The organism is Amycolatopsis sp. cmx-11-32 (genome assembly GCF_047608695.1).
Classification (GTDB): Bacteria; Actinomycetota; Actinomycetes; order Mycobacteriales; family Pseudonocardiaceae; genus Amycolatopsis.
The window spans coordinates 1-57,671 of record NZ_JADNQN010000017.1 but is presented as its reverse complement, the minus strand read 5'-3'; the positions used below and the strand labels follow the sequence as shown (position 1 = coordinate 57,671).

At 68.3% G+C, this 57,671-nt stretch carries 47 protein-coding genes (1 of these 47 running past the window's edge); 34 read left to right on the top strand and 13 right to left on the bottom strand.

The window, feature by feature from the left end; translation table 11 throughout:
• The 6 genes from ACM6LR_RS35140 to aroF form a co-directional block, all read left to right on the top strand.
• Nucleotides 1-3,637, top strand: the 3' end of a protein-coding gene (locus ACM6LR_RS35140) for an amino acid adenylation domain-containing protein (protein WP_414945325.1). 8,621 nt of this gene lie to the left of the window's left edge; the window shows 3,637 of its 12,258 coding nt (coding positions 8,622-12,258); its start codon lies beyond the left edge, outside the window; the stop codon is at nucleotides 3,635-3,637.
• 19 nt (nucleotides 3,638-3,656) lie between these two features.
• Nucleotides 3,657-9,242, top strand: coding sequence for an amino acid adenylation domain-containing protein (locus ACM6LR_RS35135; RefSeq protein ID WP_414945324.1), 5,586 nt, complete (start codon nucleotides 3,657-3,659; stop codon nucleotides 9,240-9,242).
• Nucleotides 9,239-9,448, top strand: coding sequence for an MbtH family protein (locus ACM6LR_RS35130; protein ID WP_409491165.1), 210 nt, complete (start codon nucleotides 9,239-9,241; stop codon nucleotides 9,446-9,448). The genes ACM6LR_RS35135 and ACM6LR_RS35130 overlap by 4 nt, the downstream gene beginning before the upstream one ends.
• 115 nt (nucleotides 9,449-9,563) lie before the next feature.
• Nucleotides 9,564-10,739, top strand: coding sequence for a cytochrome P450 (locus tag ACM6LR_RS35125; RefSeq protein ID WP_414939962.1), 1,176 nt, complete (start codon nucleotides 9,564-9,566; stop codon nucleotides 10,737-10,739).
• A gap of 21 nt (nucleotides 10,740-10,760) precedes the next feature.
• Nucleotides 10,761-11,969, top strand: a complete 1,209-nt coding sequence (locus tag ACM6LR_RS35120; RefSeq protein ID WP_414939961.1) for a cytochrome P450 — start codon at nucleotides 10,761-10,763, stop codon at nucleotides 11,967-11,969.
• A gap of 49 nt (nucleotides 11,970-12,018) precedes the next feature.
• The gene (gene aroF / locus ACM6LR_RS35115) at nucleotides 12,019-13,056 is read left to right on the top strand and encodes a 3-deoxy-7-phosphoheptulonate synthase (protein ID WP_414939960.1); all 1,038 of its coding nucleotides are present in this window, start codon (nucleotides 12,019-12,021) and stop codon (nucleotides 13,054-13,056) included.
• A 353-nt stretch (nucleotides 13,057-13,409) separates the two neighbouring features.
• On the opposite strand, the gene ACM6LR_RS35110 is transcribed toward aroF, so the two are convergent.
• Entirely contained in the window at nucleotides 13,410-13,586 is a 177-nt protein-coding gene (locus ACM6LR_RS35110; RefSeq protein WP_414939959.1) for a hypothetical protein, read from the bottom strand.
• A gap of 177 nt (nucleotides 13,587-13,763) precedes the next feature.
• On the opposite strand from ACM6LR_RS35110, the gene ACM6LR_RS35105 reads away from it, so the two are divergent.
• The 8 genes from ACM6LR_RS35105 to ACM6LR_RS35070 all read left to right on the top strand — a co-directional run bounded on the left by ACM6LR_RS35105 (nucleotide 13,764) and on the right by ACM6LR_RS35070 (nucleotide 24,097).
• A complete protein-coding gene (locus ACM6LR_RS35105; protein ID WP_414945323.1) occupies nucleotides 13,764-14,996 on the top strand; it encodes a cytochrome P450 in 1,233 nt (410 codons plus the stop codon).
• 62 nt (nucleotides 14,997-15,058) lie between these two features.
• Nucleotides 15,059-16,534 carry a tryptophan 7-halogenase gene (locus tag ACM6LR_RS35100; RefSeq protein WP_414939957.1) on the top strand — a complete coding sequence of 492 codons (1,476 nt, stop codon included), beginning with the start codon at nucleotides 15,059-15,061 and terminating at the stop codon, nucleotides 16,532-16,534.
• Nucleotides 16,535-16,559: 25 nt separating this feature from the next.
• Nucleotides 16,560-17,726, top strand: coding sequence for a glycosyltransferase (locus ACM6LR_RS35095; RefSeq protein WP_414945322.1), 1,167 nt, complete (start codon nucleotides 16,560-16,562; stop codon nucleotides 17,724-17,726).
• A gap of 26 nt (nucleotides 17,727-17,752) precedes the next feature.
• The gene (locus ACM6LR_RS35090; protein ID WP_414939955.1) at nucleotides 17,753-18,979 is read left to right on the top strand and encodes a glycosyltransferase; all 1,227 of its coding nucleotides are present in this window, start codon (nucleotides 17,753-17,755) and stop codon (nucleotides 18,977-18,979) included.
• A gap of 26 nt (nucleotides 18,980-19,005) precedes the next feature.
• Nucleotides 19,006-20,202 carry a glycosyltransferase gene (locus ACM6LR_RS35085; RefSeq protein ID WP_414945321.1) on the top strand — a complete coding sequence of 399 codons (1,197 nt, stop codon included), beginning with the start codon at nucleotides 19,006-19,008 and terminating at the stop codon, nucleotides 20,200-20,202.
• Nucleotides 20,203-20,246: 44 nt separating this feature from the next.
• Complete coding sequence (locus ACM6LR_RS35080) at nucleotides 20,247-21,974, top strand: ArnT family glycosyltransferase (protein ID WP_414945320.1); 1,728 nt, start codon at nucleotides 20,247-20,249, stop codon at nucleotides 21,972-21,974.
• A 501-nt stretch (nucleotides 21,975-22,475) separates the two neighbouring features.
• Nucleotides 22,476-23,294, top strand: coding sequence for a daptide-type RiPP biosynthesis methyltransferase (gene mpaM, locus ACM6LR_RS35075; RefSeq protein ID WP_414939951.1), 819 nt, complete (start codon nucleotides 22,476-22,478; stop codon nucleotides 23,292-23,294).
• Nucleotides 23,291-24,097, top strand: a complete 807-nt coding sequence (locus ACM6LR_RS35070; RefSeq protein WP_414939950.1) for a PIG-L deacetylase family protein — start codon at nucleotides 23,291-23,293, stop codon at nucleotides 24,095-24,097. The genes mpaM and ACM6LR_RS35070 overlap by 4 nt, the downstream gene beginning before the upstream one ends.
• Nucleotides 24,098-24,169: 72 nt before the next feature.
• On the opposite strand, the gene ACM6LR_RS35065 is transcribed toward ACM6LR_RS35070, so the two are convergent.
• Nucleotides 24,170-25,456, bottom strand: a complete 1,287-nt coding sequence (locus ACM6LR_RS35065) for a PLP-dependent aminotransferase family protein (RefSeq protein ID WP_414945319.1) — start codon at nucleotides 25,454-25,456, stop codon at nucleotides 24,170-24,172.
• 217 nt (nucleotides 25,457-25,673) lie between these two features.
• Here ACM6LR_RS35065 and ACM6LR_RS35060 point away from each other — a divergent pair, with 217 nt between their 5' ends.
• From ACM6LR_RS35060 to ACM6LR_RS34990, 15 genes are all read left to right on the top strand, one after another.
• Entirely contained in the window at nucleotides 25,674-26,504 is an 831-nt protein-coding gene (locus tag ACM6LR_RS35060) for an alpha/beta fold hydrolase (RefSeq protein WP_414939948.1), read from the top strand.
• Entirely contained in the window at nucleotides 26,501-28,237 is a 1,737-nt protein-coding gene (locus tag ACM6LR_RS35055; RefSeq protein ID WP_414945318.1) for an amino acid adenylation domain-containing protein, read from the top strand. The genes ACM6LR_RS35060 and ACM6LR_RS35055 overlap by 4 nt, the downstream gene beginning before the upstream one ends.
• 15 nt (nucleotides 28,238-28,252) lie before the next feature.
• The gene (locus ACM6LR_RS35050) at nucleotides 28,253-29,443 is read left to right on the top strand and encodes a cytochrome P450 (protein ID WP_414945317.1); all 1,191 of its coding nucleotides are present in this window, start codon (nucleotides 28,253-28,255) and stop codon (nucleotides 29,441-29,443) included.
• A 111-nt stretch (nucleotides 29,444-29,554) separates the two neighbouring features.
• Complete coding sequence (gene hppD / locus ACM6LR_RS35045; protein ID WP_414945316.1) at nucleotides 29,555-30,616, top strand: 4-hydroxyphenylpyruvate dioxygenase; 1,062 nt, start codon at nucleotides 29,555-29,557, stop codon at nucleotides 30,614-30,616.
• Complete coding sequence (locus ACM6LR_RS35040) at nucleotides 30,613-31,692, top strand: alpha-hydroxy acid oxidase (RefSeq protein ID WP_414939943.1); 1,080 nt, start codon at nucleotides 30,613-30,615, stop codon at nucleotides 31,690-31,692. Before hppD ends, ACM6LR_RS35040 begins: the two co-directional genes overlap by 4 nt.
• 57 nt (nucleotides 31,693-31,749) lie before the next feature.
• Nucleotides 31,750-33,099 (top strand): cation:proton antiporter, encoded by a 1,350-nt coding sequence (locus tag ACM6LR_RS35035; protein ID WP_414945315.1) that lies wholly within the window; start codon nucleotides 31,750-31,752, stop codon nucleotides 33,097-33,099.
• A 637-nt stretch (nucleotides 33,100-33,736) separates the two neighbouring features.
• Entirely contained in the window at nucleotides 33,737-35,047 is a 1,311-nt protein-coding gene (locus ACM6LR_RS35030) for an NDP-hexose 2,3-dehydratase family protein (RefSeq protein WP_414940194.1), read from the top strand.
• Nucleotide 35,048: 1 nt separating this feature from the next.
• Nucleotides 35,049-36,026 (top strand): NAD-dependent epimerase/dehydratase family protein, encoded by a 978-nt coding sequence (locus tag ACM6LR_RS35025; RefSeq protein WP_414939941.1) that lies wholly within the window; start codon nucleotides 35,049-35,051, stop codon nucleotides 36,024-36,026.
• Nucleotides 36,023-37,132, top strand: a complete 1,110-nt coding sequence (locus ACM6LR_RS35020; RefSeq protein ID WP_414945314.1) for a DegT/DnrJ/EryC1/StrS family aminotransferase — start codon at nucleotides 36,023-36,025, stop codon at nucleotides 37,130-37,132. Before ACM6LR_RS35025 ends, ACM6LR_RS35020 begins: the two co-directional genes overlap by 4 nt.
• A gap of 23 nt (nucleotides 37,133-37,155) precedes the next feature.
• A complete protein-coding gene (locus tag ACM6LR_RS35015) occupies nucleotides 37,156-37,773 on the top strand; it encodes a dTDP-4-dehydrorhamnose 3,5-epimerase family protein (RefSeq protein ID WP_414939939.1) in 618 nt (205 codons plus the stop codon).
• A 323-nt stretch (nucleotides 37,774-38,096) separates the two neighbouring features.
• Complete coding sequence (gene dpgA, locus ACM6LR_RS35010; protein WP_414939938.1) at nucleotides 38,097-39,197, top strand: 3,5-dihydroxyphenylacetyl-CoA synthase DpgA; 1,101 nt, start codon at nucleotides 38,097-38,099, stop codon at nucleotides 39,195-39,197.
• Nucleotides 39,191-39,853, top strand: a complete 663-nt coding sequence (gene dpgB / locus ACM6LR_RS35005) for an enoyl-CoA-hydratase DpgB (RefSeq protein WP_414939937.1) — start codon at nucleotides 39,191-39,193, stop codon at nucleotides 39,851-39,853. Before dpgA ends, dpgB begins: the two co-directional genes overlap by 7 nt.
• The gene (gene dpgC / locus ACM6LR_RS35000; RefSeq protein WP_414945313.1) at nucleotides 39,850-41,148 is read left to right on the top strand and encodes a (3,5-dihydroxyphenyl)acetyl-CoA 1,2-dioxygenase DpgC; all 1,299 of its coding nucleotides are present in this window, start codon (nucleotides 39,850-39,852) and stop codon (nucleotides 41,146-41,148) included. The genes dpgB and dpgC overlap by 4 nt, the downstream gene beginning before the upstream one ends.
• Complete coding sequence (gene dpgD, locus ACM6LR_RS34995; protein WP_414939935.1) at nucleotides 41,145-41,942, top strand: enoyl-CoA-hydratase DpgD; 798 nt, start codon at nucleotides 41,145-41,147, stop codon at nucleotides 41,940-41,942. Before dpgC ends, dpgD begins: the two co-directional genes overlap by 4 nt.
• Nucleotides 41,943-41,967: 25 nt before the next feature.
• The gene (locus ACM6LR_RS34990; RefSeq protein WP_414945312.1) at nucleotides 41,968-43,125 is read left to right on the top strand and encodes a glycosyltransferase; all 1,158 of its coding nucleotides are present in this window, start codon (nucleotides 41,968-41,970) and stop codon (nucleotides 43,123-43,125) included.
• Between the two features lie 246 nt (nucleotides 43,126-43,371).
• Here ACM6LR_RS34990 and ACM6LR_RS34985 read toward each other — a convergent pair whose 3' ends face one another.
• Nucleotides 43,372-43,785 (bottom strand): winged helix-turn-helix transcriptional regulator, encoded by a 414-nt coding sequence (locus tag ACM6LR_RS34985; RefSeq protein WP_414939933.1) that lies wholly within the window; start codon nucleotides 43,783-43,785, stop codon nucleotides 43,372-43,374.
• Here ACM6LR_RS34985 and ACM6LR_RS34980 point away from each other — a divergent pair.
• Nucleotides 43,784-44,395, top strand: coding sequence for a hypothetical protein (locus ACM6LR_RS34980; RefSeq protein ID WP_414939932.1), 612 nt, complete (start codon nucleotides 43,784-43,786; stop codon nucleotides 44,393-44,395). The genes ACM6LR_RS34985 and ACM6LR_RS34980 overlap by 2 nt on opposite strands.
• Nucleotides 44,396-44,398: 3 nt before the next feature.
• Here the strand turns inward: ACM6LR_RS34980 and ACM6LR_RS34975 are convergent, their stop codons facing one another.
• Nucleotides 44,399-44,635, bottom strand: coding sequence for a hypothetical protein (locus ACM6LR_RS34975; protein WP_414939931.1), 237 nt, complete (start codon nucleotides 44,633-44,635; stop codon nucleotides 44,399-44,401).
• 155 nt (nucleotides 44,636-44,790) lie between these two features.
• Nucleotides 44,791-45,273, bottom strand: a complete 483-nt coding sequence (locus tag ACM6LR_RS34970; RefSeq protein ID WP_414939930.1) for a peptide deformylase — start codon at nucleotides 45,271-45,273, stop codon at nucleotides 44,791-44,793.
• 95 nt (nucleotides 45,274-45,368) lie between these two features.
• Between ACM6LR_RS34970 and ACM6LR_RS34965 the strand changes: the two genes are divergently transcribed.
• Both ACM6LR_RS34965 and ACM6LR_RS34960 read left to right on the top strand, forming a co-directional pair.
• Nucleotides 45,369-46,046: a DNA-binding response regulator gene (locus tag ACM6LR_RS34965; RefSeq protein WP_414939929.1), complete on the top strand. Its 678-nt coding sequence runs from the start codon at nucleotides 45,369-45,371 to the stop codon at nucleotides 46,044-46,046.
• Nucleotides 46,047-46,242: 196 nt separating this feature from the next.
• Nucleotides 46,243-46,740, top strand: coding sequence for a hypothetical protein (locus ACM6LR_RS34960; RefSeq protein ID WP_414939928.1), 498 nt, complete (start codon nucleotides 46,243-46,245; stop codon nucleotides 46,738-46,740).
• A gap of 24 nt (nucleotides 46,741-46,764) precedes the next feature.
• Here ACM6LR_RS34960 and ACM6LR_RS34955 read toward each other — a convergent pair whose 3' ends face one another.
• From ACM6LR_RS34955 to ACM6LR_RS34940, 4 genes are all read right to left on the bottom strand, one after another.
• Nucleotides 46,765-48,621: a hypothetical protein gene (locus tag ACM6LR_RS34955; protein ID WP_414939927.1), complete on the bottom strand. Its 1,857-nt coding sequence runs from the start codon at nucleotides 48,619-48,621 to the stop codon at nucleotides 46,765-46,767.
• Between the two features lie 61 nt (nucleotides 48,622-48,682).
• The gene (locus tag ACM6LR_RS34950) at nucleotides 48,683-49,696 is read right to left on the bottom strand and encodes a MerR family transcriptional regulator (RefSeq protein ID WP_414945311.1); all 1,014 of its coding nucleotides are present in this window, start codon (nucleotides 49,694-49,696) and stop codon (nucleotides 48,683-48,685) included.
• A gap of 8 nt (nucleotides 49,697-49,704) precedes the next feature.
• A complete protein-coding gene (locus ACM6LR_RS34945) occupies nucleotides 49,705-50,385 on the bottom strand; it encodes a HEAT repeat domain-containing protein (protein ID WP_414945310.1) in 681 nt (226 codons plus the stop codon).
• A 253-nt stretch (nucleotides 50,386-50,638) separates the two neighbouring features.
• On the bottom strand, nucleotides 50,639-51,643 hold the full coding sequence (locus ACM6LR_RS34940; RefSeq protein ID WP_414939924.1) for a teichoic acid biosynthesis protein C: 1,005 nt from the start codon (nucleotides 51,641-51,643) through the stop codon (nucleotides 50,639-50,641).
• A gap of 174 nt (nucleotides 51,644-51,817) precedes the next feature.
• On the opposite strand from ACM6LR_RS34940, the gene ACM6LR_RS34935 reads away from it, so the two are divergent.
• The gene (locus ACM6LR_RS34935) at nucleotides 51,818-52,105 is read left to right on the top strand and encodes a hypothetical protein (protein ID WP_414939923.1); all 288 of its coding nucleotides are present in this window, start codon (nucleotides 51,818-51,820) and stop codon (nucleotides 52,103-52,105) included.
• Between the two features lie 394 nt (nucleotides 52,106-52,499).
• Here ACM6LR_RS34935 and ACM6LR_RS34930 read toward each other — a convergent pair whose 3' ends face one another.
• The 4 genes from ACM6LR_RS34930 to ACM6LR_RS34915 are packed head-to-tail and all read right to left on the bottom strand — an operon-like array spanning nucleotide 52,500 to nucleotide 55,818.
• Nucleotides 52,500-53,822: a tetratricopeptide repeat protein gene (locus ACM6LR_RS34930; protein WP_414939922.1), complete on the bottom strand. Its 1,323-nt coding sequence runs from the start codon at nucleotides 53,820-53,822 to the stop codon at nucleotides 52,500-52,502.
• On the bottom strand, nucleotides 53,819-55,039 hold the full coding sequence (locus ACM6LR_RS34925; protein ID WP_414939921.1) for an ATP-binding protein: 1,221 nt from the start codon (nucleotides 55,037-55,039) through the stop codon (nucleotides 53,819-53,821). The genes ACM6LR_RS34930 and ACM6LR_RS34925 overlap by 4 nt, the downstream gene beginning before the upstream one ends.
• A complete protein-coding gene (locus ACM6LR_RS34920; RefSeq protein ID WP_414945309.1) occupies nucleotides 55,036-55,479 on the bottom strand; it encodes a hypothetical protein in 444 nt (147 codons plus the stop codon). The genes ACM6LR_RS34925 and ACM6LR_RS34920 overlap by 4 nt, the downstream gene beginning before the upstream one ends.
• A 21-nt stretch (nucleotides 55,480-55,500) precedes the next feature.
• The gene (locus tag ACM6LR_RS34915) at nucleotides 55,501-55,818 is read right to left on the bottom strand and encodes a hypothetical protein (RefSeq protein ID WP_414939919.1); all 318 of its coding nucleotides are present in this window, start codon (nucleotides 55,816-55,818) and stop codon (nucleotides 55,501-55,503) included.
• Between the two features lie 218 nt (nucleotides 55,819-56,036).
• Here ACM6LR_RS34915 and ACM6LR_RS34910 point away from each other — a divergent pair, with 218 nt between their 5' ends.
• Nucleotides 56,037-57,458 carry an AMP-binding protein gene (locus ACM6LR_RS34910; RefSeq protein WP_414939918.1) on the top strand — a complete coding sequence of 474 codons (1,422 nt, stop codon included), beginning with the start codon at nucleotides 56,037-56,039 and terminating at the stop codon, nucleotides 57,456-57,458.
• Nucleotides 57,459-57,671 lie beyond the last annotated feature (213 nt).

Genomic DNA, 57,671 nt, shown 5'->3' with positions numbered 1-57,671 from the left:
GGAGAACGTGCGAGCAGTGCCCGACGGCGGGCTCGGCTACGGGATGCTGCGGTACCTCAACGCCGAGACAGGGCGGGCACTGGCGGCGCTGCCGGACGCGGAGATCGGGTTCAACTACCTCGGCCGCTTCTCGTCCCGGGCCGACGGTGCGGCGGAGCCATGGCAGATCGCGGGAACCATCGGCGGCACGGCGGAGCAGGACGCGCCGTTGCGGCATGTCGTGGAGATCGACGTGGTCGTGCTGGACTCCGCCGACGGACCCGAGTTCAGCCTGACCCTGACCTGGGCCGAACGGGTTCTCGGCGAAGCCGACGCGGAGTCGCTCGCGCGGGCTTGGCTGGATCTGCTGACCGGCCTCGCCGCACACGTCGGCGATGACCGCGCGGGCGGGCACACCCCGTCCGACTTCCCGCTCACCGCGCTGACGCGGCGGGAGGTGGAAGAGGTCGAGGCCGCCGTGCCGAACCTGCACGACATCTGGCCGCTTTCCCCGCTGCAGGAGGGTTTGCTGTTCCACGCCGCCGACGAGCGCGGCCCGGACGTCTACGCGAGTTTGCGTAACCTCGCCCTCGACGGCCCGCTCGACGCCGCCCGCCTCCGCGCGTCGTGGCAGGCCCTTCTCGACCGGCACCCCGCGCTGCGGGCGAGTTTCCACCAGCTCGAATCCGGTGCGACCGTGCAAGCGATCGCCCGCGAGGTGCCGGTGCCCTGGCGGGAGACCGACCTGTCTCATCTGCCGGCGGACGAGGCGCTGGCGGAGTACGAGCGCCTCACGGCGGAGTTGCAGGCCGACCGGTTCGACCTCACCAGGGCGCCGTCGCTGCGCCTGCACCTGGTGCGCCTCGGCGAACGACGGCACCGGCTGGCCATGACGTCGCATCACATCGTGGCGGACGGCTGGTCACTGCCGCTGTTCGTCGTCGACGTGGTAGCGGCGTACGAAGCAGGCGGCGACGGCCGGGCCCTGCCGATCCCGACGTCGTACCGCGACTACCTCGCCTGGCTCGTGCGTCAGGACAAGGCGGCCGCACGGGAGGCGTGGCGGACCGAACTCGCGGGGCTGGACGAGGCGACCCACGTGGTGCCGCCGGACACGATCATCGCGCCCGTCGAGCCCGACCGTGTCACGTTCGAACTCGACGAGGGGCGGAGCAGGCGGCTGGTGGAGTTCACGCGCCGTCACGGCGTCACGGTGAACACGCTCTTCCAGGGGGTCTGGTCGCTGCTGCTGGGCAGGCTCACGGGCCGCGACGACGTGGTCTTCGGTGCCACGGTGGCCGGGCGTCCGCCCGAGATCCCCGGTGTCGAGTCCGCGGTCGGCCTGTTCATGAACATGCTGCCGGTCCGGGCCCGGCTGACCGGCGCCGAACCGATCGTGGACATGCTGACGGATCTGCAGGAACGCCAGGTCGCGATGATGGCGCACCAGCACATCGGGCTGACCGAGATCAACCAGCTCGTCGGTCCCGGCGCGGCGTTCGACACGATCGTGGTGTTCGAAAACCCGCCTCTCCCGTTGCGTCCGTCCGACGATCACGACGCGCTCGTCATCCGCCCGGCGGCGATCCCGAACGACACCGGGCACTATCCGCTGTCCATGCGCGTGTCCGCGGCGACCGGCATCCGCGGTGAATGCATCTACCGTCCGGACGTGTACGACCGGACGGAGGCCGAGGCGGTCGTCGCGTCGATCCTCCACGCGGTGGACCAGATCGTGGCCGAACCGCGGACGCCGGTGGGCCGGGTCGCCCTGATCAGCCCGGAGCAGCGCCGCCTGGTGGTGGACGAGTGGAACCAGACCGAGGTGCCGCTCGAAGCGGAGACGTTGCCGGAGTTGTTCCGCGGGCAGGTGGAGCTGTCCCGGGACGCGGTGGCGGTGCGGGACGCCGCGCGGAGCCTGACGTTCGGCGGGCTGCTCGACGAGGTCGAGGCGCTGGCCCGGCTGCTCGTGGGGCTGGGCGTGCGGCGTGAGACCAGGGTGGGTGTGGTGGTCGGCCGCTCGGCCGAACTGGCGGTGACGCTGATGGCGGTGTCGTTCGCCGGCGGGGTGTTCGTGCCGGTCGACCCGGACTATCCGCGTGAGCGGGTCGAGCTGATGCTGACGAGTTCGGCACCCGAGGTGCTGGTGTGCACGACGGCGACCCGGGCGGTCGTGCCGTCGGGGTTCGCGGGTGCGGTGCTGGTGCTCGACGAGCTGCCCGCCGCCGATCCGGGGGTGGTGCTGCCGCACGTGGGACCGAAGGACGCGGCGTATGTGATCTACACGTCGGGGTCGACCGGGGTGCCCAAGGGCGTCGTGGTCACCCACTCCGGACTCGCCAACCTGGCGCGAGCGCATATCGAGCGCCTCGCCGTGACGTCCTCCTCGCGGGTACTGCAGCTGTCCGCCATCGGCTTCGACGCCATCGTCTCCGAGCTGTACATGGCTCTGCTGGCGGGCGGGACCCTGGTGCTGCCCGACGCGGAGAGCATGCCGCCACGGGTGACGCTCGGCGACGCGTTGCGCCGGTGGGAGATCACGCACCTCACCGTGTCGCCGAGTGTGCTGGCGGCCGAGGAAGACCTGCCGGACAGTCTGGAGAGCGTGCTGACGGGCGGCGAGGTGTGCACGCCCGCGCTGGCGGACCGCTGGTCGCCGGGCCGCCGGATGATCAACGCGTACGGGCCGACCGAGACGACGATCTGCTCGACGATGAGCTTCCCGTTGTCCCCTGGACACGAGGTGGTCCCACTCGGCGGCCCGATCCGGAACGTGCGGCACTACGTGCTCGACTCCTTCCTGCAGCCGGTACGGCCGGGTGTGGCGGGCGAGCTCTACATCACGGGGGTCGGACTCGCCCGCGGTTACCTCGGGCGCCCTGGCCTGACGTCGGAACGGTTCGTCGCCAGCCCGTTCGCGCCCGGTGAGCGGATGTACCGCACCGGCGACCGGTTCCGCTGGACCCGCGAGGGCCAGCTGAAGTTCGTCGGCCGGGCCGACGCACAGGTCAAGGTGCGTGGATACCGGGTCGAGCCCGCCGAGATCGAGACCGTGCTGTCGGAGCATCCGGGGGCCGCCCAGGTGGCGGTCGCCGTGCACCGGGACGGACCGGGTGACAAACAGCTGGTGGCATACATCGTGCCGGCGGCCGACGCACCGGCCGAGCCGCTCATCGCGGCCCTCCGCGAGCTGGCGGCCGAACGCCTGCCCGAGTACATGCTGCCCGCGGCGTTCGTGCCGCTGGACCGGATGCCCTTGACCCCGAACGGAAAGCTCGATCACCGGGCGCTGCAGGCTCCCGACTTCGCCGGGATGACCACCGGGCGGGACCCGCGCACGGCGACGGAGGCGACGCTGTGCGAACTGTTCGCGGACGTGCTCGGCCTGGACCGGGTGGGTGCGGACGACAGCTTCTTCGAACTCGGCGGCGACTCGATCACGTCGATGCAGCTGTCGGCCCGAGCCCGCCGGAAGGGGCTGGAACTGACCCCGTGGCAGGTGTTCGAAGGAAAGACACCGGAGGGGCTGGCGGTGCTCGTCACCGAACTCCCCGCCGAAGGCGCGAGCGTCGCCGCACCGGAGCCGGAGACGGGCATGCTCGTCGCTCTTTCACCTGACCAGTTGGACCAACTCGAGGCCGGATTGGCCCGCGATTAACCGCTATAAGGAGCAGATCGTGACCGTTGACGACACTCGCGCGAAGCCCCGCTCCAGCGTCGAGGACGTCTGGCCTCTCTCGCCGCTGCAAGAAGGGATGCTCTTTCACACCGTCCTCGACAAGGACGGGCCGGACACCTACACCGTGCAGACCGTCTACGGCATCGACGGCCCGCTGGACGCCGGGCGACTGAAGGCGTCGTGGCAGGCGCTCGTCGATCGGCATGCCGCGCTGCGGGCCTGTTTCCGCTATGTCAGCGGCGCGCAGATGGTGCAGGTCATCTCCCGCGACGCCGAGATTCCGTGGCGCGAGACGGATCTTTCCGGCCTGCCGGACGACATCGTCGACGGCGAGGTGGACCGGCTGGCCGCGGAAGAAGTCGCGGAACGGCTGGACATCGAGACGGCGCCGCTGATGAAACTGCACCTGGTCCGGCTGGGCCAGGAGAGCCACCGGCTCGTGCACACCCTTCATCACGTGCTGACCGACGGCTGGTCGATGCCGATCATCCACCGCGAGCTGGCCGACATCTACGCCGCGGGCGGCGACGCGTCCGGGCTCCCGCCCACCGTGTCCTACCGGGACTATCTCGCCTGGCTGGGACGGCAGGACAAGGAAGCGGCCCGGACGGCCTGGCGGGACGAACTCGCCGGGCTGGACACCCCCACCACGGTCGTCCCCGCCGATCCGGCCCGCGTGCCGGATATCCACACGGCGGTGGTCGAGCTGTCCACCGAGCTGACGGACGGCCTCGCCCGGCTGGCGCGCGGCAACGGTCTCACCCTGAACACCGTCGTACAGGGCGCTTGGGGTGTCGTGCTGTCGCAACTCGCCGGCCGCACCGACGTGGTGTTCGGCGCGACCGCCTCGGGGCGCCCCGCCGATCTGGCGGGCGTGGAGTCGATGGTCGGCCAGCTGCTCAACACCCTGCCGGTCCGCGTCCGGCTCGCCGGCGCGCGCCGGGCCGTCGACCTGTTCACCGACCTGCAGCGCCGCCAGTCGACACTGATGGCTCACCAGCATCTCGGCCTGCAGGACGTGCTGGCCGTCACCGGGCCCGGAGCGGTCTTCGACACGCTCGTCATCTACGAGAACTTCCCCCGCCAGGGACTCGGCGAGGAGCCGGACGGCCGCCTCGCCCTGCGCCCGGTGAAGCGGGGGCGCAACTCCTCGCACTATCCGTTCACCCTGATCACCGGTCCCGGCGAGCGGATGCCGCTCATCCTCGACTACGACCGGGGCCTGTTCGACCACACGGCCGCCGAATCGGTCGTGGGCGCGCTGGCGCGCGTGCTGGAGCGGCTGGTCACCGAGCCCGATGTCCTCGTCGGCAGGCTGACGCTGCTGAGTGAGGCCGAGCGCGCCCTGGTGGTGGACGACTTCAACGCGACCGCGGGCCCGGTGCCGGGGAAGTCCGTGGTCGAACTGTTCGCGCGGCGGGTGGCCGGGGCGCCGGACGCGGTGGCGATCACCGACGCCTCCGGAGCGAACCTGACCTACGCGGAGCTCGACCAGGCGTCGAACCGGCTGGCCGGGTACCTCGCCGGTCGTGGCGTCGGCCGCGGCGACCGCGTCGGGGTGGCCATGGACCGGTCCCCGGAGCTGCTGAGCACGTTCCTGGCGATCTGGAAGGCGGGCGCCGCGTACGTCCCGGTGGACGTCGAGTACCCGGCCGAGCGGATCGCGTTCATCCTCACCGACTCCGGGATCTCGACCGTCGTCTGCACGCGGGCCACCAGCGGCGTCGTGCCGGAAGGCGCGATCGTTCTCGACGCGCCGGAGACGCGGGCGGCCGTCGACGCCTGTGCCGCCACGGCGCCGGAGTTCCGGCCGAGCGCCGACGATCTCGCGTACGTCATGTACACCTCCGGATCCACGGGCCTCCCGAAGGGCGTGGCCATCCCCCATGGGGCGGTGGCCGGTCTCGCCGGTGACGCGGGCTGGCAGCTCGGTCCCGACGACGGCGTGCTGATGCACGCGACGCACGTCTTCGACCCCTCGCTCTACGCGATGTGGGTACCGCTCGTCACCGGTGGCCGGGTCCTGCTCACCGAGCCGGGAGTGCTGGACGCCGTCGGGGTCCGGCAGGCCGTCGAACGGGGCGCGACCGCCGTCCACCTCACCGCCGGTACCTTCCGAGCGCTGGCGGAAACGTCCCCGGAGTGCTTCACCGGCCTGGTCGAGATCGGGACCGGCGGGGACATCGTTCCCGCCCAGTCCGTGGAGAACCTGCGGCGGGCCCAGCCCGCTCTGCGGGTGAGGAACACCTACGGGCCGACCGAGACCACCCTGTGCGCGACGTGGCTCCCGATCGAGCCCGGTGACGTGGTCGGCCGGGAACTGCCGATCGGCCATCCCATGGCGAACCGCAAGATCTACCTCCTCGACGCCTTCCTGCGACCGGTCACACCGGGTGTGGTTGGCGAGCTGTACATCGCGGGCACGGGGCTGGCCCGCGGCTACCTCGCCAAGCCGGACCTGACGGCCGAACGGTTCGTGGCGTGCCCGTTCCTCCCCGGTGAGCGCATGTATCGCACCGGGGACCTGGCGCGCTGGACCAGCGATGGCGAGGTGGTGTTCCTCGGGCGTACCGACGAGCAGGTGAAGATCCGCGGCTACCGGGTCGAGCTGGGCGAGGTCGAGGCCGTGCTGGCGGCCCAGCCGGGCGTGGTCGAAGCCGTCGTCCTGGCGCGGGAGGACCAGCCGGGCGAAAAGCGTCTGGTGGGTTACGTCGTCTCAGACGGCGGCGACGCGGGTGCGGAGGAGATCCGGCGGCAGATCGGACTGGTCCTGCCCTCGTACATGGTCCCGCTGGCGGTCGTCGTCCTGCCCGGCCTGCCGGTCACCCCCAACGGCAAGGTGGATCGCCGGGCACTGCCCGCCCCCGATCTCGCGGGACGCACGTCGGAGAAGGCGCCGCAGAGCGAAACCGAGAAGGTGCTGTGCGCGCTTTTCGCGGAGATCCTCGGCGTCGACCCGGTGGGGGTCGACGACGCCTTCCACGACCTTGGCGGAAGTTCGGCGCTGGCCATGCGGCTCATCGCGCGGATCCGTGAAGAACTCGGCGCGGATCTGCCCGTCCGGCAGCTGTTCACCTCGCCGACGCCCGCGGGTGTCGCCAGGGTGCTCGCCGCGAAGTCGCGGCCCGCGCTGGTGACCGCCACCCGAGGAGACCGGGTGCCCCTCACCGCCCGCCAGCTCCGCGCCTGGCTCCTGGCCAGTCCCGGCGAGGAAACCGCCGACCAGCACGTCTCGGTCGCGCTGCGCTTGCGCGGCAAGCTGGACGTGCCCGCGCTGGCGGCGGCGCTCGGCGACGTCGCGGCGAGGCACGAGATCTTCCGTACGAGCTTCCCCGGCCACGGGCAGAGCGTGTATCAGCACATCCACGACGCCTTGGCGGTCGAGCTGGCCCCGGTACCGGTCACCGAGGAGGACCTCCCCGGGGCACTCGCCGAGCGGCGCGAACGAGTCTTCGACCTCACGCGGGAGGTGCCGTGGCGCTGTGACCTTTTAGCACTGTCCGAAAAGGAGCACGTGCTGCACCTGAAGGCGCACCGCATCCTCGCCGACGACGACTCGATCAACGTGTTCTTCCGTGACCTGGCGGCCGCGTACGGCGCACGGCGCGCGGGAAGGGTTCCGGAGCGTGCGCCGCTGGCACTGCAGTTCGCCGACTACGCGATCTGGGAGCAGCAGCTTCTCGCGGACGAGCACGAGCTGGGCAGCCTGATCAACGAGCAGGTCGTCTTCTGGCGGGACAACCTGGCGGGTATCGACGGGGAGACGGTGCTCCCGTTCGACCGCCCGCGACCGGCCGTCCCGTCGCGGCGGGCCGGTTCGGTCGCGCTGCGGCTGGACGCCGCCTCACACGCCCGGCTGACCGCCGCGGTGGAGCGGCTCGGCGCGGACGCGCAGCAGACGGTGCACGCCGCGCTCGTCATGCTCCTGGCCAGCTACGGCGCGGGCGAAGACCTGGTGATCGGCACGACCCTGCCGAGGGACGACGACTTCATCGACCTGGAGCCGATGATCGGGCAGTTCGGCCGTCCGTTCGCCCTGCGCACGGACGTCTCGGGTGACCCGACCTTCCTGGAGGTCGTCGCTCGGGTGCAGGAGGCCGCCGTCGGCGCGAACCAGCACCTGGACCTGCCCTTCGAACGGATCGCCGAGCTGCTGGACCTGCCGGCCTCGCTGTCACGCCACCCGGTGTTCCAGGTGGGACTGGAGGTGCGGGACGAGGAGACCGGCACGTGGGACGCGACGGAACTGCCCGCCCTGCGCACCAGCGTCGAACCCGGCGGGCTCGAGGCCATCGAACTGGATCTCGCTTTCCGCCTCGCCGAGTGCCATGACGACGAGGACAACGAGGACGGCCTCGCGGGCTCCCTCCACTACGCCGTCGACCTGTTCGACCAGGACACGGCCGAGTCGGTGGCCCGGCGGCTGGTCCGCGTCATGGAACAGGTGGCGGAGGATCCCGGACGGCGGATCAGCGACCTGGACCTCTTCCTGGACGACACCGAACGCGGCCGTCCGCCCATCGCGCCGGCGCGATGGTCCGGTGCCGTCCCGTCGGTGCTCGCCGGTCTGGCCGGGGACGGCCCGCTCGGCGCGCTCCTGCTCGACGGCGAGCTGCGCCCCGTCGCTCCCGGTGCCGTCGGCGATCTCTACGTCACCGGTCAAGGAGTGGACGGGGGCGAACCCGATCAGCCGACCGTGCCCTGTCCGTTCGGGGCTCCGGGGCACCGCATGCTGCCCACCGGCTTGCGCGCCCGCAAGACCGCTGCCAAGACCTTGATCGTCGTCGGCGAGCGGCGGCGATCGAACGCCTTGGTGCGGACGGGGGACTACGAGATCCTGCTGCCGCTGCGAGCGGGAGGTGACCGCCCGCCACTGTTCTGCTTCCACGCGAGCGGGGGGCTGAGCTGGAACTACGGCCCGTTGCTGAACCACCTTCCGGCGAATCAGCCGGTCTACGGGGTGCAGGCACGCGGCCTGGCCCGTACCGAACCGCTGCCTGCCAGCGTGGAGGAGATGGCGGCCGACTACCTCGAACAGATCCGCGCCGTCCAACCGTCCGGGCCGTATCACTTCCTTGGCTGGTCCCTCGGCGGGAGGATCGCGCAGGCGATGGCCGTGGTGATCGAGGCGGCGGGGGAGGAGGTCGGTCTGCTCGCCCTGCTCGACGCCTATCCCACCTACATGGGAAAGAAGTCGACCGGCTCCGCGGCCGACGAAGAGGCCTTCGGAAAGCGGAAGCAGCAGGAACTGGAACTCGCCGGTGAAGTGGTGGAGGGCGAAGGCGCCCGGTCGCGGCTGAAGGCGGTCATGCGGAACCTCTGGGAGGTCGGGCCGAGGCACACCGCTTCCGCGACCTTCGCCAGCGACGTCCTGCTGTTCATCGCCGCGGTGGACCGTCCCGCGCATATGCCCGTGGAATACGCGAGGGACAGCTGGAAGGACTACACCAGCGGGACCGTCGAATCCCACGAGATCCCATCCGACCACTACGAAATGGTGCAACCCGCGGCATTGGCCCAGATCGGGGCCATCGTCGCCGAGAAGCTCCGGCCCCGGCCGGACCGTGAAAGGACACAGCGATGAGCAATCCGTTCGACAACGAAGACGGTTCCTTTTTCGTACTGGTCAACGACGAGGGCCAGCATTCCCTCTGGCCGACCTTCGCGGAGGTGCCCGCGGGCTGGACCCGCGTCCACGGTGAAGCCGGCCGTCAGGAATGCCTCGCCTACGTCGAGGAGAACTGGACCGACCTCCGGCCGAAGAGCCTCATTCAAGAAGCCGGCGCCTGAGGCGGAGGCGTCCAGCCGCTCAATGTGGTCGGTTGGACGAGCCCCGACTCTCGTCCGACCGACCTGAAACATCCATTCCGCCTCCACCGGGCTGGATGGGGGGAAAGGACCAGCAGTGTTCGAGGAGATCAACGTCATCCGTGGTACGGAGATACACCGGAGGACCCGATTCGACCCGGGATCCCAGCTCCGCACCCTGATGAGCGAAGGCCCCATGTCCATCTTGGGTGTCGAGGATTGTCCCGAACCGAGGACCGCGTGGCTCGTCACCGGATACGAGGAGATCAGGCAGGTTCTCGGCTCGGACAAGTTCAGCGCCAAGCTGCTCTGGGGCGGGACCGCGGCCGGGTTCACCTGGCCCGGCTTCCTCACGCAGTACGACCCGCCGGAGCACACGCGCCTGCGCCGCATGGTGGTCTCCCCGTTCGCCGTCCGGCGGATGGAGAAGTTCCGGTCGCAGATCGAACAGATCATCAGGACGACCCTGGACGACATCGAGGCCATCGGCGGCCCGGTGGACTTCGTCCCGCACTTCGGGTGGGCCGTCGCGACGACGGTGACGTGTGACTTCCTCGGCATCCCCCGCGACGACCAGGCGGATCTGTCACGCGCCCTCCACGCCAGCCGGGCCGAAAAGTCCGGCAAGAAGCGCGTGGCGGCGGGAAACAAGTACATGACCTACATCGAACAGGTCGTGGCTCGTACGCGCCGCGATCCCGGTGACGACATGTTCGGTGTGGTGGTGCAGGAAAACGGCGACGCGATCACCGACGCGGAGCTGAAGGGGGTGGCCGCGTTCATCATGGGCGCCGGCGGGGATCAGATGGCTCGTTTCCTCGCGGCGGGTGCCTGGCTGATGGCCGAGAACCCCGAGCAGTTCGCGATGCTCCGGGACAACGCGGACGCCGTCCCGGATTGGCTGGACGAGGTCGTCCGCTATCTCACCACCGACGAGAAGCTCACCCCGCGCATCGCGATGGAGGACGTGCGCATCGGTGATTGCGTCATCAAGGAAGGCGACACCGTCACCTGCTCTCTGCTGGCCGCGAACCGCCAGCATTTCCCCGGCCCGGAGGATCGGTTCGACATCACCAGGGAAAGGCCTGCGCATGTCGCCTTCGGGCACGGCATCCATCACTGCCTCGGCAGGCCGCTGGCCGAGCTGGTGTTCCGGACCGCGATTCCGGCGCTGACACACCGCTTTCCCGCGCTGAAGCTGGCCGAACCGGACCGCGAGATCAAACTGGGTCACCCGCCGTTCGACGTGGAATCCCTGCTGCTCGATTGGTAGCGCGGAAATACAGGAGAACCGATGAACAACCCAGTGAGCGATGACAGTTCGCTCCCGCTTCACATTCGACGACAGGGCTTGGATCCGGCGGACGAACTGCTTTCCGCCGGCACCCTGACAAGGGTCACCGTCGGATCCGGAGCGGACGCCGAGTCCGCCTGGATGGCCACCGGGCACGCCGTCGTCCGGCAGGTGCTCGGCGATCACAAGAAGTTCAGCACCCGGCGCCGCTGGGACCCGCGCGACGAGATCGGCGGGAAGGGCGTCTTCCGGCCGCGGGAACTGGTGGGCAACCTGATGGACTACGACCCGCCAGAGCACACCCGGCTCCGGCAGCTGGTGACCCCGGCGTTCACCCTGCGCCGGATGCGGCGGATGGGGCCGTACGTCGACCGGATCGTGGCGGACCGGCTCGATGCCATGGAGCGGGAGGGATCCCCCGCCGATCTGATCGAGCTGGTCGCCGACGAGGTGCCAGGAGCCGTGCTGTGCGAGCTGATCGGGGTGCCCCGTGACGACCGCGCCATGTTCATGCAGCTGTGTCACCGGCATCTCGACGCCTCGCTGAGCCAGCGGAAACGGGCGGCCGTCGGCGAGGCGTTCTCCCGCTACCTGCTGGCCATGATCGCCAGGGAACGGAAGGACCCCGGCGAAGGGCTGTTCGGGTCGATCGTCGCCGCACACGGCGACGCGGTCACCGACGAGGAGCTGAGAGGCTTCTGCGTGCAGGTGATCTTGGCGGGCGACGACAACATCTCCGGCATGATCGGGCTCGGCGTGCTGGCGCTGCTGCGGCACCCCGAGCAGATCGCCGCGTTGCGGGGCGACGATCAGTCGGCTGATCGGGCCGTCGACGAGTTGCTCCGCTACCTGACGGTCCCGTATGCGCCGACACCCCGGACCGCGATGGAAGACGTCGCCATCGCGGACCAGGTGATCAAGGCGGGGGAGTCGGTCATCTGCTCCCTCCCGGCGGCGAACCGTGACCCTGCCCTGCAACCGGATGTCGACCGCCTCGACGTCACGCGTGAGCCCATTGCTCATGTCGCGTTCGGGCACGGCATCCACCATTGCCTGGGAGCCGCGCTGGCCCGCCTCGAACTGCGAGCGGTCTATACCGCTCTGTGGCGACGTTTTCCCGACTTGAGGCTCGCGGATCCCGACCAGGAAACGCAATTCCGCCTGACCACCCCCGCGTATGGCTTGACCAGCCTGATGGTCGCATGGTGATCGTCTGCTGGACCGCCCCGGGGCCGTTCGCATTCCAAGGGAGACTCAAATGGTAATCGTGATGGCGCCCGACGCCTCGGTGCACGAGATCGACGCGCTCGTCTCGATGGTGGAGAGAGCGGGCGGCTCGGCGTCCGTCAGCCGGGGTGTCAGCCGGACGATCATCGGGCTGGTCGGTGACATCGAGCGGTTCCAGACGCTCGGCCTGCTCGGCAAACCGGGGGTCGCCGACGTACTGCGCGTCTCGGTGCCCTACAAGCTGGTGAGCCGTGAGAACCATCCGGCGCGTTCGGTGGTCGGCGTCGCGGGGGTGCCCATCGGCCCCGGCACGATGACCTTGATCGCCGGCCCGTGCGCGGTCGAGACGCCGCGCCAAACCCTTGCCGCCGCACGAATGGCGCAGCAGGCCGGCGCGTCTCTGCTGCGTGGCGGCGCCTACAAGCCGCGAACTTCGCCGTACGCCTTCCAAGGGCTCGGCGAGGACGGCCTGCGCATCCTGGCCGACGTCCGGGAGAAGACGGGGATGCCCGTGGTCACCGAGGTCGTCAGCGCGCACGACGTATCCCTGGTGACCAAGTACGCGGACATGCTTCAGGTCGGCACACGGAACATGCAGAACTTCGCGCTCCTGCAGGCGGTCGGCGACTGCGGCAAGCCGGTGATGCTCAAGCGGGGCATGAACGCCACGATCGAGGAGTGGCTGATGGCCGCCGAGTACATCGCCCAGCGGGGCAACCTCGACATCGTGCTCTGCGAGCGGGGTATCCGGACGTTCGAGACGGCCACCCGCAACACCCTCGACGTCTCCGCGGTCCCGGTCGCGCAGGCGCTGACCCACCTGCCGGTGATCATCGACCCGTCGCATTCCGGCGGACGGCGCGAACTGGTGCTGCCGCTGTCCCGCGCGGCGATGGCGGTGGGCGCGGACGGCCTGATCATCGATGTGCATCCCACTCCGGAAGAGGCGCTCTGCGACGGCCCCCAGGCGCTGGTCGCCGACGACCTCGCCGAACTGGGCAGGGCCGTCCGTGAGTTCCCGCCGCTGCTCGGCCGCCACCTCACCGCGGGAGCGAGCCTCATGGCGTAGTCGCCTGGGCGGCTCCAATGAGGGACAAGGCAAAGATGGCCTGATCGGTACTGGGGTTGTGAGTGGCGATCCGTGTTCCGAGCCGAATCGCCACTCACGAGACCCAGTACCGAGCCGGTGGTTTCGCGTGACTGAACGGACGTCACACGTGACTGGATGGATGTCACACGTGACTGGATGGATATCACACGTGTCCAGACGGACAACTCGCCGCGGGAGTCCGGCCAATCACGCGTGATGTCCGTCGGATCACGCGTGATGTCCGGCCAATCACGGGTGATGTCCGTTCAGTCACGCGAAACCGCCCAACGGTCGGTACCTGAGACACGGTTGGCTCCGAGCCGAATCGCCACTCACGACCCCGTGCCCTGATCAGGGCCGAAGGCGTCCTTCGTCGCATCAGACGTGGCCAAGGGAGCCTTCACCCCGCCGCCGGCCTCGCAGACGAACACGACACGGTCGGCCTTCTCCTCGATAACATCCCGAAACCACACGGTGAGGGACGACAGTCCGGCCTCGGGACCGGTCATCGGCACCGTGCCCGCCCAGGTCCCGAAGGCCTCCCGTTGTCCACGCGCAGTGCTGGACCTGCTGTCTGATTGCAGGTGGAATTGGGTCGCCAGAGTGCCAGGGCCGGTTGCGCCGGCGTCCATCCGGTGTCGTTCTCAGAACGCCACTCCTGGTCAGTGAAGGAGCTTCAGCTCGGTATGGATCACGCTATCGATGGGGTCGCGCCGATTTTACGGCCGACGGCGAACTACATGATGAGAACGCTTTGCGATCCGCATGAGGACATGTTCGAACTCAGGGCGCACGGCCCGCTGTTCCGGACGGTCGGGGAAGCGAGCACTCAGCTGGGCGTCGACTATGTCTGGCAGGCAATGGGCTACGACGTGGTGCGAAAGATCCTCGGTGATCACGAGAACTTCACCACGCGGCCCCGGCTGACCCAGTCGGAATCGGTGACCGGAAAAGGGAATCACGTAGCGTCCCAGTTCGTCGGACAGATCTCGACCTATGATCCACCCGAGCACACCCGGCTGCGGAAAATGCTGACACCGGAATTCACGGTCCGGCGGATCCGGCGGCTGGAACCCGCCATCCAAGGCCTTATCGACGAGCGGCTCGAGGCGATGGAGGCGGAGGGGCCGTCCGCGGACCTCCAGGGACTGTTCGCCGATCCGGTCGGCGGGGGTGTCCTGTGCGAACTGCTCGGCATCCCGCGTGACGACCGGCACGAGTTCATCCGCCGGATCAGGCGGAACGTCGATTTCAACCGTGGGTTCAAGGAGCGAGCGAACGACAGCGCGGCGTTCAACCGATACCTGAACGGTCTCATCACCCGGCAGCGCAAGGACCCCGACGAGGGGTTCATCGGCATGCTCGTGCGAGAGCACGGGGACAACGTCTCGGACGAAGAACTCAAGGGCCTGTGCACGGCGCTGATCCTCGGTGGTGTCGAGACCGTCGCCGGGATGATCGGCTTCGGGGTTCTAGCTCTTCTGCAGAATCCCGAGCAGATCAAGGCACTCCTCGCCGGCCGCGAGGAGGCAGATCGCTTGGTCACCGAACTGGTGCGCTATCTGTCGCCCGTGCAGCAGCCGAATCCACGGATGGCCGTGAAGGACGTGGTCATCGACGGGCAGCTGATCAAAGCCGGGGACTATGTCCTGTGCTCGATTCTCATGGCCAACCGGGATGAAGCGCTGACGCCGAATCCCAATGTCCTTGACGCGAATCGTCCGCCGATTTCGGACGTCGGATTCGGGCACGGCATCCATTTCTGCATCGGCGCGGCGGTGGCGAAGGTGATGCTGCGGATGTCCTATCAGACCCTGTGGCGCCGGTTCCCCGGGCTGCGCCTGACGGTGCCCATCGAGGAAGTCAAGCACCGGAACGCGTTCGTCGACTGCCCGGATCGGTTGCCGGTCGACTGGTAGCGGACTACAGACCAAGTTCAACAGCCACAACGAGTTGACACTCGAACGAGGAATGGTGGGATATGTCGGTGGAAGAGTTCGATGTGGTGGTGGCCGGTGGCGGTCCTGGCGGCTCGACCGTCGCCACCTTGGTGGCCATGCAGGGGCACCGGGTCCTGCTGCTGGAGAAAGAGGTCTTCCCCCGCTATCAGATCGGTGAGTCGCTGCTGCCCGCCACGGTGCACGGGGTGTGCCGGATACTCGGCGTCGCGGACGAACTGGCCAATGCCGGGTTCCCGATCAAACGGGGCGGCACTTTCCGCTGGGGTGCCCGCCCGGAGCCGTGGACGTTCCACTTCGGCATTTCGGCCAAGATGACCGGCTCGACGTCGCACGCCTATCAGGTCGAGCGGGCGAAGTTCGACCAGATCCTGTTGAACAACGCCAAAAGCAAGGGCGTGGTCGTGCGCGAGGGGTGCGCGGTCAACGATGTGGTGGAAGAGGGCGAGCGCGTCACCGGGCTGCGGTACACCGACCCCGACGGTAACGAGCGTGAGGTGTCGGCGCGCTTCGTGATCGACGCGTCGGGTAACAAGAGCCGGCTGTATTCCCACGTCGGCGGTACGCGGAACTATTCGGAGTTCTTCCGCAGCCTGGCGCTGTTCGGGTACTTCGAGGGCGGTAAGCGGCTGCCCGCGCCGGTCTCGGGCAACATCCTGAGTGTGGCCTTCGACAGCGGCTGGTTCTGGTACATCCCGCTGAGCGACACGCTGACCAGTGTCGGCGCGGTGGTGCGCCGGGAGGACGCCGACAAGATCCAGGGTGACCGCGAGAAGGCGCTCACGGACCTGATCGCCGAGTGCCCGCTGATCTCGGAGTACCTGTCGAACGCGACCAGGGTGACGACCGGAAAGTACGGGGAGTTGCGGGTCCGCAAAGACTATTCGTACCAGCAGACGACCTTCTGGCGGCCGGGGATGGTCCTGGTCGGTGACGCCGCGTGCTTCGTGGACCCGGTGTTCTCCTCCGGTGTGCACCTGGCGACCTACAGCGCGCTGCTCGCGGCCCGGTCGATCAACAGTGTCCTCGCGGGCGATCTGGACGAGAAGACCGTACTGACCGAGTACGAGGCGCGGTATCGCCGCGAATACGGCGTGTTCTACGAATTCCTCGTGTCGTTCTATCAGATGAACGTGAACGAGGAATCGTATTTCTGGCAGGCCAAGAAGGTCACGAAGAACGAGAACACCGATATCGAGTCGTTCGTCGAGCTGATCGGTGGCGTGTCCTCCGGTGAGACGGCGCTGACGGCCGCGGACCGGATCGTCGAGCGCAGTGCCGAATTCGCCGCGGCCGTTGATCAGATGGCGAGCGGCGACGGGGACGACATGGTGCCGATGTTCAAGTCGCAGGTGGTCAAGCAGGCGATGCAGGAAGCGGGCCAGGTGCAGATGAAGGCGATCCTCGGCGAGGACGCCGAGCCTGAGATGCCCTTGTTCCCCGGGGGACTGGTCACCTCGCCCGACGGGATGAAATGGCTGCCCTACCACCCGGCGTGAGTGGTCTACCGGAGAGGGGATGCGCATGCGCGTGCTGATTTCGGGCTGCGGATCACGCGGCGACGTCGAACCGCTGGTGGCCTTGGCCGTGCGGTTGCGGGAACTCGGTGCGGAGGTGCGGATGTGCGCACCGCCGGACTACGTGGAGCGGTGCGCCGCGGTCGGGGTGCCGATGGTGCCGATCGGACGGCCGGTGCGCGCCGGGGCACGCGAGCCGGGAGTCCTGCCGCCCGGGGCGCCCGAGGTCGCGGGCGAGGTGATCGCCGAGCAGTTCGATCGGCTCCCGGAAGCCGCCGAGGGATGTGATGTGGTGGTGGCGACCGGTTTGCTGCCCACCGCGATCGCCGCGCGGTCGGTGGCCGAGAAGCTGGACATCCCCTACTTCTACACCGTTCTCTGTCCGGACCATCTGCCGACGACGCACACCCCGGAGCGGCGGGCCCAGTACAACGAGGGCGCCGACAGGTTCGCCGGTGGCGCGGTCAACGAGCAGCGGGCCTTGATCGGCCTGGCACCGGTGAAGAACCTTTTCGACTACGGCTACACCGATCAGCCGTGGCTGGCGGCGGATCCGACCCTGGCGCCGCTGCGGCCGGGCGAGGACGCGGTGCAGACCGGCGCGTGGATCCTGCCCGACGAGCGGCCCCTTCCGGCGGAGCTGGAGGCGTTTCTCGACGCCGGTTCGGCACCGGTGTACGTCGGTTTCGGCAGCTCGCTCAAAACCGCCGACGCCGACAGGGTGGCCATCGAGGCGATCCGCGCCCAGGGCCGCCGGGTACTTCTCTCCCGCGGCTGGGCCGATCTGGCCCTGCCCGACGACGGGGACGACTGCTTCGCCGTCGGCGAGGTGAACCTTCAGGCCTTGTTCGCCCGGGTGGCCGCCACCATCCACCACGACGGCGCGGGCACGACGCACGTGGCCACGCGGGCGGGCGCCCCGCAGATCGTGGTCCGCCACATCATCGAGCAGGTGTACTACGCCAGTCGCGTCGCGGAACTCGGTATCGGTGCGGCGCTCGACGGTCCGACTCCGACGTTCGAGGCTTTGTCGGCGGCGCTCGGCACGGCTCTGTCGCCGGAAACCCGTGCGCGGGCGAAAGAAGTGGCCGATGCGATCCGCACTGACGGGACTTCGGTGGCCGCGAACCTGTTGTTCCGCGCGGTCCGGGAAAGGCCGCCTGTTCCCGCCTGACCAACCTACTGAACTGGGGATACGTAATGCGTGTGTTGTTGTCGACGTCCGGCAGCCGTGGGGACGTCGAACCGCTGGCGGCGCTGGCGGTTCGGTTGCGGGAACGCGGGGCGGAGGTGCGGATGTGCGCGCCCCCGGACGCCGCGGAGCGGCTGGCCGAGGTCGATGTGCCGCTGGTGCCGATCGGGCAGCCGGCGCGCCCGAAGGCGGACGGGACGACACGGCCGTCGCGCGAGGAGATGGCCCGGTTCATGGCCGAGGCGATCACCCTGCAGTTCGACCAGATCCCCGCGGCCGCCGAGGGGTGTGACGCGGTGGTGACGACCGGCCTGCTGCCCGCGGCGGTCGGCGTCCGGTCGGTGGCCGAGAAGCTGGGCATTCCCTACTTCTACGCCTTCTACTGTCCGATCTTCGTGCCATCGCCGTACTACGCGCCGCCGCCACCGATCGGCGAGCCACCCGCGCCGGACGGGACCGACATCCGGGCGCTGTGGGACCGGAACAACCAGAGCGCCTACAACCGGTACGGGGACACGCTCAACAGCAGGCGGGCCACGGCCGGCCTGCCGCCGGTGGAGGACGTCTTCGGCTTCTGCTACACCGATCAGCCTTGGGTGGCGGCGGATCCGGTACTGGCCCCGCTGCAGCCGACGGAACTCGACGCCGTGCAGACCGGCGCGTGGCTCCTGCCCGACGAACGGCCGCTTTCGGCCGAGTTGAAGGCGTTCCTGGACGCCGGCCCGCCGCCGGTGTACGTGAGTTTCGGCAGTATGCGCGCGCAGGCCGACGCCGCCCGGTCGGCCATCGAGGCGATCCGCGCACAGGGCCGCCGGGTGATCCTCGGTCGTGGCTGGGCCGATTTGACCCTGCCCGACGACGGGGACGACTGCTTCGCCGTCGGGGAGGTGAACCACCAGGCGTTGTTCGGCCGGGTGGCCGCCGTCATCCACCATGGCGGCGCGGGCACGACGACCGTTGCCGCCGGTGCGGGCGTCCCCCAGGTTCTGGTGCCCCAGATCGCGGACCAGCCGTACTACGCCGGCCGGGTGGCGGAACTCGGTATCGGTGCGGCGCTCGACGGTCCGGCTCCGACGTTCGAGGCTTTGTCGGCGGCGCTCGGCACGGCCTTGTCTCCGGAAACCCGTGCGCGGGCGAAGGAAGTGGCAAGCACGATCCGCACTGACGGGGCGTCGGTGGCCGCGGAGCTGTTGCTCGACGCGGTCAGCAAGGAAAGGCCGTCTGTTCCCGCCTGACCAACCTACGGAACTGGGGATACGTAATGCGTGTGTTGTTGTCGACGTCCGGCAGCCGTGGGGACGTCGAACCGCTGGTGGCACTGGCGGTTCGGTTGCGGGAACGCGGGGCGGAGGTGCGGATGTGCGCGCCGCCCGCCGCCGAGGAGCGGCTGGCCGAGGTCGGGGTGCCGCTGGTGCCGGTCGGCATGCCGCAGCGCGTGATGTTGCAGGACGGGATGCCGCCGCCGTCGCCCGAGGACGAGCGCCGGCTCCAGGCCGGTCTGGTCGCTATGCAGTTCGACAGGGTCCCGGCGGCCGCCGAAGGGTGTGACGCGGTGGTGACGACCGGAGAGCTGGCCGCCGCGGCCGCCGTGCGGTCGGTGGCCGAGAAGGTGGGCATCCCCTACTTCTACGCCGCCTACAGTCCGGTCTATCTGCCGTCGTCGCAGTTCCAGCCACCCCTGGACGAGCGAACCGAACCGGGCGTGACCGACAACCAGGTGCTGTGGGAGCAGCGGCACCGACGTTTCTACCAGCGCTTCGGTGGTCCGCTCAACAGCCAGCGGGCTTCGATCGGCCTGCCACCGGTCGAGAACCTCTTCGACTACGCCTACACCGATCAGCCATGGCTGGCGGCGGATCCGGTACTGGCCCCGCTGCAGCCGGAGCTCGACGCCGTGCAGACCGGCGTGTGGGGCCTGCCCGACGAACGGCCTCTTTCGGCCGAGTTGGAGGCGTTCCTGGACGCCGGGTCGGCGCCGGTATACGTGGGTTTCGGCAGCGCGACCGGAACCGCTGACGCCGCGAGCGTGGCCATCGAGGCGATCCGTGCCGAGGGCCGCCGGGTGATCCTCTCCCAAGGCTGGGCCGACCTGGCCCTGCCCGACGACCGGGACGACTGCTTCGCCGTCGAGGAAACAAACCTCCAGGTGCTGTTCGGCCGCGTGGCCGCCGTCATCCACCCGGGCAGCGCGGGCACGACGCACGTGGCCACGCGAGCCGCCGTCCCCCAGGTCGTGATACCCCGGTACACGGATCAGCCGTACTTCGCGGGCCGGGTGGCCGAGCTGGGCATCGGCGCGGCGCATGAAGTCGCGGACCCGACGTCCGACTCCCTGTCGGCCGCGCTCGCCACGGCGTTGGCCCCGGAAACCCGCACGCGGGCGAAGGCCGTGGCCGCCACGGTCCACACCGACGGGGCGACGGTGGCCGCGGAACTGTTGCTCGACACCGTCCAGTGACGGCTTTTCCCCATCGACCCGTCATCACGTCCGGAGGTACCGGGGTGTCCGCAACACTCGCCTATCTGCCTTCGCCGTCTCAGGATTTCGTGCCTGACGGCAAACCCGACCGCTGGGCGGTCTGGCGTTCACCGGCCGGTCAGCCGAGGTGGGCCCGTCCCGCGTTGCTGGGCATCGCGTTCGTCGCGGCGGTGCTCTACGCCTGGAACCTGCCGCTGGTCGACTACGCGCCGCTGTACGCGGAAGCCGTCAAGAGCATGTCCGGGAGCTGGAAGGGATTCTTGTTCGGCGCCATCGACGCGGAAGCGACGTACACGCTCGACAAGCTCGCCGGATCATTCGTTCCCCAGGTCATTTCGGCGAAGATCTTCGGCTATCACGAATGGTCTCTCGCGCTGCCACAGGTGATCGAGGGCGTGATCTCGGTACTGGTGCTGTACCGGGTCGTGCGGCGGTGGGCCGGCGTGGTCCCCGGGCTGCTCGCCGCGGGCATCTTCGCCCTCACCCCGGTCGCCGCGTCCATGTTCGGGCACAGCATGCACGACGGTTTCCTGACCCTGTGCCTGGTGCTCGCCGTCGACGCGTATCAGCGCGCCGTCCTGGAAGCACGTCTGCGGTCGCTGGTGCTGGCCGGTGTCTGGGTCGGGATCGGTTTCCAGGCCAAGATGTTGCAGGCGTGGATGATCCTGCCCGCGCTGCTGGCGGGCTACCTGCTGTCCGCGCCGGTCGAGTCGCGCCGCCGGATGAAGCACGTGGGAATCGCCGGGGTGGTGACGCTGGCGGTTTCGCTGTCGTGGATCGCGCTCTACACCTTCACCCCGGCCGATGACCGGCCCTATGTCGATGGCAGCACGAACAACAGCGCCGCCGCGATGGTGTTCGGATACAACGGCCTCGGGCGGGTGGGCATCAGCATCCCCGGCGCCAGGGAGGTCACCGACGGAGACGTCCCGATCGTCGTCCCGGACGCACCGCCTCCCCCGATGATCGACATCATTCCCGCCATCAGGGGGAATCCGTGGGAGGACCCGACGAAGGCGGCGAGCAGGGAGAGCCCGCTGGGGTGGGGCAAGCTGTTCGACGGTCACCTCCCCGTCGCGGTCGGCTGGCTGTTCCCGCTCACGGTGCTGGCCTTGCTGTGCGGGCTCTGGTGGTGGCGCCGCGCCGAGCGCACCGACCCGGTGCGCGGCGGGTTGGTGATGTGGGGCGTATGGCTGCTGACCTTCGGCCTGATCTTCAGCGTGGGCACAGTCCCGCATACCGCGTATGTGGCCTCACTCGCGCCTCCGGTCGCCGCGCTCTCCGCCCTCGGCATCGTGATGTTCTGGCGGGCGTACCGGCGCGGCGGCAGGCAAACCTGGCTACTGCCACTCGCGGTCGCGGCCGAACTGGCTTGGGGCGCCTGGCTGTGGTCCCACTACCCGAACTTCCTGCCGTGGGCGAAATGGGGCACGCTCGCGCTCGGCGCGGTCGCCATCGTCGCGCTGGTTCTGGCACGAGCGCTCAAGTCCGCCTCCCCCACCATGGTCACGGCCGCGCTCGCGCTCGGCGTGGCGGCCGTGCTGGCCGCACCCGCCACTTACGCCTTCTCGGTACTCGACCCGGATTACGCCGGCACCTCCTACGACGCGAACGCCGGACCGGAGTCTGGCAAGATCCCCGGTGGACCGCAGTCGGGAGAGATGCCGGACCGGCCGGAGCCGGGTGGCATGCCCGGCGGCATCCCCGGCGGCGCGCCGGGTGGCATGCCGGGTGATGGCGGGGGTGGGTGATCGGCGTCGGTCGGGGTGGTCGTGCGTGCGCCTGGGTTCCGAGACCGACCTGACCTCACGACAGCCACCGAAACCACTACCGGACTCGCCGGGATTGTGCTGAGCGGGGAAGAATCGGGACCCTCAACGTCCCCTGCCGCTCAGCATCCCCACTCCTCACGAGAGCCGCTGCCCCCAATGCCACATTGGGGACATCAGTCTCGCGGTGTGCCGTGCCCGTGGAGCAACGTCTCGACCGACCTGGCTCGGTGCCGGGCCGCGTCCCTCACTGTGTGGATTTTGGGACATTAGATGACCCAAAATCCACACAGTCCCGTACGAGGAGTCCCTGTGGCCACCGGATCCGAGGGGGGTGTGTGGAAATAGGGACACTCAACGTCCCTATTTCCACACACCCCTCTGTCGACGCCGCCGCGCCTTACCACTCAAGTCCCGAAAAGCCGCTTCGCAACCACCGCTTTTCCCTACCCCTCGATAACCGTCTACCCGTATTCTGACCACATGAGTGAACAAATCGCGCGTGGAGCCGTGCGGACCACCCGCTCGGATGTTCTGCTCGCCTCGGTAGGCGAGCGAGGAGTTCTGTGCGGCATTTATGACGAGGACGCCGCGGACACTTATCACGATTTGATGCAGGACGCGGACGGCACTTCCGAAGCGCGGGAGTTCGCGAACCGTGTCGGTCCGGATTCCGGGCCGGTGCTGGAGCTCGCGGCCGGAACTGGGAGGGTGACCTTCCCTCTTCTGGCGCTCGGCTTCGACGTGGCCGCTCTCGAACTGTCGACCGCGATGATCGCCACCCTGCGGAAGCGGTTGGAAGACCTGCCGTCGGAGGTCCGGGATCGGTGCACCGTGGTGCACGGGGATATGACCGCCTTCGAACTGCACGAACGCTTCGGAACGGTGATCGTCAGCTCGGGCTCGATCAACGTCCTTGACGACGCGGACAGGCCGGGACTGTACGCGTCGGTTCGCGAGCATCTCGCGCCCGGCGGAAGGTTCCTGCTCGCGGTGGCCGTGGCGGAGGCCGTCAAGCCGGATTCGCCGGAGCGGCAGCAAGAGCTTTCGGGGTTGAGTGGCCGACGGTACGTGTTGCACGCGAAAATGTCGGCGGGCAAGGAAATTCACGAGATCACCATCTGCCCCGCGGATGAAGCGGCTGATCCCTTCGTCGTCTGCACGAACCGGATCAGGCTCCTGAAGGCGGATCAGATAGTACGGGAGCTCGAACAGGCCGAATTCGAAGTGGTCGCGCGGACCCCGTTCGCGTCGGCCGGGCAGGGCTCTGAAGACGTGTTGTTGCTGGAGGCATCGTTGTGACCCGGATTCTGGCGGTATCCCCTCATTTGGACGACGCTGTCCTGTCCTTCGGGGCAAGTCTCGCGCAGGCGGCGCAGGACGGTGCGAAGGTGACCGTTTACACGGTGTTCGCCGGCGTCGCGCAACCTCCCTATTCTCCGGCGGCGGAGCGGATGCACTCGATCTGGGGGATTTCCCCGGACGAAGACGCGGTACTGCATCGCCAGAAGGAGGATATCGCCGCGCTCGGTCACCTCGGGGCGGGGCATGTGCACGGCCGGTTCCTCGATTCCATCTATCGCAAGGCGCCGGATGGCCGGTGGCTGACCGACAACGTGGAAGGCCGTCAAAAACTGAAGATCGAAAAGCAGGCGCCGGAGAGCAACCGCGATCTCTTCATCGAGGTCGAGGACGCCATCGGGTCGGTTGTCGAAGAGTTCGCGCCGACGCTGATCGTCACGTGCGCCGCGCTCAGCGATCACATCGACAACGAGATCGCGCGAGATGCTTCACTGGCCGTCGCGAACGAGCGAGGTATTCCGATCCGGCTGTGGGAGGACATTCCTCATGCGACTTTCGGGTCGGGGAAGGTCGAACTCCCGCGGGCCTTTCGCCTCGGCGACCCCGCTTTCGGCTCCGTCAAGCCCGAAGCGCGGACCCGGAAATTTCAAGCACTGGAGCTGTACCCGTCCCAGCTGGCGATGTTCGACGGGCCGGAAAAGAACTTCTTCGGTGCTCTGGACGAGCATGCCGGGAAGAATTCGCCGGATGGCGGATACGGGGAAGTGACCTGGCCGGTCATCTTCCCCGAAGGCGACAGCTGAGAACAGGCCCGGGCGCCACGCGGGAGACGTTCATCGTCCCCACGTGGCGCCCGGGCCTGTTTTCGGGCGCGGTCAGGGCAGCCGTGAGGTGATCAGGCCGGCGAGGCGCGACACGCCCTCCTCGATCAGTTCCGGGGTGAGCAGGCTGATCGACAGCCGGAGCTGGTTGAACCCGCCCTTGCCGCCGTAGAAGTGATGCATCGGGGTGAACAACACGCCGTGGTCGCGGGCGGCGTGTGCCAGCAGTTCGTCGTCGACGGCGAAGGGCACCGTGACGGTGACGAAGAACCCGCCGGTCGGGGTGTTCCAGCTGACGCCGTCGCGCGCGCCGAGCCTGCGGTCGAGTTCGCCGAGGGTGAGGCGGAGGTTGCGCTGGTAGATGTCGATTTCCCGCACGTTGGCCTTGATCAGGCTGAAGCCGTTGAGAAGCAGCTTTCCGGCGATCACCGCCTGCGCGATGGGGGAGGTGTTCACCGTGAGCATGCCTTTGAGCTTCGAAAGCTGGTCGGCGAACAGGCCGCCGTCCGCCATCCGCTGATCCGCCACCGCGTAGCCGACCCGGGCGCCAGGCATGCCGGTCTTGGCGAAGGAGCCGAGATAGACCACGGTGCCCGACCGGTCGAGGGACTTCAGTGAAGGCAGTCGTTCGGATCCGAAGAGCCCGTACGCGTTGTCCTCCAGAAGCAGGATGCCGTGCGTCTCGGCCACCTCGAGGAGACGGTGACGGGACGGCAGATCCATGCTGGTGCCGGTGGGGTTGGCGAAGTTCGGTGTCACGTAACACGCCCGGACCCGTTTGCCCTGTTCCTCGGCACGCTTCAGCTGGACCACGAGGTCTTCGGGGTCGATGCCGTTCTCGGTGGACCGGACCGGCCAGACGGGGGTGTCGGTGAGCAGTGCCGCTCCGGTCAGGCCGACGTAGGTGGGAGCGGGCGCGAGCAGCACGTCCCGTTCGCTCGCCCGCAGCGTGCGGAGAACCAGGAACATGGCCTCCTGGGCGCCGACGGTGACGACCACGGACTCGGGGGTGGTGACGATGTTCTCGTCCTCGGCCAGATTTCGCGCGATCAGATCGGCGATGACACCCTTCGTGGTGCCGTATTGGAAAATGGTGCGGGTGACCCCCGCCTCGTCCATTTTCCGATCGTTGCGGAGATGGTCGCAATAGGCGTCGATGTACTCGTGAACGAGACGGATGTCGAAGAACTCTTCGTACGGCCTGCCTGCCGCCATGGAAATGGCCACAGGGTATTCGTCGATCAGCTCGTTGAGCAGGTTCATCGACGAGATGGCCGGATCGGTGAGCGATCCGTGCAGCGTTTCCACGTCCAAGTGAGTGGACAGACCGTTTGAATCCATGAATACTAGGATTTCCATACGCCGTCGAGGTGTCAAGAACGGACCGTGGACGCCCGGGATGATTTCCCCGGCGCTCCGGGGCGTCCATCGCCGAATACTCCGGACACTCGATCTCTGAAGGTACGGTCAGCTCCGTGCCGCAGCACCTGGGGTGAACGGAACCGTTGAGGGGAAACACTTTCGCGCTGCGCCCAAACCGCACTCCCGGAGGAGCTTCATGCTGATGACGACCGAGAACGGGATCCGGTTGTCCTACAACGATTGTGGCGATGGTCCGCCGGTACTGCTGCTGACCGGCACCGGGGCGCCGAGCTCGGTGTGGGACCTGCATCAGGTACCGGCGCTCCGTACCGCCGGATTCCGGGTGATCACCATGGACAACCGCGGGATCCCGCCGAGCGACGACGGCAAGGACGGGTTCACCATCGACGACCTCGTGTCGGACGTGGCCGCCCTGATCGACTACCTCGACGCCGTGCCGTGCCGCGTTGTCGGCACGTCGATGGGCTCGTACATCGCGCAGGAACTGGCACTCGCCCATCCGGAGCTGCTCGCTTCGGTCGTGCTGATGGCGGCCTGTGGCAAGAGCAGTCTCGTCCAGCGGGAGCTCGCGCAGGGTGAAGCGAAGCTGATCGAACAGGGCATCGAGTTGCCACCGGCTTTCCTCGCCGCCGTTCGCGCCATGCACAACCTGGGGCCCGCGACGCTCGCCGACGACGACCTCGCCGGCGACTGGCTCGACCTGTTCGCGGCGACGGGGTCCTGGGGGCCGGGCGTCCGGGCGCAGCTGCTGCTGAGCGCGTTGCCCGACCGTATCGAGGCCTACCGCGCGATCACGGTGCGCAGCCACGTCATCTCGTTCGAGCACGACCTCGTGGCGCCGGCGGCGGCCGGACTGGAACTGGCCGCCGCGATCCCCGGCGCGACGCACCGCACGATTCCCGGGTGCGGACATTTCGGCTACCTGGAGAACCCGGAGCCGGTGAACCGCGAGCTGATCCGGTTCCTCCGCACCGAATCCCGCGAGACACTGGGGGAAACCGCATGACCGTCCTTTCGGCGGCCACGACACCTGCCCTGTTCGAGGCGACCGCGGCCGTGCTGCCGGATCGGCCCGCGGTGGCGATGGACACCACCACACTCACCTATGCCGAGCTGAACGGTGAAGCCAATCGGCTCGCGCGACGGCTCGTGGCGCACGGGGTCGGCCCGGAGCGGCTGGTCGCGCTGGCGATGCCGAGGTCGATCGAATTCGTCATCGCGATCCTGGCCGTGCACAAGGCGGGTGCCGCGTATGTGCCCGTCGATCCGGACTATCCGGAAGAACGCAAGCGGCACATGCTGGACGACACGGCGGCGCATTGCCTGCTGTGCCTGCCAGGTCAGGATGTGGACGGCGCTCCCGTCGTCATGAGGGTGGAACGGGAGCCGGGCCGGTCCGAGCCGAACCTGGACGACGGGGACCGGATCGGCCCGCTGCTCCCCGACCATCCCGCGTACGTCATCTACACCTCGGGCTCGACCGGAAAGCCGAAGGGCGTACTGGTCACGCACCGCGGGATCCCGAACCTCGCCGACGACTACGTGCGCCGCCAGAAGCTGACGCCGGAGAGCAGGTTGCTGGCCTTCGCGTCACCCAGTTTCGACGCCGCCGTCGCCGAGTTCTGGCCGATCTGGCAGGCCGGTGGCTGCCTGGTGCTGGCCTCCGCGCCGGACCTGGTCCCCGGCGAACCGCTCGGCAGGCTGGTGCGTGACCAGGGCATCAGCCACGTCACACTGCCGCCGTCCGCGCTGGCACCACTGGAGGAGTCCGGCGGACTGCCCGCGGGGCTGACCCTCCTGGTCGCGGGCGAGGCGTGCCCGGCACCGGTCGCGAAACGCTGGGCCATGGACCGCGTGATGATCAACGCGTACGGCCCGACCGAGGTCACCGTCGCGGTGACCGCGAGCGAGCCGCTGACCGGTGAGGACGCACCGCCGATCGGCAGGCCGATCACCGGTGTCCGTACCTATGTCCTGGACGAGCGGCTGCGGCCCGTCCCGGACGGGGACGTCGGCGAGCTGTACACGGTCGGCCCCGGACTGGCCCGCGGTTACCTCCGGAGAGCGGCCGCGACCGCGGAGCGTTTCCTGCCGGATCCGTTCGGCGAGCCGGGTGGCCGGATGTACCGCACCGGTGACCGGGTGCGGACGCGTCCGGACGGCCAGTACGTCTTCGTCGGCCGCGCCGACGACCAGCTGAAGGTGCGTGGCCACCGGATCGAGCCCGGCGAGGTCGAGGCCGCGTTGCTCGCGGTGGACGGGGTGGCCCAGGCGGTGGTGACCATGCACGACAACAGGCTCGTCGCCTATGTGGTCGGCATCGGGGGCGAGCGGGTGGCGGCCGAAGACCTCCTCCCGCCGTTGCGTGAACGGATGCCTTCGTACCTGGTGCCCGACGTGGTCGTCGGCCTGCCGCGCCTGCCGACCTCGCCGAACGGCAAGGTCGACAGGGCCGCCCTACCCGATCCCGACGGCGAGAGCGCCGGGCGGGTGACATCGGGACGGGCGCCGAGCACACCGATGGAGATCCTGCTCGCCGAACTGTTCGCCGACGTGCTCGGCGTCAGCGCCGTCGGCGTCGACGAGAGCTTCTTCGAGATCGGCGGCCATTCGCTGCTCGCGACCCGGCTGGTGAGCCGGATCCGCGAACGACTGAAGATCCGGCTGCGAGTGCAGGCCTTCTTCGACGCGCCGACCGTGGCCCAGCTCGCCAAGGTGCTCGACGGCGCCCTCACCTGATCTGGAGACCCTTTCATGCAGACGACGAACGCCGTCGATCTCGGCGACCCCGATCTGTACACGACCTTGGAGCGCCACGCCCGCTGGCGCGAGCTCGCGCTGGAAGACGCGATGGTGTGGAGCGAACCGGGCAGTTCACCCGGTGGTTTCTGGTCCGTGTTCTCGCATCGGGCGTGCGCCGCGGTCCTCGGGCCGTCCGCCCCGTTCACCTCCGAGTACGGGATGATGATCGGCTTCGATCGCGACCACCCTGACAAGTCGGGTGGCCAGATGATGGTGGTGTCCGAACAGGATCAGCACCGCAAACTGCGCAAGCTGGTCGGCCCGCTGCTTTCGAGGGCGGCCGCGCGGAAACTCTCGGAGCGGGTCCGGACCGAGGTGCGCGGTGTCCTCGACCAAGTGCTCGACGGTGAGGTGTGCGACGTCGCCGCGGCGATCGGCCCGCGTATCCCCGCGGCGGTCGTCTGCGAAATCCTCGGTGTGCCCGCCGAGGACGAGGACATGCTCATCGACCTGACCAACCACGCGTTCGGCGGCGAGGACGAACTGTTCGACGGGATGACGCCGCGGCAGGCGCATACCGAGATCCTCGTCTACTTCGACGAATTGATCGCCGCGCGCCGAGCGAGCCCCGGCGAGGACCTCGTCAGCACGCTGCTGACCGATGACGACCTCACGATCGACGACGTGGTGCTCAACTGCGACAACGTTTTGATCGGCGGCAACGAGACGACCCGGCACGCGATCACCGGTGCGGTGCACGCGTTCGCCACGGTGCCCGGCCTGCTGGAGCAGGTGCGGGACGGGAGCGTGGACGTCGACACCGTCGTGGACGAGGTGCTGCGCTGGACCTCACCCGCGATGCACGTGCTCCGGGTGACGACCGGCGAGGTCACCGTCAACGGGCGTCACCTCGAGGCAGGTACCCCGGTGGTCGCGTGGCTGCCCGCGGCGAACCGGGATCCCGCCGTGTTCGAGGACCCGGACACGTTCCGCCCCGGGCGGAAACCCAATCGGCACCTCACTTTCGGGCACGGGATGCACCACTGCCTCGGGTCCGCGCTCGCGCGGATCGAGCTGGCGGTCGTGCTGCGAGAGGTGGCCGAGCGAGTGTCGCGAGTGGAGCTGGTGAAGGAACCGGCCTGGTTGCGCGCGGTCGTCGTGCAGGGCTACCGGGAGCTCCCGGTGCGGTTCACGGCGCGCTGACCTCCGCGTCCGTCCGATGTGGACGGAAGTGTCAAACGGACAACGTTGATGCGAAATGGGGTTCGCGTCATCCTGTGAATGAGGATTACATCTATTCCACGGAGGAATGTCTTGTCTTCTCAAGAAACCATGCAGAACTTCAAGATCGACTATGTGGAAATGTATGTGGCCAACCTCGAGGTGGCCGCGTCGGGCTGGATGGACAAGTACGCCTTCTCCGTCGCCTCCACCGACCGCTCGGCCGACCACCGGAGCGTGACCCTGCGGCAGGGACCGATCGCACTGGTCCTCACCGAGCCGACTTCGGACCGTCACCCGGGGGCGACCTACCTGCAGACCCACGGCGAAGGGGTGGCCGACATCGCGCTGCGCACTTCGGACGTGGCCGCCGCTTTCGAGGCCGCGGTGGGGGCGGGGGCGCGGCCCATCCGCGAGCCGGGCGAGCGCGCGGAGGCGGTCATCACGGCCACCGTCAGCGGTTTCGGTGATGTCGTGCACACCCTGATCCAGCGCGACGGAGCAGACGAATCGCCGGAAGCCTTCCGCGGCAAGGGAGACCTGGAGCTGCTCGCGATCGATCACTTCGCGGTCTGCCTGAACGGGGGGGACCTCGGCCCGACGGTGGCGTTCTACGAGCGCGCCCTCGGGTTCAAGCAGATCTTCGAGGAACACATCATGGTCGGTGCCCAGGCGATGAACTCGACCGTCGTGCAGAGCTCGTCGGGAGAGGTCACCCTCACCCTGATCGAGCCCGACAAGACCGCCGACCCCGGCCAGATCGACGACTTCATCAAGGAACACCACGGTGCGGGCGTCCAGCACATCGCCTTCACCAGTGCGGACGCGGTCCGTGCGGTCAAGGAGCTTTCCGCGCGAGGGGTGGAATTTTTGAAGACCCCGGACACCTACTACGACCTGCTCGGCGAGCGGATCGAGCTGGAGACGCATTCGCTGGACGATCTGCGGGAGACGAAGCTGCTCGCCGACGAGGACCACGGCGGCCAGCTGTTCCAGATCTTCACCGCTTCCACGCATCCGCGTAAGACCATCTTCTTCGAGATCATCGAGCGGCAGGGTGCCGGCACCTTCGGCAGCTCGAACATCAAGGCCCTGTACGAGGCCGTGGAACTGGAGCGGACCGGGCAGAGCAAGCTCGGCCCCGCCCGGCGATGACACACCTTTGCCTCGACGACCTCGAACGTGCCGCACGGGACGTTCTCCCCGGCGAGATCTGGGACTTTCTCGCCGGGGGCAGCGGCGCGGAGGCCTCTTTAACGGCCAACCGCGCCGCGCTCGAGCGGATCTTCGTGATCCCCCGGATGCTGCGTGACCTGACGGGCGGCACCATCGAGACCGAGGTGCTCGGACGGCCCGCCGCGCTGCCGATGGCGGTCGCACCGGTGGCCTACCAGCGGTTGTTCCACCCCGATGGTGAACTCGCGGCGGCACGCGCGGCCAGGGACGCCGGCGTGCCGTACACCATCTGCACCTTGAGCAGTGTTCCGCTGGAGGAGATCGCGGCCGTCGGTGGACGGCCGTGGTTCCAGCTGTACTGGCTGCGTGACGAGAAACGATCGCTGGAACTCGTGCGCCGCGCGGAAGACGCCGGTTGCGAGGCGATCGTGTTCACCGTCGACGTGCCGTGGATGGGGCGGCGGTTGCGGGACATGCGGAACGGCTTCGCACTGCCGGAGTGGGTGACGGCGGCCAATTTCGACGCCGGAGCGGCCGCGCACCGGCGTACTCGGGGTCACTCGGCGGTGGCGGACCACACCGCGCGTGAGTTCGCGTCCGCCACTTGGGAATCCGTGGAGGCGGTCCGTGCGCATACGGACCTTCCGGTGGTGCTCAAGGGAATCCTCGCGGTCGAGGACGCGAGCCGTGCCGTCGACGCGGGTGTCGCCGGAATCGTGGTGTCCAACCACGGAGGTCGTCAGTTGGACGGTGCCGTGCCCGGAATCGAGATGCTCGGTGAGATCGCCTCCGCCGTCTCCGGCTGGGAGGGTGAAGTGCTGCTGGACGGAGGGATCCGGAGCGGTGGCGACATCCTCAAGGCGATGGCGCTCGGCGCGTCGGCCGTACTGGTCGGGCGGCCCGTGATGTGGGGGTTGGCCGCGGGCGGTGAGGACGGTGCCCGGCAGCTGCTCGACCTGCTCGCCGTCGAATTCCGGAACGCGCTGGGCCTCGCGGGCTGTGACTCGGTGAGTGCGGCCCGGCGGCTGAGCACGAGGGTCTCTCACTACGGCTGACGTTCCGTCGGGCGGGCCTTCGCCTGACGTCGATCCGCCCTTTCCCGAAGGAGGAAAGTGCTTCTCTCGCTTCCCGCGCCGGTCGCCCCGATCGCCGCGCACAGTCTCCTGATCTTCTTACTCCAGGTCGGCTTGCTGCTGCTGCTCGCCGTCGTCTTCGGACGGCTGGCTGCCCGGTTCGGGATGCCCGCTGTGGTCGGCGAACTGTTCGTCGGGGTGATCCTCGGTCCTTCGCTGCTGGCTTGGGCCGCGCCGGGGCCGCACGGCTGGCTGTTCCCGGCCGTCGCCGAGCAGTACCACCTTCTCGACGCGGTCGGCCAAATCGGCGTCATCCTGCTGGTCGGTCTCACCGGTATGCAGATGGACATGAAGATGATCCGCCGCCGCGGCGGCGCCGCCGCGGGGGTCAGCTTCGGCGGCCTGGTCATTCCTCTCGGCCTGGGCATCGGCGCGGGTTTCGTGCTGCCCAAGATGCTGATTCCCGACGGCACCGACATCACCGTCTTCGCACTGTTCCTCGGCGTCGCGATGTGCGTCAGCGCCATCCCGGTCATCGCCAAGACCCTCATCGACATGAACCTGTTGCACCGCAACGTCGGGCAGCTCACGCTCGCCGCGGGTACGATCGACGACGCGTTCGGCTGGTTCATGCTGTCGGTCGTCAGCGCGATGGCGGTGCACGCGGTGACTACCGGAACCGTGCTCGTTTCCCTCGCCTACTTGATTCTCATCATCGTCTTCGCGCTCACCCTCGGCAGGCCGCTGGTCCGGGGCGTGGTGCGGGTCGCAGGCAAGTCCGAAGGGGCCGGGCCCACCGTCGGCGCCGTCGTCGTCCTGGTACTCCTGGCCTCGGCAGGCACCCAGGCTCTCGGCCTGGAGGCGGTCTTCGGAGCCTTCGTCTGCGGCATCCTGATCGGCACCGCGGGTAAGGTGGACCCGGCCAAGCTGGCCCCGTTGCGCACCGTCATCCTGTCGGTGTTCGCGCCGGTCTTCTTCGCCACGGCCGGGTTGCGGATGGACCTCACCGCGCTGATCCGCCCGCAGGTCCTGCTCACCGGGCTGGCGGTGCTCGCACTGGCCATCATCGGCAAGTTCGCCGGCGCGTACGCCGGCGCGCGGCTCAGCGGCCTGAACAGATGGGAAGGGCTGGCGCTCGGCGCCGGACTGAACGCGCGGGGCGTCATCGAAATCGTGGTCGCCATGGTCGGCCTGCGACTGGGCATCCTCAGCGTCGAGATCTACACGATCATCATCCTCGTCGCGATCGTCACCTCGCTGATGGCACCGCCGATCCTGCGGTTCGCGATGAAGAGACTCGAACAGACCGCCGAGGAAGAAGTACGCGAGACCGAGCACCGGGCCTGGACGTCGCAACCGGCGACGAACCAGCAGGAGCGAATTCTCTAGTGTCGCGTGATTCTGCTTGCTTGACGTTGGGTTTCGTTCCTCGGACGGCGATCTCGCGTGATCAGACGGCGGTTACGCGTGATTGGACGGCGATCTCCGGAGATCGCCGTCTGATCACGGGTAAGACCCGCAGGATCACACGTCCCGCTCTTCCTCTCGCCATTACCCGACCGCAAGTAGAGGACTACTTGCGCCAGGCACCTCACGACCCACCCGACCGAAGCGTGCCTCAGACGTCAAGCGCGGCCGCCTCCCGGGTGTCGCGAAAGCCACTTCCGCGACTTCTGAAGTCTCGAAAGTGGCTTTCGCGACACGGTAAATCCGGATTCCGACCCGTAGCGGGAATTGGACGATCTGGACCGGCGAGATCGGCCGAAGCTACCTTCACGGTGTGCTCCGCTGCGACCCGCGAAAGGTGGACATAAGGGGAGGTATCAGTGTCGGCCATGCCCACTCAACGACCTGGAGCAGTGCGATGACCACCTACGTGCAGGACCAGCTCGGTGAGTACGACGAGGAACGGCAAGGCGTCCTCGATGCCGTCGGCAGCCTGCCCGTCCGCGCGGTGCGTCCTCGTGACGACCGCGGCCACGCGGACCGCATCACCTTGTCGGCCGCGACCACCGACGGGGTGCACATGCGGACCGAGGACGTCCGTGCCTGGATCGCCGAACGCCGCGAGGCCAACGTCTTCCACGTCGAACGCATCCCCTTCGCGGACCTGGACCAGTGGGGGTTCGAGGCCGCGACCGGCAATCTCGTGCACCGAAGCGGACGGTTCTTCACCATCGAGGGCTTGCACGTGGTCGAGGCCGACGGCCCACACGGTGACGGCCCCTACCGCGAGTGGCAGCAGCCGGTCATCAAACAGCCCGAAGTGGGCATCCTCGGCATCCTCGGCAAGGAGTTCGACGGAGTCCTGCACTTCCTGATGCAGGCCAAGATGGAGCCGGGAAACCCCAACCTGGTGCAGTTGTCGCCGACCGTACAGGCCACTCGCAGCAACTACACCAAGGCACACGGCGGTACGAACGTCAAGCTGATCGAGTACTTCGCCCCGCCCGATCCCGAGCGGGTGATCGTAGACGTTCTCCAGGCGGAACAAGGCTCATGGTTCTTCCACAAGTCCAATCGCAACATGATCGTCGAGACCGTCGACGACGTGCCGATGTGGGACGACTTCTGCTGGCTCACGCTCGGCCAGATCGCGGAACTGATGCACGAAGACGAGACGATCAACATGAACGCCAGGAGCGTGTTGTCGTGCCTTCCGTACCACGACACGGCTCCCGGCGCGCTGTTCTCCGACATCCAGCTCCTTTCGTGGTTCACGAACGAGCGTTCGCGCCACGATGTGCGTGCCCGCCGCATTCCGCTCACGGACGTCAGCGGCTGGAAGCAGAACGTCGAAGTGATCGAGCACGAGGACGGCCGCTACTTCAAGGTCCTCGCGGTCGCCGTGAAAGGCAGTAACCGCGAGCGGGTCAGCTGGACCCAGCCGTTGCTCGAATCCGTCGGTCTCGGCGTCGTCGCGTTCCTCGTGCGCGAGATCGGCGGCGTGCCACACGTTCTGGTGCACGCCCGCGCTGACGGTGGTTTCCTGGACACGGTCGAGTTGGCGCCGACCGTCCAGTGCACCCCCCACAACTACGCGCACCTGCCGCCGGAGAGCAGGCCGCCCTTCCTCGACGCCGTCCTGGACGCTCCACGGTCGAGGATCCGTTACGAGGCAATCCATTCCGAAGAAGGCGGCCGCTTTCTCAACGTCAGGGCCCGCTATCTTGCGGTCGACGCGGACGAAACCATCGATCCGCCGCCTGGCTACGCCTGGGTCACCCCGGCCCAGCTGACCGCGCTCACCCGGCACGGGCATTACGTCAACGTCGAGGCCCGCACGCTTCTCGCCTGCATCAACGCCGCGACCGCACAGCCTCAAGGAAGTGCATGAAATGAAACAGATCACCGTCCTCGGCGCGTCGGGCTTCGTCGGCTCGGCTGTCACGCGCGCACTGGCGCGGCAGCCGATCCGGCTGCGAGCGGTGGCGCGGCGGCGGTTCGCCCCCGCGCCCGGCCAAGCCGAAATCACCGTCGTCGCCGCGGACCTCACCGACCGTGCCGCGCTCGCCGACGCGGTCGCGGGATCGGACGCGGTCGTGTACCTGCTCCTGGCGGACGGCGGATGGCGCGCGGCTGAGACCGAGGCGGCCGAACGCGTCAACGTGGGTGTGATGCGGGACCTCATCGACGTCATCGGCGGCACCGGCGATACGCCACCGCTGGTGGTGTACGGCGGTGCCGCCTCGCAGGTCGGTGTGCCGCCTCGGGAGCCGATCGACGGAAGCGAGCCCGACCACCCGGCGACTCCCTACGACAAGCAGAAGCTGACCGCGGAACAGCTCCTCAAGGACGCCACGATCGACGGCCGGGTGCGCGGCATCAGCCTGCGGTTGCCGACGGTGTTCGGCGAGACCACGGCACCGGACGCGAACCATGACCGCGGTGTCGTATCCGCCATGGCGCGGCGAGCGCTCGAAGGCCAGGCACTCACCATCTGGGGCGACGGCACGGTGCGGCGCGACCTGGTCCACGTCGAGGACATCGCGGCGGCGTTCACGGCGGCGCTGGCCACCCCGGCTCCCCTCGTGGGCGGGCATTGGCTGCTCGGCGCCGGCCGAGGCGATCAGCTGGGCGAAGTGTTCCGGCTGGTGGCGAGGGAATTGTCCGAACTCACCGGTCAGGACCAGGTGGACGTGACTTGTGTGGAGCCACCGTCGCACGCGCCCGAGACGGATCTCCGGAGCGTCACCATCGATTCCACGCCGTTCCGGGCGATCACCGGATGGCACCCGGAGATCTCGCTGCCCGAAGGAGTGCGTCGCACCGTCGCCGCATTGACGACATCAGTTCAGGGAAAGGTTCGCACATGACCACGCGTGTTTGGGACTACCTGGTCGAATACGAGGCCGAGCGGCTCGACTTGCTGGACGCGGTCGAGACGGTTTTCAATTCCGGGCAACTCGTGCTCGGCGCGAGCTTGCGCGGCTTCGAGTCGGAATTCGCCGCGTACCATGGGGTCGAGCACTGTGTCGGCGTCGACAACGGGACGAACGCGATCAAACTCGGTCTCCAGGCGCTGGGCGTGGGGCCGGGCGACGAGGTGATCACGGTGTCGAACACCGCCGCCCCGACCGTGGTCGCCATCGACGGCACGGGTGCCACCCCGGTCTTCGTCGACGTCCGCGAGGACGACTTCCTGATGGACACCGGCCAGGTCGAGGCCGCGATCACCGAGCGCACCAAATGCCTGCTGCCCGTGCACCTGTACGGCCAGTGCGTGGACATGGCTCCGCTGAGGGAACTCGCCGCGAAGCACGGACTGTCCATTTTGGAGGATTGCGCGCAGGCGCACGGAGCCCGGCAGAATGGCACGGTCGCCGGTTCGACCGGCGACGCGGCCGCGTTCTCCTTCTACCCCACCAAGGTGCTCGGCGCGTATGGCGACGGCGGCGCGGTCATCACGTCCGCCGAATCCGTGGAACGCAAGCTGCGGAGATTGCGCTACTACGGCATGGACGAGCGCTACTACACGCTGGAAACGCCCGCCCACAACAGCCGCCTCGACGAGGTCCAGGCCGAGATCCTGCGGCGCAAGCTCAAGCGTCTCGACACCTACACTGCCGCCCGCCGGGCCGTCGCCGAGCGCTACGTGGAAGGTCTCGGTGACACCGAGCTGAAACTTCCGCGGACCGTCTCCGGCAATGAGCACGTGTACTACGTGTACGTCGTGCGTCACCCGCGGCGTGACGAGATCCTCGAACGCCTCAAGGCGTACGACATCCACTTGAACATCAGCTATCCGTGGCCCGTGCACACCATGACCGGGTTCGCCCACCTCGGCTACGAAACCGGCTCGCTCCCGGTCACCGAGAAACTGGCCACCGAGATCTTCTCGCTGCCGATGTATCCCGCGCTCACCGCCGACCTGCAGGACAAGGTCATCCACGCGGTCCGCGAAGTGCTGTCCAACCTCTGACCAGTCCAACCTCAGGAGCAGCTGTGCAAGCACGAAAACTCGCCGTCGAGGGCGCGATCGAGTTCACCCCTCGCGTCTTTCCCGACGACCGGGGCCTGTTCGTCTCGCCGTTCCAGGAGGAGGCCTTCATCGAGGCTTACGGCGGCCCGCTCTTCCGGGTGGCACAGACGAACCACAGCATGTCCAAGCGCGGCGTGGTGCGGGGCATCCACTACACCGTGACGCCGCCGGGTATCGCGAAGTACGTTTACTGCGCACGCGGCAAGGCCTTGGACATCGTGGTCGACATCCGGGTCGGGTCGCCGACGTTCGGCAAATGGGACGCGGTCCTGATGGACCAGCAGGATTACCGGACGATGTACTTCCCCGTCGGCGTCGGCCATGCCTTCGTGGCGCTCGAGGACGACACCGTCATGTCGTACATGCTCTCCGCGGGCTATGTGGCGCAGAACGAACTCGCCCTCTCGGCCCTGGACCCCGCACTGGGCCTGCCCATCGACGCCGAAGTCGAACCGATCCTGTCCGATCGGGACGGGGTGGCCATCACGCTCGCCGAGGCGGAGCAGCAGGGCCTGCTGCCGGACTACGCCACCAGCCTGGAGCTCGAGCGGCAGCTGTCCGGAGTTCCTTTGTCCGCCTGACGCTTCGTGAGTGGTAAGGACGGTTAATCGAGGGGTGAGGCAACGGTGGCGTCGCATGTGCTCGCCCAGGTGCTGATCTGGGTGTCGCGAAAGCCACTTTCGGGACATCAGATGTCCCGAAAGTGGCTTTCGCGACATGCCCGGTGCGGGTGGTGTGGTCACGAAGGTCCCGCGACCTGACGACACCTTTGCCTTACCGCTCAAGAGAACCGTCCTTACCACTCACGACCCGCCGTACCGACCGGAAAGGTGAGATCAATGCCCGCTGCGAAGGTCAAGCAGCTGCTTCGAAGCAAGCTCAGATCATGGGGGTGGATGTATCGATGACTGCCGTTGCCGAACCCGCTGAGGACCTTTCCGTCCTCACCGGACTGACCGAAATCACCAGGTTCGCCGGCGTGGGAACCGCGGTTTCCGAGGCGTCGTACTCACAATCCGAGCTCCTCGACATCCTCGACGTCGAGGATCCCAAAATCCGGTCGGTCTTCCTCAACAGCGCGATCGACCGGCGTTTTCTCACCTTGCCGCCGGAGGGTCCCGGTGGCGGACGCGTATCGGAACCGCAGGGCGATCTGCTCGACAAACACAAGAAGATCGCCGTCGACATGGGCTGCCGGGCACTCGAAGCCTGCCTGAAGTCGGCGGGAGCGACGCTTTCGGACCTGCGTCACCTGTGCTGCGTCACCTCGACCGGTTTCCTGACCCCCGGCCTGAGCGCGCTGATCATCCGTGAGCTGGGCATCGACCCGCATTGCAGCCGCTCGGACATCGTGGGCATGGGCTGCAACGCGGGCCTGAACGCGCTCAACGTGGTCTCGGGCTGGTCCGCGGCACACCCGGGTGAGCTCGGTGTCGTCCTCTGCAGCGAGGCCTGTTCCGCCGCTTACGCGCTGGACGGCACGATGCGGACCGCGGTGGTCAACAGTCTTTTCGGCGACGGCTCGGCCGCTCTCGCCGTCATCTCCGGCGACGGGCGCGTGCCCGGCCCCAGGGTCTTGAAATTCGCGAGTTACATCATCACCGACGCGCTCGACGCGATGCGTTACGACTGGGACCGTGACCAGGACCGGTTCAGTTTCTTCCTCGACCCGCAGATTCCCTACGTGGTCGGTGCGCACGCCGAGATCGTCATCGACAGGCTGCTGTCCGGTACCGGGCTCCGCCGCAACGACATCGGCCATTGGCTGGTGCACTCAGGGGGCAAGAAGGTGGTCGACGCCGTCGTCGTCAACCTCGGCCTGAGCCGGCACGACGTCCGCCACACCACCGGTGTGCTCCGTGATTACGGGAACCTCTCCAGCGGCTCCTTCCTCTTCTCCTACGAGCGACTCGCCGACGAGGACATCGCCCGGCCAGGGGACTACGGCGTGCTCATGACCATGGGGCCCGGCTCCACAATCGAAATGGCGCTTATCCAATGGTGAGGCAGAACGAAGTGAACGGCGAACTGGTGCTGCGCATCGACGGCTCTAGCCCGCTTTCGGCCGCGTCGGTCGAGGAGATCGGTGGCCTCTGCGATCGCGCCGAGGACCATCGGGGACCGGGCCCGGTCACCGTTCACGTCACGGGTGTCCCGGCCGATGGCTGGGCGCAGGGGCTGACCGTCGGCCTGGTGTCCAAATGGGAACGAGCGGTGCGCCGGTTCGAACGGCTGGGCAGGCTCACGGTCGCGGTGGCGTCGGGTGACTGCGCCGGAACGGCACTGGACCTCCTGCTCGCCGCGGACGTCCGGATCGTCGATCCGGGGACCCGGTTGCTGCTCGCCTCGGCGGGCGGCGGTTCCTGGCCGGGGATGACCGTCTACCGGCTCACCCAGCAGGCCGGTGCGGCGGGTATCCGCCGGGCCGTGCTGCTCGGGACCCCGGTCGACGCCGAGCGCGCGCTCGCGCTCGGTTTGGTCGACGAGGTGTCCGAGGATCCCGCGAAGACGCTGGCGGGGCTGGCAGACGTCACGGACGGTGCCGAGACGGCGATCCGGCGGCAGTTGATCTTCGAAGCGGGCTCGACCACCTTCGAGGAGGCGCTCGGTTCCCACTTGGCCGCGGCGGACCGGGCCTTGCGACGGGAAGCCAAGCCGTGACAGCGGATTCCACGACTCTCTCGCCGGGGCTCGACCTTCGAGCCCTGGCGGGGGAGGCCCGCCGAGCCGACGACCTGCTCGCCGGACTGCCGTCACCTCCCGTCCGGAACGCGACGCAGCGCGCGGCCGCGTCCTCGGCACTGGACGAGATCAGGGCGACGCGCGCGGACTTCGTGGAGGCGCACGCGGAGGAGATCTACGACGAACTCACCGACGGCCGGACCCGCTGCCTGCGCATCGACGAACTCGTCCGCGCCGCCGCCCTCGCCTATCCCGGCCTGGTGCCGACGGAAGAGCAGATGGCGGCCGAATTTTCACGGCCACAGGCGGAAAAGGAAGGGCGCGAGATCGACCAGGGCATCTTCCTGCGCGGGATCCTGCGTGCCCCGAAGGCCGGTCCGCATTTGCTCGACGCCATGCTCCGGCCCACTGCGAGGGCGCTGCGGCTGCTCCCCGAATTCACTGAGACCGGTGTGGTTCAGATGGAGGCCGTCCGGCTGGAGCGTCGTGACGGCGTCGCGCAGCTGACCCTGTGCCGGGACGACTGCCTGAACGCCGAAGACGCCCAGCAGGTCGACGACATGGAGACCGCCGTCGACCTGGTGCTGCTCGATCCGGCCGTCCGGGTGGCGCTGCTGCGGGGCGGTGTGATGAGCCATCGGCGGTATGCGGGGCGCCGCGTGTTCTGCGCGGGGATCAACCTCAAGAAGCTGAGCTCGGGCGACATCCCCCTGGTCGACTTTCTGTTGCGGCGGGAACTGGGTTATATCCACAAAATCGTGCGCGGAATACGCACGGACGGTTCGTGGCACTCGAAGTTCGTCGACAAGCCCTGGATGGCGGCCGTCGATTCCTTCGCCATCGGCGGGGGAACTCAGCTCCTCCTGGTCTTCGATCACGTCCTGGCGGCGTCCGACTCCTACCTCAGCTTGCCCGCGGCGACTGAGGGGATCATTCCCGGCGCGGCCAACTTCCGGCTTTCCCGGATTACCGGACCGCGGGTGGCCAGGCAGGTGATCCTCGGCGGCCGCCGGATCCAGGCGGACGAGCCGGACGCGCGGCTGATCGTCGACGAGGTCGTCCCGCCGGAGGAGATGGACGCGGCGATCGACGCCGCGCTGGCCCGGCTCGACGGGGACGCGGTGCTGGCCAACCGGCGCATGGTGAACCTGGCCGAGGAACCGCCGGAGGAGTTCCGCCGGTACATGGCGGAGTTCGCGCTGCAGCAGGCTTTGCGCATCTACGGCGCGGATGTGCTCGGCAAAGTCGGCGGGTTCGCGGTGGGTGCGCGATGAGCGAAACCAGGGTGCGGTACGAAAAGAAGGATCACGTCGCCCACGTGACGATGGACCGGCCCGAGGTGCTGAACGCGATGGACCGGCGGATGCACGCGGAACTCGCCGACATCTGGGACGACGTCGAGGCCGACGACGACATCAGGGCGGTGGTCCTGACCGGCGCGGGTAACCGCGCTTTCTCCGTCGGCCAGGACCTCAAGGAACGCGCGCGGCTGACCGAAACAGGCGTGGAAGCGTCGACGTTCGGCAGTGCGGGTCAGCCAGGTCATCCCCGGTTGACCGACCGGTTCACCTTGTCCAAACCGGTGGTCGCCAGGGTGCACGGCTACGCGTTGGGCGGCGGTTTCGAGCTGGTGCTCGCCTGCGACATCGTCATCGCCTCCGAGGAGGCGGTGTTCGCCCTTCCGGAAGTTCGGCTCGGCCTGATCGCGGGGGCCGGAGGCGTGTTCCGGCTGCCACGGCAGCTGCCGCAGAAGGTGGCGATGGGCTATCTGCTGACCGGGCGCCGGATGGACGCGGCGACGGCGCTGCGCCACGGTCTGGTGAACGAGGTCGTCCCGGCGGCCGAGCTGGATCAGTGCGTCGCCGGCTGGACGGACAGCCTCGTGCGAGCCGCGCCGCTGTCGGTGCGCGCGATCAAGGAGGCCGCGCTGCGGTCGGTCGATCTCCCACTCGAAGAAGCGTTCAAGGCTTCGTATCACTGGGAAGAGCGTCGTCGCCGGAGCGCGGACGCGAGCGAGGGCCCGCGTGCTTTCGCCGAGAAACGGGATCCGATCTGGACAGGGCACTAGATCACTTCCCGGATATTGTTGACGCATGCGGATGATATTCACGGCCCTCGGGGGCTACGGACACGCTTTTCCGCTCATCCCGCTCGCCGTCGCCGCGCGCGACGCCGGGCACGATGTCAGTTTCGCGACCGCCGCGTCCTTCCTGCCGAACATCGAAAGAGCGGGTATCACTGGTCTCCAGGCCGGGAGCACCCCGCAGGAAGCGTTCATGGAGGAGTTGAACAAGGTCGACGGGGACCCGAGAGGGCTGCCGCCGGACGCGCTGCACCAGATCACCGGCCGGGTGTTCGGCGAAATCCTGCCACGGGCCGTCGCCGCCGATCTCGAGCCGGTGTTGGCCGAGTGGCGACCGGACCTGGTGATCTACGAGACGATGAACGCCGGTGGCGCGTTCGCGGCCAAACTCGCCGGGATCCCTTCCGCCAGCCACAACTTCGGTCGCGTGGCGGAGTACGAAGCCGGCAAAGAGATCCGCGAGCAGGTCGGGACGACCGCCGCCGAATTCGGTGTCGAGGGTGAACTGGAGACCGCGTTCGGCGACCCTGTCCTCGACATCTGCCCGGAGTCGGTGCAGTCACTGGAGTTTCTCGCCGCGGCGAAGCGGATCCCGCTGAGGCCGACCGGCTGGAGCACGCCGGGTGACCTGCCGGCCTGGATCACTGGCCGCGACCGGAGCCGCCCGCTCGCGTACCTGACTTTGGGCACCCAGTACGGGAACACCGACGTGCTGACCGAGGCGATCGCCGGCCTGGCCGTGCTCGACATCGACGTGCTGGTCGCCACCGGCCCGGCCGTCGAGGTCGAGCTGCTGGGTGACGTGCCGGGGAACGTGCGGCTCGAGAGGTGGGTGCCGCAGCACGAACTGCTGCCGCATCTGGACATCGTCGTGCACCACGGCGGGAGCGGGACGACGATGGGCGCGTTCGGCGCCGGGCTGCCGCAGCTGTTCCTGCCCCAAGGTGCCGACCAGCTCGCCAACGCCGAGGCGTCGGTCAAGGCAGGCGTTGCCGCCCAGCTCGTCGATGACGATCTCACGGCCGAAGGCGTCACGGAGAAAACCCGCGCCCTGCTGACGGACACCGCGGTCCGCGACGCCGTCCGCGCCCTCGCCAAGGAGGTCGCCGCCATGCCGGCCCCCGCCGAGGTCGTCACCACCTTGCCCGGCTACTTCCCGAGTACCTGAAGGCCCCCTGGTTACGGAGCTGCTGGTCAGCGCTGCTGGTGGTAATCCGGACTTGGCATCGCCAGTGCCTGCAGAGGCCGAGCGGGGAGGATTTAAGACGTTGAACGTCCGGAATCTTCCCCTTTCGGCTGGTGTCGGGGTTCCTTGAGGGAGGCAGGCTCCTAAACCTGTGTTGATCAAGTTCCGCGACGGTGTGATCCCGCGTTCCTGGCCCTGTCCCGCCGATCGTGTCCTGTGGATGAACTTTCAGCAGGAGGCCGGCACGATCGCGTCGGCGCAGCCCATCGCCGGATCCGTCGCGGTCTCGCCGGGACCGCGACGAAGGTGCCCCCCGCCCCAGACCCTGACGCCTTCGACCACGGGCAGGACAGTGGTCCCGTAGGGCGTGAGCCGGTAGAGGACACGCGCCGGGACCGGCCCGGTCACCACCCGTTCGACGAGTCCGTCGGCCTCGAGTTCGCGCAGTTGTTCGGCCAGCACCTTGGGCGTGATCGGCGTCCCCCGGCGGCGGAGGCCCGCGAAATGGGACTCGCCGTTGGCGAGCCAGTACAGCAGGGTCAGCTTCCATTTCCCGCCGATCGCGGCGAACGCCGCGGCCATCGGGCAGCCGGGCAGCGGGTTGGGGCGCGAGAGGTTACCTGCAGGTGCCTTCTTGTCCATGGCCGTGCTCCACTCGGATAGTCAGACCATGACCGTGCCATACAGACGAATCCTGACAGCGGGCCTTTCGGCCCTGATGCTCATCGCGACGGCGGTGTCGGGCGACGCCGCGACGTCTCCCGCGTCCTCGACGGCCACCGATGGCCAACGAGCCTTCGACTGGGAAATAGGCTCTTGGCGCTCCTCGGTACGCGTCTTGGCCGAGCCGCTGTCGGAGTCCTCGGACGCGTGGCTTCACTTCACGGGCACCAGCACCGTCCGGCCACTTCTTGACCGGCGGGCGAACGTCCTCGAATTCGAGGTCTCGGGGCCGAACGGCCGCATCGAAGCCCTCAACCTGCGGCTGTACGAGCCTCAGGCGCAGCGGTGGAGCCTGACCTTCGTCAACGTCCGCGACGGGCTGCTCACCCCGGCGGTGTACGGCGGATTCCGCGACGGCGCCGGCGAATTCTTTGGCGATGACAAGCTCGACGGGCGTCCGATCAAGGTGCGTTTCCTCATTTTCCGTCATGGCAAGGACGAGGCGAGATTCGAGCAGGCGTTCTCGGCCGACGGTGGAAAGACTTGGGAAACAAACTGGGTCGCGGTGGATCGCCGAATCCGCCGCTGAAGGTCACCGAACCGAATCGGGGGAGTCGTTCTGGGTTTCGACGACCTCTGTCGCGCCTCGTTTGCTGAACGCAGCCCAGAGATTGAAGCCGATGATGGCGATCCCGGCCGCCACCCACAGCCAGATGAAACCATTGTTCCGGGCGATTCCGCTGAAAATGCCGAAGAGAAGAATCGCCGCACCGAATATGGCGCCGAAAATCGCGACCGGCTTCGACGGTTTCACGTTGTAAGAGGCCATTGGCTGAATCTCCGATCACATCGAATCCGACGAGAGCGGACTGCCCGTTGAGTGATCACCTCAAACCGGGGCCGCGAACCCGGCGGCGATGTTACGCCGAGTGTCGTAACGGGGGAGCCGCCAAAGGGAGCAATGAAGCTAGTGGAGAGGCCCGGTCAGTGGCCGAACGGGTCGGGGACGTCGCCGGGCAGCCACGTGTGGCCAGGGGCGGTCCATCCGTTCCTCTTGAGCATGCGCCTCGCGCCTCGCGCGTGCCTGCCGACGAGGCGCTCCAGGTAGAGCTTTCCGGCGAGGTGGTCCGTCTCGTGCTGGAGGCAGCGAGCGAAGAATCCGGTGCCCTCGACGGTGATCGGTTCGCCGTGTTCATCGAAGCCGTCGACGGCGGCCCACCGTGCGCGGCCGGTGGGGAAGACCTCGCCGGGGACCGAAAGGCAGCCCTCGAGATCGTCGTCAGGATAGGGCATGGTCTCGGGGATTTCGGACGTCCGCAGGACCGGATTGACGATGTGGCCACGATAGCGCGTCCCGGTGTCGTCCGGGCAGTCGTAGCTGAAGACGCTCCGGCCGTCCCCGATCCGCCAGACCGGCCCGTTGCTCGCGACGTCGGCGGTGGGGGCGTCGTGGTGGAAGTTCGTCATACCCATCAGCCTCATGACGGGCCCGCCGGACGTCAGGAAACGGCAACAACCTGCCACCTGGTCGCGGGCTGTGGAGTTCAGGCAGTATCGGTGCCATGCGGACGAGTGACGGCCTCACGAGGGCAGGCGATTCGGTCACCGTCGTGCGCGGTGAGGAGGAGCTGTTCCGCCGGGTAGGACACCTGTTCCCGACCGTGACCGACCTCGCCTGCGCCGCCAACGACCTCGCGACCTGGGTGGCCGATCGCGGGTCGGACGAACTCACCGCGGCGGCCGAGCGCCTGCCGGGCGACCGGCGGATCCGCAAGATCTACCGATCCGGCCTGCTGCTCGACCCGGCGTCCGCGCAGGAGCTGGCGAGGATCCGCGACCGGTTCGGGGCGCAGATCCGTGTCTCCACCCAGGACGTCAACGAGACGATCATCATGGACGGCAGGCTCGTGATCCTGGCGGGCGACCTCATCGCGGGACAACGCGGCTACAGCGTCATCACCCAGCCCGAAATCGTGCAGGGAGTGCGGTCGCTGTTCGAGACGGCCTGGCGATCGGCGACCGATCTCGCCGTCTACGACGCGCAGGTCACCGAGATCCGTCAGCTCGCGCCCGCCGTGCTGGACTTGCTCGGCAGCGGAGTCAAGGACGAAGCCGCCGCCGGCCCCTCGGCCGCGGCGTGCGTACCTACCCGCCGCCGGGTGGCCGAACTGATGTCCGCGCTTGGTGCCGAGTCCCGCTTCCAAGCAGGCGTTCGGGCACGCGAACTCGGTTTGGTCTAGCGCGGCGCCGTAGCCGGCGCCGTCCACGAAACTGGCCCGCGAGTGTTCGACCGCGTTCGGGCCGGTCGGTGAGCACCGGGGAGGACGACATCCTCGGTGGGGACATGGCCGGAAAACCGGCGGATTTCGGCGGCTACCGGGGGAATCGGCTCATCGCCCATCCTGGCCGGGTCTTGTGTTCCGGAACCGCCACGGGTTGCCGATCGTCGAAGACCAACGGGTCGGCAGGCAGCTCGACCCATTGAATCCGGCGTCTCGTGCCGTGAGAGGGAAGGACGTGTCGATGCGCGAAAGCATCAGCAAGATCGGCCTGGTCAACGGAGCGGTGGTCATGATCGGAGCGTTCACCGTCGCGAACCTTGTTCTGCCCGCTACCGCGAATGCCGCACCCGCCGCCGGATGTTCGGCCTTCATGAACTCCGCGGTCAGCGGCGGCTACAAAGCCATCCTCAGCTGCAATGGCATCGGGCTCTCTTTCGTCAACGGGCTCGGCACCACCCTCACCGACGCCAGTAAGGAGGCACGTGCCCTGGCGCAGATCGCGCTCGGCGGTGGCGACACCTGCAGTGCCTTCGTGCACAACACGGTTCCAGGTGGCTACAAAGTCACACTCACCTGTGTCGACACCGGTTTGGTATCCGGTGTGGGCACCACACTGACCGACGCCTCCCGAGCCGCCCGCGCGTCCATCTGAGCGGCCGCTGACTCTCGTCCCGCGTCAGCGTCCTGGCCGGGCGGCGACCCGTTCGGCGAGGAACAGGTCGACGTTCGGGGCGACGGGTGCGCCGTCCGGCGGTGTGTCGGGTGCGGCGGTGTGCACCGGTGGGATCCGCTGCCGCATGTCGAGGTAGTGGATCTCGCCGGTGCCGACGTCGCGGGCGAAGGGCAGGAACGGGAAGCCGTCACCGTGGCCGGTGCGCTCGGCCAGGCCGCCGGGTGCGTAGATCCGGTCCACCAGCGCGCGTGCCGTGCGGGTGTCGAGCAGTTCGGACGGCGCGTCCGGCACGCGCGCGCCGTCGTGTACTTGCCACACCTCGAAAAGTGTCGCGGCACGCCGATCGTCCACTGTGTCCGGTCGACCCTGGACGGCGTACCGGAGATAGGTGGCACGCAGGTAGTCCAGGTCTTCGTGGCCGGCGGGCCCGCGCCCGGCGAGGCCATCGAGGATGTCCTCCAGCGGCGGGCAGCCACCGGGGTGGATCGCCGGGGGCTCGGCGACGAACGCGAACCGGGGCGGCAGCGACTCCCTGATGTCGTCGGCCGTCGCGTCGATGAGGTGCACCGGCAGCGGGCCGCTCATCCTGCCGTCACGGTCGAACGCGGCCTGTTCGGCGGGCCAGGTCCAGAACCAGCCGAGCGGGAAGTCCACTGTGGCCGCGAGCGTACGGGTGCGGTCCGGGTCGGTTCGCAGCGTCGTTGGCTGGCTGCCGAGCTGCCAGTGATCCGCGGCCAGCCCGCGTAACCGGGCACGGTCGCCGGCGATCACCGGTGCGTCCTGGTCGGCGGGCAGGTACGCGCTGAACGGTCGTGGTCCGAGCACGCGGACGGTGTCGAGCCGGTCCGCGAGGTGCTCGTGCCCGCCGAGCGAGTCCACGACGGAAACCGCAAGCCCGCGCCAGAAAAGCGGCAATCGTTCGTCGTCCGCGAGGTCCAGCAGCCGGGCTGGAGCGACGTCGTGGTGGACGCCACCGGTCAACCGCAACGCGAGCAGTCCGACTACTTCCTCCACAGTGGACAGTCGATGTTCCCGCCGGAGCCACGGCGCCACCGCGGCGACGGCCGCGGCGGTGTCACGCGCCTGCCACAGTAGCGCCGCGGTGACCGCGAGCGCGTCGTCCGCGTCGGTGTCCAGGTCGGGAACGGGCTCCCCGAGAACGGCGGCGGCCAACGGGTGCGCGGCGTGCGGCGCCACGAAGTCCGCCAGTGCCTCGGGAGCGACCCGCGCCACCGCGGTAAGCCACAGCCACATGTCCGCCAGGTTCTCGTCGTCGGGCCCCGGCCAGTCCGCGAGGCGCGCGGTCACCAGGTCGCGGGTGAGCACGCCCAGGTCGCACGCCAACGCGAACGCGTCCTCGGCGACGCCGCCCGGCCCCTCCGCGACCGCGAGCAGCCAGTCCCGCTCGTCGCCGGTGACGTCCTTGCCGACGGCGACCGTTCGCACCAGCCGCCGGACCGTGGGACCGGCGGCGCGCCGGTCGCCGGGAGCCGGGAGCGGGAAGGGCTTGGTCACCACGAACGCCTGATCCGCGCCCGCGTGCACCACCGTGAAGGGTGACGGCGCCGCGACCAGCCGCCGCGCCACGTCGTCATGCGGCCCTTGCCAGTGCACGAGCAGGTCGTCCACCAGCTCGCCTTTGCTCGTGAACGCCCGCTGGTGGGACTGCCAGTGCCAGAACGCGTACGGGGTCGTCGACGGCATGGCACGGTCCGCCAGTGCCGCGACCGCGTCCTCTCTGCCCTCGGACTGGGTGAAGCGGCTTCGGGACGGCGGCGCCAGCGTGAGGAAGTCCGCGTCGTCGAGGGCGGCGAACCATTTCTTCAGCACCGTGAGGTCACTGGCGGGGCGTTTGGCCATAACGCAGTATTCCCGGTTCGGCACGGGTGCCCGACCCGGATCCGCCGACGCCATCCGGCGCTCAGCTGTCGGACCGTTCTTCGAGCACTACCGCGAGGGCCGAGGCGATGAGGGCGACAGCTCGATCCTCGTCGTCGGCCAAGTGCCGCAGGACGCCCCGCGCGAGGGCCGACGGCATCTCGGCGAGTGCCTGGGTCAGGCGTATCCGCACCGCGGAGTCCGCGGTGTGTGCGGCGAGCTCGCCGACCAGCGCACCCATGATCCGGTCCGCGCACCCGGGGTCCCGTGACAACGCTCCCAGGACCTCAGCCGCCTCGACATCGTTCGTACCCTCGACCACCATGCCGACGAGTGTCGGCACGGCCGCGGTCGCGCCACGCGCACCCATGGCCAGAGCGGCAGGCCCGCGCACCGCCGCGTCCGAGTCCCCGAGTGCGTCCGTGAGTGCCGCGTTCGCCTCGTCACCGGACATCTCGGCGATCGCCAGTACCGCGCGCCGCCGGATGTCGACGTCATCCGAATGCACGCCGCCAGCCACGCCCGCCACAGCGTCACCGCCCGCCCGCGCGAGCGCCCACCGCAGGGCGCCCGCGACGTTCGGATCGGATTCGGTGAGGATCGCCCCGACCAGCAGCTCGGTGGGAACCGGCACGTCCTCGGCCGGGGCAAGGACGGTCTGCTGCCGGCGCGCGGCACTGGGCGAGGTGAGTCCGTGCAGGAGTTCCACGATGCGCAGGACGCCCTGCCAGCCGGAGGGCGCGGAGGCATCGACCGTACGGAGCCGTTCGAGTAGCTCCTGCTCCCGCTTCAGCCGGTCTTCGGTCCGTCGGATGAGGTCGCCGACCAGATCGGACGGCTCGAAGGCGGGATCCTCCAGAGCGCGTCCGATCTGGCGCAGCGACAATCCCAGGGACCGCAGGCTTTCCACATGGAAGATCCGGCGGATGTCCTCGTCGGAGTACTCGCGGTAGCCGCCGACGGTGCGGCCTGTCGGTCGCACCAGCCCGAGTGAGTCGTAGTGCCTGAGCATCCGGGTGCTCACCCCCGAGCGACGGGCCACCTCACCGATCAGCACGCTGTCACCTAGGCCCGGTCCGGGCCGAGCGCGACGAGCCGTTTCGCTTCGTCGATGGCCGAGTCGAAACTGGCATCCGGGTCGCGGAGGAGCCACTCCGTGGCGCGGGCATGCGCCTGCACCGCCGGGTCCTTGCTCGCCAGTCCCGTCCGCAGGGCCTGCTCGATCACGTCGCCGAGTGCGACGAGTGCCCGGCTGAGACTCAGTTGCACATCCCGGTCGCCGCGACCGAGTTGTGCGGCCAGTTCCATGGCCAGCCCTTCCTTCGCATCGTCGGGCACGAGGATGATCGCGGCACGCCACGCGCTTCGCGCCACCTCGTGGTCGGCGTCGTGCAGCAACGACCGCGTGATCGCGGGCCACACACTCCCGTCCCCGATCTTGGACAGCGTGTGCAACGCCTGGCTCCGGGCCTGAGCGTGCTCGGAACCGAGCTCCGCGCGCAGTCTTGGCACCGTGATCTCCGGCGAGAGGCGGGTCAACGCCCAGACGAGCATGTCGCGCACGAAGAAGTCCGGCTCGATCGCGCTCCGCTCCATGAGCGCGTCGAGGAAGCCGGGGTCGGGGTGCGTGCCGGCCGCCAGAGCCGCCTGAAGCCGCACCGACGAGTCTTCGGCGCTCAAGGCGCGGAGCACGTGGGTGTTCTGTGAATTCGTGTGTGGCGAGTTGACGGGGACCACCTCCTTCACCCAGTGAAGACCTTGTCACAGTGTCAATGTCAAGGGTTGTGGCCCTGTTCGAACCTATCCACGTCTTAGTACGAGGACTCCATCGCGCGGTCGAACCGCCCGACGAGGCTGGCGGCGATGGCCACCGTCCAGCGGCGCCGTTGACCGCTCGTCCGTCTTGGACGTCGACGCTTTTGCTCACGACTCCGACCACCCCTGATCCGTAGCTTCCCGTGGGTTCGGGGTGTCGGAGTCTTCGCGCCTTCACGCGGCCTCAGTCGATGAGGACGTTCTTGTAGAACAGGTTGGCGTAGCGGTTGGGATTGTCCATGCTGCTGCGTGACCCGAAGCCCATGTACAACCGGGTCTCCCCGGCCAGGCTCCGGTAGATCCCGAGGCCCTCCGGCTCGCGGTACACCAGCGACTTCCCCGCTTTGGTCAGCGCGCGGCTCTTCACCTTGCCGGTGTTCATGTCGATGCACGTGACGTAGGAGTCGATGTCGGCGGGGTTCGCGTGGCCCGTACCGTCCAATGTGTACAGATACTGGCCGTGGATGGTGTATCCCTGGAACGTCACGGGCTCGTCGGCCAGCGCGGGCTGCGCGAAGTGCGCCAGCGGCGCGCTGAAGTCGCCGGCGGCGGCGGACGCGAGCGGGTAGACGCTGATGAACATCTTGCCGCCTTCCTTGCGGCGTACCGCGATCCGCTTGGTGATCGGATCGGTGGCACAGGTGATCGTGTCGCTGCCGGTGAGGAACTTCTTCACCGACGGCGTGCCACCGTTGACGAACTTGAACCTGGCCAGCGCCGTCCCGCGACCGTCACCGGTGGGTCCGTCCGAGTCGCATTCCATCCAGAGGTAGGAGTCGGTGCCCACCGGTTCGACGCCGATCGAGACACCGTGCCCGGCGTTGGCGAGATGCATCGAGCCCTGGATCTCCCCGGAGAAGTTGACCTGGGTGACGCACAGGTCGTCCCCGGTCCCGCCGTTGCGGGCGTTCACGATGAAGATGCGCACGTTCTGGTTGTCGAAGGCGAAGCCCTGCATCACGTGGTGCGACTCGTGCAGGAGCTTGCCGCGGAACTCGTCGTAGGACGGTTCGGTGAGGTCGAAACGCTTGGACACCGGCATCGCGGTGATCGCGGCCGAAGCCGGTCCGGCGGACATCGCGCCGGCGCCGAGCAGTACCGTCGTCGCGGCGAGACCGCCACCGGTGCGCAGCAGCGAACGGCGAGAGAACGTGGATCGGACAAGATCCGTGGGCACTTGCTCAGGCATGAGCGCTCGCCTTCGTCGATTTTCGCGGTCCGATCGAAAATTCTTCAAGCTCGTACAAGATTCGTACAAATCGGCGGCGAGCACCGGTCCCTGGTGGTGTGGACTTGCCAGAATCATGGGCTGGTGCCGTGTGTCGTGGTGATCCGGGGACAGGCTTTTCGTGAAAGGTCTCCGATGCGTCAACCGGTTAAGGGCCGCCTGCAGGCGCTGGCCGCTGTCGACCAGGGCCTCGTACGGCGGCCCGCCCTCGGCTGGGGCGGTGGCTTTCCGCCGGATGAGAACGCGGGGACGCCGGCCGAAGGCGTGCCGGACAAAGCGCTCGACGAGGTTCTCCGGGATGGCTGGATCGCCGTTCCCGATGTTCCGGTCGAGCCGCGCGAGTCGGTCCTGGCCACGTTGGCCGACGAGGGCCGCGCCATCCTCACGCACTTCGATAAGGACGACAGCGGTTGCTGGCGCTAGCCGGATCGCGGGCGTCATGCCGAGGCTTGGGCTGGACACCGCGCGCGTGCTGAGGGTGGGCAGGCGTCAATTGCTGGTCAAGGTCGGCGAGCTGGCGTCACGGTTGTCCCAGTGTCCCCAAGGATCACAGCGGCGGGTAGTGAAGGGCTTCTTGCCTGCCCGGGGTCATACCGGTTGCGGCTCTTGCAGGCACGAGCGAGGTCGAGTCCCGACGAGGTGAGCGGCGCGGGTGACCCCATCCGCCACCTTTATCTGGTCCTTCGATATATCGACCGCGACCTTCTGCACCAGCCCATCGAGCAACGCGATGTCGACACCGTCGAGACTCGGAGCGACAGGGTCCAGCACACTCCGGCGTACGGTCGAGCCGGGGGAGGGCCTGCGATGACGCCGGTCAGCGATGTGCCGGGACAGGGGGCAGGTCGGTCTTCCGGGGTGCCGGTCGCGGGTCCGGACCACCGAAGTCGGCCACCCGGTCCCAGATCCAGTCGGCCATCGACGCGGCGACGGGCTCGTCGGGGTGTCCGGGGCGACGTTTGGCCAGTGCCCCGAACGCAAGGGCGACCAGGTACGCCCCGGCGTCGTCGGTCATCACCTGTTCCCACATCTCGTTCTCAGGCCAGTCCGGATGCGCCGCCGGGTCGGCTTCGATCTCGGTGCCCATGGTGATGATCTCGGCTGCCGACAGCAGGCGGAACGGCTCGGCAAGGCCCCAGGCGGAACCGGAACCGGGCTGCTGGCCGTCGTGCCAGGCCACCAGATCCTCCGCGACCATGGACCCGATCTTGTCGGCATCGGGCTCATCGGAGATCGAGGCTCCCGGTCGCAGGGTGGCGCGCAGGCCGGCGGGCATCACGTCGTCCAGCGCCGCCAGCGCGGAGGCCAGGTCGGTGCCGAGCATCTGGTCGCGGAGTTGCCGCCACCCCAGCTCGATCACCCCGGTGCGGCGGATGTCCTCCAGGGTGATGTCCTGGGCGTGAGCGTTTTCGGCGATCCGTTGCATCGCCCGAGCCGTCTCCACCAAGTTCTGCATCTGGTCTTCGGTCGGATTTTCGCGCAGCAGCCGCAGACCGAGGTGTTCGGCGTCGGTGAACCGGTACTGCACCAGGTAGGACCAGCCGAGCATCAGAACGACCCAGGAGTTCGCCGCATCGGCCCGGATGGCCTCCTCTGCCGCGGGGACGAACCGATCGAGTGGTGCGAAGCTTCCCAGCAGATACACCGCGCGTTTCCCGAGTGCCTTGCGCAGTTCGTCCGGCGCCGTCCGGGCGCACAGGGCGACCGCTTCGTCGAGTTGCCGCCACCCGTCCTCGTGCTCCCCGCAGAGCGCCTGGGCGGACCCCAGTTCTATCCAGTCGTCCCACTCCTCGTGTTCCTCGGCCAGCACGGTCCGCGCCCACCGCAGCGCCTCGGGATGATCGTGCTCGGCGAACGCCAAATGCCGGAGGGCACGAGCCGCGTTGACGAATTGGCGGTCGCGGCGACCAGCCACTCGGAGGTAAAGACGACGCGCTTCGTCAGCCTCGCCACAGATCTCGCGGTGATTGCCGAGCAACAGCGACACGCTGCTTCGCTCCGGCTGGGCCGCGAGCACCTGCAGCGCCAGTTCGGCGACCTTGGGATGCGCCGGCTGTGCCGCGAAAAGCTCCCAGGCCAGGTCCAGGGTCCGCTCCACGGCGTCGGCGTCATCGGAGGCCTTGCGTCCGAAGTCGCTCATCGCATTCCTCGCTTGACCCGGTACGCCCGGAGTTGGTCGAAGGTGCCGTCGTCGACGCCGTACTCCAGCACTGGCGCCACCTGGTCGAACCAGGACATCGTGGACGGGATGATGCCGCCGGCCGCCGCCAGTATCGCTTCGGTGGTGACCGGCACCAGCTCACCCCTGTTCATCGACTCGACCATCGCCTCCTGCAGCACGGTGGTCGTCAAGTGACTGAGATCCGCACCGGAGAATCCTTCGGTCGCCGCCGAGACGGCCACGACATCGACATCGCCGGCAGGCTTGCCAGCCAGCGTGCCCTGGACGATCGCCGCCCTGGCGACCGCGTCCGGTGGCAACACCAGCACCGTCTTGTCGATCCGGCCCGGTCGACGCAGCGCGGAGTCGATGTCCCACGGCCGGTTCGTCGCGGTCAGGAAGTAGACCCCGTCGTTCGCGCCGGCCACGCCGTCGAGCTCCTCCAGCAGCTGAGTGACGAGCATTCGCATCGAGTGAGACCCGCCGCCACCGGAGCTACGCCGTCCGCCGAGCGCGTCGAACTCGTCGAAGAAGATCACACACGGTGCTGCCGCGCGGGCATGGCGGAACACGCTCTGGATCGCCTTCTCGCTCTCCCCGATCCACTTGCTGAGCAGATCCGCGAGGGTCACGTGGATGAAGGACGCGCCGAGATCGCCGGCGATCGCCCTGGCGATGAACGTCTTGCCACAACCGGGTGGGCCGTACATCAGCAGCGACCCGCCCGGCTTCTGCCCGAACGCCGCCGCCAACTCGGGATTGCGCAGCGGAGCGAGAAACGTGGTGTCCAGGTGCCGCTTGACCTCGGCGAGCCCCGCGACGTCGGCCAGCGTCACCGCCGGGCGCTCGGTGTCCCACAGCGACGCCGAAACAGCGGCACCGCTGTCTCGACGGTCCTCGTCGGCCGGGGTCGGAACCGGGTTCGGCTCGTTTCCCCCGGACCGAACGGACTCGGCGGCCGGTGACGGGTTCGAGGCTCGCAGCCGCGCCGCCATCAGCCGGGCGCGCAGCAGACGGATCCGCACCGGATCACCGCCGAGGGCCTCGAACGCCGCCAGTTCGGTGGCGGCGCGGTCCGGGTCGTGCTCCAGCAGCAGCGTGACGAAGTCCTCGTGCAGCGCCAGATTACCGGGGTCGGCCCCCACCTCACGCGCGATCACTTCGACGAAGCTGTCGCTCGGATTTTCACCGATCACCGCGCGGCCCCTTCGATCCAACCCTTGAGCACACCCAGATTCGCCAGCGGGATGTAGTGACCGATCCGCGGATGGTCCAGCGTCACACCGACGACGCCGGTCTTGTCGAACGAGGCGACGTAGTCGACCGCAGCCGGCATCGGCACGCCGTACAACGGCACCGTGCCACCCTCCGAATCGACCAGCCCGAGGACACGGGCGGCTTCGTTCGCCCGCGCGGAGCTGCTGTAGAGGCAAATCATCGGCCCCTGCTCGGAGGCCACAGCGTAGGGACGGAGCCGGTCGGTCGAGCCGCGCGCGATGAAGAACCAGTGCTCCAGACAGGCCACCTGCCGCCACAGCGCGATCTGCGCCGCGGTGTCTCCTGCGGGCGCTGCTTTGACCGCCTCGTCGAGACGGTCCAGTTCGGCGACCAGCTCGGGGCTGTTGTCCGTGCTCATGCGGTTCTCTCTCGTCTGAGCTCAGCAGGCCCTGACGATGACCGAGTGCGCCTTGCCGCCGAGGTCGAGGATCTTCACATCCCGGTTACCGGCTGGCACGCGAACCTGATAGGTGCCGGGGTCGACCGGGTAGCCGAAGTAACTGCCCGCCGGGGCGGCGCCGGTGCCGGCGATCATCGAGCCGTTGGTGCGGTGGATCGTGGTGGGGACCGCTTTGCCGCAGTTGTTGGAGATGTAGATCTTGCCCTTGGTCGCGGCGGCGGCGGAACCCGCGCCGAGGACCGACATGACCAGACCTGCGGTGGCCAGAACGGTGAGAACGCGCGGGGTGGTCGTCATGGTGCTCCTCTGGGATGTCGTGGGGGTCGGCCACAAGATAGCCGCGGGCGTGTCCGCGCACTGTCGGTCGAACGAACCACACCGCCCTGGATCCGTCGGTGATGTAGGTCTCGGGCGGTGGCTTCTACGCAAGGAAAAGCCAGAAGGACGATCACCTGTGGCCCACCGGGTGGCAGATGCTACGGGAGCGGCTCTGACGCTGGGTTAGGGTCCGGGCTGTGGAAAGCCTGTTCCTGACCCGGGTGCTGGGTGTGCTTCGTTCCGCCGGTGACGAAGCGCTGTTCGTGCTGGATGGCCGGGTGACCAGCTACGGGCAGGCGCTCGACTTGGTGTTCCGGTTGTACGCGGGGTTGCCCGAGGGCGGGGTTGTCGCCATCGACGCGGGCAACCGGCCGGAGACCGTTCTCCTGCAGATCGCCGCGCAGCTCCGGGGTGCCACGGTTCTGCTCGTCGCCGCTTCGGCGAGCTTGCCGGATCGTCTCGCGGCGGTGTCGGCGGCCGGGGTCACGACGCTGGTGACCGATCAGGTGACGGAATGGCCCGCCGACGACGGGCGTGTGGTCTCGCTCGACGAACTGGTGACCCGCGAAGGTACCGAGCCTGCCGCCCTGCCGGGGTCGGTCACGGTCATCTTTCCCACCGGGGGAACCACCGGGGTGCCGAAACTCATCCGGCACAGTGGGATCTACGACGGGATGGCGCATATCTTCGCGCCGGATCCGGCGGGGCCGGGGCGCACGCTGCTGATCGCACCGATGACGCACATGACCGGGAACGCCACCGTGCTGGGTGCGCTTCTGCGGCGGGAAACTGTGGTGCTGCAGAAGGGTTTCGACGTGCGCGCCGTACTGGACGCGATCGCGGAGCACCGGGTCACCTCGGTGTCGCTCACGCCGGCGCGGCTGGCGGCGGTGCTCGATCATCGGGCCATGGCGTCGACCGACGTCAGTAGTGTGCGGCAGCTTTCGCTGGGGGCCGCGCCGCTTCCGCCACGACGGCTGGCCCAGGCGCTCGACGTGTTCGGGCCGGTGGTCGGGCAGGGCTACGGCCTCACCGAGGCGCCGATGATCGCGAGTATTTCCGCGGTGGAACTCGACGGGCGGCCGGAGCGGCTCGAATCCGTGGGCCGGATCGTGCCGGGTATGGAGGCGCGGATCGACGACGGCGAGATTCTGGTGCGCGGACTGTCCATGATGGATGGTTACCACGGCGCGCCGCCGATCAGGGACGGATGGTTGCGCACAGGCGATCTCGGCCGGTTCGACGACGAGGGGTATCTGTACCTGCTGGACCGCGCGAACGACGTCATCATCACCGGCGAGCACGGCACCAAGGTGTTCTCGACCGTGGTCGAAAACGCGCTCGCGCGGCATCCGCTGGTCCGTTCGGTGGCCGTGTTCGGCGTCCCGGGTGAAGGCGGCGAGGGAGAACGGGTGCACGCCGTGGTCGTGCCGGTTTCTCCAGGCACGCTGTCGGCCGACGAGATTCGGGCGCACGCCAGGGATTTTTTCGGACGTGAGCATTTCGTCCCGTCCGATGTGGACTTCGCCGACGCCTTGCCGCTGACCGCGATCGGCAAGGTCGACAAGCGGGCGTTACGCGCGCCATTCTGGACGGGACACGATCGTCACATCGCCTGAGCACGCCCTTTTCGTGGCTGGCTGCCTGTCGCCGTCACGTTCGGGTTGGCGGTGTGGTGACCGGGTGAATTTCAGGCCCGACAGCCATGTAGGTGCGAGACATGTTGTTGATTTTCTTCTTGTTCGGCGGGTGGGAGTTCTGGGGTGTCCAGCGGTGGCCGATCGTTTTGGACGGCATGTCTGTTCTTGTCGGCGACGATCTGGCGTTTGGGG

Excerpts from the sequence above, each read along its gene's own strand:
- ACM6LR_RS35040 (WP_414939943.1), top strand. The coding sequence starts at position 30,613 with ATGACACACCTTTGCCTCGACGACCTCGAACGTGCCGCACGGGACGTT.
- aroF (WP_414939960.1), top strand. The coding sequence starts at position 12,019 with ATGGTAATCGTGATGGCGCCCGACGCCTCGGTGCACGAGATCGACGCG.
- ACM6LR_RS35095 (WP_414945322.1), top strand. The coding sequence starts at position 16,560 with ATGCGCGTGCTGATTTCGGGCTGCGGATCACGCGGCGACGTCGAACCG.
- ACM6LR_RS35100 (WP_414939957.1), top strand. The coding sequence starts at position 15,059 with ATGTCGGTGGAAGAGTTCGATGTGGTGGTGGCCGGTGGCGGTCCTGGC.
- ACM6LR_RS34930 (WP_414939922.1), bottom strand. The coding sequence starts at position 53,822 with ATGAGCGACTTCGGACGCAAGGCCTCCGATGACGCCGACGCCGTGGAG.
- ACM6LR_RS34990 (WP_414945312.1), top strand. The coding sequence starts at position 41,968 with ATGCGGATGATATTCACGGCCCTCGGGGGCTACGGACACGCTTTTCCG.
- ACM6LR_RS35105 (WP_414945323.1), top strand. The coding sequence starts at position 13,764 with ATGGATCACGCTATCGATGGGGTCGCGCCGATTTTACGGCCGACGGCG.
- ACM6LR_RS35085 (WP_414945321.1), top strand. The coding sequence starts at position 19,006 with ATGCGTGTGTTGTTGTCGACGTCCGGCAGCCGTGGGGACGTCGAACCG.
- ACM6LR_RS34935 (WP_414939923.1), top strand. The coding sequence starts at position 51,818 with ATGCGTCAACCGGTTAAGGGCCGCCTGCAGGCGCTGGCCGCTGTCGAC.
- ACM6LR_RS35025 (WP_414939941.1), top strand. The coding sequence starts at position 35,049 with ATGAAACAGATCACCGTCCTCGGCGCGTCGGGCTTCGTCGGCTCGGCT.
- ACM6LR_RS35065 (WP_414945319.1), bottom strand. The coding sequence starts at position 25,456 with ATGGATTCAAACGGTCTGTCCACTCACTTGGACGTGGAAACGCTGCAC.
- ACM6LR_RS35060 (WP_414939948.1), top strand. The coding sequence starts at position 25,674 with ATGCTGATGACGACCGAGAACGGGATCCGGTTGTCCTACAACGATTGT.
- ACM6LR_RS35110 (WP_414939959.1), bottom strand. The coding sequence starts at position 13,586 with ATGACCGGTCCCGAGGCCGGACTGTCGTCCCTCACCGTGTGGTTTCGG.
- ACM6LR_RS34940 (WP_414939924.1), bottom strand. The coding sequence starts at position 51,643 with ATGCCTGAGCAAGTGCCCACGGATCTTGTCCGATCCACGTTCTCTCGC.
- ACM6LR_RS34920 (WP_414945309.1), bottom strand. The coding sequence starts at position 55,479 with ATGAGCACGGACAACAGCCCCGAGCTGGTCGCCGAACTGGACCGTCTC.
- ACM6LR_RS35055 (WP_414945318.1), top strand. The coding sequence starts at position 26,501 with ATGACCGTCCTTTCGGCGGCCACGACACCTGCCCTGTTCGAGGCGACC.
- ACM6LR_RS34965 (WP_414939929.1), top strand. The coding sequence starts at position 45,369 with ATGCGGACGAGTGACGGCCTCACGAGGGCAGGCGATTCGGTCACCGTC.
- dpgA (WP_414939938.1), top strand. The coding sequence starts at position 38,097 with ATGACTGCCGTTGCCGAACCCGCTGAGGACCTTTCCGTCCTCACCGGA.
- ACM6LR_RS35050 (WP_414945317.1), top strand. The coding sequence starts at position 28,253 with ATGCAGACGACGAACGCCGTCGATCTCGGCGACCCCGATCTGTACACG.
- mpaM (WP_414939951.1), top strand. The coding sequence starts at position 22,476 with ATGAGTGAACAAATCGCGCGTGGAGCCGTGCGGACCACCCGCTCGGAT.
- ACM6LR_RS34975 (WP_414939931.1), bottom strand. The coding sequence starts at position 44,635 with ATGGCCTCTTACAACGTGAAACCGTCGAAGCCGGTCGCGATTTTCGGC.
- ACM6LR_RS34955 (WP_414939927.1), bottom strand. The coding sequence starts at position 48,621 with ATGGCCAAACGCCCCGCCAGTGACCTCACGGTGCTGAAGAAATGGTTC.
- ACM6LR_RS35120 (WP_414939961.1), top strand. The coding sequence starts at position 10,761 with ATGAACAACCCAGTGAGCGATGACAGTTCGCTCCCGCTTCACATTCGA.
- ACM6LR_RS35130 (WP_409491165.1), top strand. The coding sequence starts at position 9,239 with ATGAGCAATCCGTTCGACAACGAAGACGGTTCCTTTTTCGTACTGGTC.
- ACM6LR_RS34970 (WP_414939930.1), bottom strand. The coding sequence starts at position 45,273 with ATGACGAACTTCCACCACGACGCCCCCACCGCCGACGTCGCGAGCAAC.
- ACM6LR_RS34915 (WP_414939919.1), bottom strand. The coding sequence starts at position 55,818 with ATGACGACCACCCCGCGCGTTCTCACCGTTCTGGCCACCGCAGGTCTG.
- dpgB (WP_414939937.1), top strand. The coding sequence starts at position 39,191 with ATGGTGAGGCAGAACGAAGTGAACGGCGAACTGGTGCTGCGCATCGAC.
- ACM6LR_RS34985 (WP_414939933.1), bottom strand. The coding sequence starts at position 43,785 with ATGGACAAGAAGGCACCTGCAGGTAACCTCTCGCGCCCCAACCCGCTG.
- ACM6LR_RS35030 (WP_414940194.1), top strand. The coding sequence starts at position 33,737 with ATGCGGACCGAGGACGTCCGTGCCTGGATCGCCGAACGCCGCGAGGCC.
- ACM6LR_RS34980 (WP_414939932.1), top strand. The coding sequence starts at position 43,784 with ATGGCCGTGCTCCACTCGGATAGTCAGACCATGACCGTGCCATACAGA.
- ACM6LR_RS35020 (WP_414945314.1), top strand. The coding sequence starts at position 36,023 with ATGACCACGCGTGTTTGGGACTACCTGGTCGAATACGAGGCCGAGCGG.
- dpgD (WP_414939935.1), top strand. The coding sequence starts at position 41,145 with ATGAGCGAAACCAGGGTGCGGTACGAAAAGAAGGATCACGTCGCCCAC.
- ACM6LR_RS35090 (WP_414939955.1), top strand. The coding sequence starts at position 17,753 with ATGCGTGTGTTGTTGTCGACGTCCGGCAGCCGTGGGGACGTCGAACCG.